This is a genomic window from Luteolibacter rhizosphaerae, from assembly GCF_025950095.1.
In the GTDB taxonomy this organism is placed as follows: Bacteria; Verrucomicrobiota; Verrucomicrobiia; order Verrucomicrobiales; family Akkermansiaceae; genus Haloferula; species Haloferula rhizosphaerae.
Map to the genome: position 1 here is coordinate 342524 of NZ_JAPDDR010000004.1, position 54876 is coordinate 397399.

A 54876-nucleotide genomic window follows, 5' to 3' on the forward strand; every position below is an offset into this window, starting at 1 on the left:
TATCCTACTCCATGGAGAAGAAGCGGCTGAGAACCAGCGGCGGCTCCGTAAGGAGCACGGGTGAGACGGGTGTGGGCGCGCTGCTGAGGATCGACCCGATGATGTTTCCGCCGGTGGGGGTGAGCTACCTGAGCTTCCTGATGCAGAATCCGGAAAAAGATGCGGGTGGATGCTTCGCCGGGCTGCTGCTCTACCACGGTGACCGGGAGGAACTCTTCATCGGCAAGCTGAGCACGGCGAACTCCTACGGTTCGCGCTTGAAGCAGAGCGATGCCCAGGATGCCTACGGGTTGCCGCTGGATGACAAGCCGCACCTGTTTGTCGTGCGGATCGATCGGACGCGCTTGGTGACGGATATCTTCGTGGACCCGGTGCCGGGTCAGCCGGAGTCCTCGGCGAAACAGCGCTTCCGCTATCAGGATGTGCCGATGGTGGACCGGATCGTGGTGCGTTCAGGCCGGGCAGGCGGCTTGTTTCCAAGCGTGTTCGACGAGATCCGCACGGGGCTGAGCTGGGAGTCGGTGCTGCCGGTGGCGGAGTAATTGGCTACGGCCTAGAAGGCTCCGTTCAGCTTCCTACCGGTCCAGAACACGGACATCAGGAGGATGACGAGGGCGACGCTGGCCCAGTGCGACCAGAGGGGAAGACGGTTCTCGATCGGGCGGGGCTCGGGCAGGGCCTCGATCTCCTTGATGAGCTCGGGGAGTTGATCCGGGGTGATCATGCGACCCTTCGCGATGCGGGCCATTTCCGCGAGGACTTCGGGTCGGGCGGGCTGGCCGGTTTGTTCGAGCTCCACACCTTGGGCAAGGAGCTTGGTTTCGATCGGTTCGGCACCCGCTTCATCGATGGAGGCGCGGAGCGTCCATTCGCCGGGCAGGCTGACTTTCATGCGACCGGAGAAGGCGCCCCAGGCGGTGTCGTTCTTCTCGAGCGCGATGCGTTCCTTGGTGCCATCCGGCGCGGTGGCATCGACATAGACATTGCCTTCCTCCAGCGGGGCTCCGGCGGCATTGAAGGCATTCGCATTGAAGGTGACGGTGTCGCCGGGCACGGGGCGCTCCGGGGTAAAGTAGAGGCGCACGCGTTCGCCGGCGGCCATGTTGCGTTGGTAGGACATCCAGCGCGCGACCTGACCCCAGAAGCGGTAGTGATACTTGTCCTCCACGCCGCGGCGCCAGCGCCAGGCGGAGTCGATGCCCATGAAGAGGACCTTGCCGTTGCCGGCAGTCTTCGTGACGATCAGCGGGGTGGGACCGAAGCGGCCGCGGCGGTTCACGTTCACGGCCAGCACCTCGGTGCCGCCCTTCGACTTCACCACGGGAGCATGCCAGTGGAAGCCGGGGAGAGCGCGCCAGACATCGGGGTTCGCCTCCTCTGAATCCGCCAGCATGGTGAGTAGCGAGCTGCGGCCTTCTCCGGTAAGGGTGAGAGGAGAGGCGACGGGATCGTGGAAGCCCGGCTTGTTCTCATTGTCCATGATCACCGGCATGAGATCCCAGAGGGCGGTATCCTGCAGGGTGAATTGGTTCCCTTGCGGACCGGGCATGAAAACGATGCCGCTGGCCTGATTCTCCACCAGACCGCGCAGGAGTTCGCATTGGTCCTTGGTGAGTTGGTCGGGCGCGACGCCGACATCGCCGATGAAGATCACGTCGTATTTGGCGAGGTCCTCGGGCTTGGAAGGGAAGTCCTGAATGTAGTCGGGGCCGTCGCCCTTGCCGAGCTGCGGGTGGAAGAGCAGGCAGGAGAGTTCCACGCCGGGATCGCGGGAGAGGGCATTGCGCAGGTAGCGATACTCCCAGCGCGGGAGAGTCTCGATCACCAGCACCTTGATCGATTCGGGGCGACCGGAGAGCGTGAACTTGCGCGAGTTGTTCGCCTCGATCAGCTCGCCATCCGCCATCGGAATGGAGAGCTCAAGGGTCGAGGCTCCTTCCTTCTCCAAGCGCCAGAGGATGGCATCGTAGGTCGGCTGGCCCGGGGGCAGGGTGATCTCCTTGGTCTTCTCGCGGCCGGTGTCATCCCGCAGCCGCACGATGGTGCGGACCTCGCGGTCGAGCGAGGAGCGGACGGTGAAGGGGATCTGCACGTTCTCGCCCACGATGCCGTAGGCGGGGGCGGTAACGGAGAGGAGATCGAGGTCCGGCAGGCGTTTCTTGCTGCCGACCGGGATGGTGAAGAGCGGGACGCCGCGCTGGAGCAGCTTCTGCGCGGCCACGACCGGCGGCTGGCCGATATTGTAGTCGCCATCCGAGATGAGGATGGCGGCGCGGAGATTGGTCTCGTTCTCTAGCAGATCCTCCACGGGGCTGCTCAGATCGGTGCCGGCGAGCGGGACTTGCGCGGGATCTTCCGGCGGCGCGGAGAAGGAGCGGTCGACTAGATCGTTCTTCTCGCCATCCGCGATGGGCGCCCAGAGCGGGCTATCGAGCGCCATGCGGGTCCAGTCCTTGCGCGAGATCACGCTGCGGTTGGGGGAGAAGATCTGCGGCACCTCGGCATCGAGAGTGTCCATCGACTTGGATGCATCCCAGAGGATCGCGATGCGCGGCTTGGTCTGCGGATGAATGACGGTGAGCCACTCCGGCTTCCACAGCATGGCGACCACGATCAAGGCGATGAGGAAGCGCAGGCCCTCCAGCAGCGCGGTGCGGCGCGGGTGGGGACTGCGCTTCCACGAGAGGAAGCAGAGCACGCCCACGATGAGAAGCGCGGCCAAGCCCACGGCGAGCATCGCGGGGCTGGTGGTGAACTGTAGATTGTGGAGGCTGAAGGACAAGGGAACGCGCTAGAGATAAATATTGAAGAGCCAGACCTCCGGATAGATCTCCTCGGAGTGGGCCGCATGGGAGGGGATCTCCGGCTTCACTCCTGTCTTGGCGGAAAGCGCCAGACCCCAGCGCCGGCTGAGGGGACCGCCCCATTCGATGAGCAGGGTTTGCGACTCGAGGTAGATCTTCGGTTGAGGCTGGAGTGAGATCCGATCGAAGGGCGCGGTGGCCGCCAGCCACTTCTGCTGTTCCGGCCAGTGGTCTTGTTCGGTCGTGAGATCCTTTCTAACCACGAGCCATTTCGGCGGCGCGGCGGCGGTGGTCTTCACCGCCTTCACGAAGTCCGCGGCGGTGGTCTTGGCTCGCAGGGTTTCGATCACGCCCTGATTGAAGGTGGGCAGGGGAATGTAACGCGGGCCCACCAATGCCAGAAGGGGGAACGGCAGGATGGCGAGCTTCAGCCAATGATCCCTGCCCCGGATGATCCGATAGAGGGCGAAGAGTCCCAGTGGAAGAAGCAGGAGGAGGCTGAGCACCAGCATGCCCGTGATCGCCATGGAGAACAGCGTATCGCTCTGCCCGAGGGCGAGGCCGTCGAAGTAACTGCTCAGCCGCCCCACGATCACCAGGCCTGCGATCCCTGCGGAAAGGAAGACATAGCAGAACCAACCCCAGATCCACCGGGATCTCGGCTTGGTGTTTTCCGGGATGGCGGCGCTGCTGATCATGCTTTCACCGGGGGATTCCGTGTGCCGGGTTCGGCCGTGGCTTGGCTGCTCCGTTTCGGCAGGCAGAGCAGGGCCTCCGAGATCAGGAAGCATAGCATGGCGACAAGGAAGCCGCGCCAGATATCGCTGGGGCCACTGGAGGCGGAGACGGTGGTGCGGCTGTCCTCGAACAAGCTGAAGCCGGTGCCCTCGAGCGTGTTGTTCAGCATCTCGCGGGTCATGATCTCCGGATCATCTTCTGCGGCGGGGCGGTTGAGGGCCATGGTGCGCTCACCGAAGCGATGGATGCCAGCTTCGAAGGCTTCATTCGCGGGTACGGGCGCGCCGTAGTCATCGAGACGGGTGCGGGATTCGCCGGGGCGCGGTGCGGCGGCCCGGCTGCCGATGTTCGCGAGATAGCCGGCATCGAAGCGCTCGGCACCTTCAGCGATCGCGCGTTGCACGACGGGGAGCAGCACGTCGGCATCGCCGAGATTCGACCAAGTGTAGTCCGGCTGTGAGCCGACGAACCACGCGGTGCCGCGGTCGACCACGCGACGGGTGATGAAGGTCTTGCCATCATCCCAGCGGGCGAGCACGGCGGCCTCGCCCTCGGGAAGGCGCCGCTTGAGGGCCTTGAAGCGATCAGCGGGGATGGGCGTGCCATCGAGGCCATCGCGCAGGAGACCATCCTCGTGATCCCAGGAATCGAGGATGAAGAACTTGCCCGCTTCCGATGTGGTAATGGCCGACCATTTGATCCCGAGGAACTCGGCGTTGCTCTCGCCCTGCGGCGCGAAGAAGACGAGCTCCCCGCCATCGACGAGGAAGCGGTTGAGTGATTCGGAGAGTTGTCCGGTGGGAAGCGGGGCAGCCCAGAAGACGGCGGCCACATCTTCGAGCTCGAGGCGCGAGAGTTGGGCGGGATCCTTGCGTTCTACCGATTGACCGCCATGGCCACCCGGGGCGATGGCGATCGAAAGGTATTCCGTAGCCTCGCCGGGTGGTGCGACCAGCAGGCTCTTCACGGGGCGTGAAGGTCCGTAGGCGAAGAAGGCCGCGTTGTCGCGCAGGTTGCCATCGCCGGGAATCGAGAGCCAACCGTAGCCGGACTCCTGGTTGGGCGGGATGGGCAGGGACTTGCGGAAACGGAAGTTTTGTCCGGCCAGCGTGACATTCGTCATGTTGCGGACACCGTTCATCGTCGAGCTGAGCGGTAGATTGAGCGGTGCCGTAGAGTCCTCGCTGCGGGTGATCTCGATATCGAGCACCAGTTCGTTGCCGGCGCGGCGGGAGGACAGGATGCGGATGGCTTGGTTCGGCGAAGGCTCGCCGCCGAGCGAGAGGATGCGGAGCTTTGGCGGCTGCGGCAGCGAGGCGAGCGCGGCGCGGACGGAGGTCCAGCGATCATTATCCGGCTTCCAATTCGACTTCTGCAAGTCGGAGGCGATCCAGACTTCGGCGCGACCGGGTGTCTCGATGAGATACTCGGCGGCGCGGCTCGCGAGCGTGGAGAAGTCCGCGGTGGTATCGGTGGCCGTGGTGGTGGAAATCTGGTTCAGGACATCCGGGCTGGGGACCTCCTGTGGCTGGCCGGAGGCGCTATCGAGCAAGACGAGCCGCGTGCCGCCGAGATCGGCCAAGGCATCGCGGATGCGCTCGAGGGCGAGCTCGCGTCGGGGCACGGTGCCGGAATGCGGCGTGGCTTCCATGCTGGCGGAGCGGTCGAGGATGAGGACCACGAGGTCGGGCTTGCCACCGCCCCAGCCGAGTAGCCCGCTGACGAGCGGACGCGCGGCAGCCGTGACAAGCGCGGCCACTCCGAGGGCGCGGCAAGTAAGAATGAGAATGTGGCGGAGCTTCTTCTTTCCCCGGGATTCCCGCGTCGCCTTGAGCAGGAACTGCATCGCCGCCCACATGACGGTCTTGTGCCGCCTGCGGTTCAGCAGATGAATGATGATGGGGATGCTGGCCGCGAGCAGCCCCCAGAGCATCGATTGTTGAAGGAAAGTCATCGGCTATGAATGCCCCTTCTTCGGAAGGCGCGCGGTGAGGAACTCACGGAGCAGGGGCTCGAGCGGGGTGTTTGTCGGGACCAGCTGGTAGTCCGCGGCGGCGTCGTGGCACTTGTTGCGCGTTGTTGTCAGGAAGTCGCGCAGGGCGCTGTGGTACTCATCCGAGATGAGATTCGGCTCCACCACGAGCGAGGTGCCGTCCTCCATGTCGACGAAGCGGTGGGGGCGATCGAACTCGAAGCCGAGCTCCTGCGGGTCCATGAGGTGGAAGACGCAAATGTCGTGCTTGCGGTAGCGCAGATGCTGGAGCGCATCCGAGAAGGCCTGCGAGTCGGTGAAGAGATCCGAGAGGATGACGACGAAGGCGCGCTGGCTGATCTTCTCCGCAATGACATGCAGGGCGGCGACCAGGCCGGTATCGCCGGAAGGCTCCAGCTTGCCGAGAGTCTCGAAGATGTGTTGCAGATGGGCAGGGCGACGGCTCGGCGGGACTTCGAGGTGGAGCTTGTCCGTGCAGACCGAGAGGCCGGCGGCATCGCCTTGGTTCACCAGCAAGTAAGCGAGGGAGGCGGCGATGCGGTTGGCGTAGGCGATCTTCGATTCGCCTTGGCCATGGAACTTCATCGAGCCGGAGGCATCGACCACGAAGTAGGCGCGCAGGTTGGTATCGGCCTCGAATTCCTTGATGTAGAATCGGTCCGAGCGCGCGAAGGCCTTCCAGTCGAGGCGGCGGGTGTCGTCGCCTGCGACGTATTTGCGGTACTCCGCGAACTCGACGGAAGAGCCGCGGTGCGGGGAGCGGTGTTTGCCCGCCACGTTGCCGATCATCGGTTGGCGCGTCTCCAATGGGATCGCACCAAGCCGGGCGAGCATGCCGCTATCGAGGAAGTCGTATTTCATCCGAAAGATTCCAGAGACCAGAAACCAGAATCCAGATTACTAAGAGCTCGAACCGATTTTCTGAATCAGGCCTGCAAGCATGCGTGAGATCTCGCCAGTCTCCTCGATCATTCCTTCGGTCTTCGCAAAGGGCTCGATTCCCAGCTCACGACAAGCTTCACGGTGAATCATCAACTGAGTTCTCAGTTCTCCACAGGACCCCTTGCTGTAGCCCAGAAAGCGGCAGAAGTCGGCGATGCTAGGACGTTCCGACCCTTCTGCAATATTCGACGGAATCGAAATGGCGGAACGTTGGATCTGATCCTTGAGTGCGAAGTCACGGGAGCCGTGAGATCCTACACAAACATTCACAGCCAATCGGCAGCCTCTCTTCCACACTTCTAGATTCTCAAAATTGTGTGAGTGCATCTCTCGTGTCTTGGTTCTGGCCTCTGGTATCTGGTGTCTCATTCGTCCCTCATCTCCGCAACCAGCCGCTCCACCACCTTCTTGGAGGTCATGCCTTGGGACTCGGCGGCGAAGTTCGTGATCACCCGGTGTCCGAGGACGGGGATGGCGACTTCTTCCAAATCCTCGATGCTGGCCATGTAGCTGCCACGGAGGGCGGCGCGGGATTTGGCTCCGAGAATGAGATACTGCACGGCGCGCGGTCCGGCGCCCCAAGCGACGTAGTCCTTGATCCATGCCGGGGCCTCCGGTGTGCCGGGGCGGGTCTTGCGGACGATGGAGACGGCGTAGTCGTAGAGGTGTTCTGGCACCGGCACACGGCGGACTAGCTGCTGATATGCCATCACGGCATGGCCATCGAGCAGGTGATTCAGAGCGGCACGGGCGGTGCCGGTGGTCTCGCGGGCGATGCGCTTTTCCTCCTCCGCGCTGGGGTAGTCCACCTCGATCAGGAACATGAAGCGGTCGAGCTGGGCTTCCGGCAGGGGGTAGGTGCCTTCCTGTTCGACCGGGTTCTGGGTGGCGAGGACGAAGAAGGGCGGCTGGAGATCGTAACTACGACCGAGAACCGTCACCTTGAGCTCCTGCATGGCCTCCAGCATGGCGGACTGGGTCTTGGCCGGGGCACGGTTGATTTCGTCCGCGAGCACGATATTCGCGAAGACCGGGCCGCGGACGAACTCGAACTCGCGCCGGCCGCCGACGCCGGACTCTTGGATGATGTCCGTGCCGGTGATGTCCGCGGGCATCAGGTCCGGGGTGAACTGGATGCGGTTGAATGTCAGGTCGAAGGTCCTGGCGACCGAGGAGACGAGCAGGGTCTTGGCCAGACCAGGGACGCCCATCAGCAGGGCGTGGCCGCGGGCGAAGAGGCAGATGGCGAGCTGCTCGATGACCTTGTCTTGGCCGATGATGGCCTTGCCGAGTTCCGCCTTGAGTGCGGCGTAGGTTTTTCCGAGCTGGTCGATCGCCGCGACATCGTCGGGGGGGAGTTGGTGGTCCGTGTGGGTGTCGGGGGCAGCGCTGGTCTCTTCCATGAAATGAAGCTGTTTTCGGAATTTCAACCAAGCTAGAGAGGGACCCGCCGTTGTCGAGGCGGATGAAACGAATCCCGCTTGCCGAAGCGGGGATCATTCATAAGCTGTCATACAACATGAAGTCACTCGCATGGGCATTGGTATTGGCTGGATCCGCGATGGCGGCTCCGGAAGCGGTTTCCCTCTTTAACGGCAAGGACCTGACGGGCTGGAACTCGGCCAAGGGCGGCGAGCCCGGCAAAGGCTGGGAGGTGAAGGACGGGGTGATCCATCGCGCTGGTGGTGGAGGGGATCTGGTCTCCGAGAAGGAGTATGCGGACTTCGAGCTGGAGTTTGAGTGGAAGATCTCGAAGGGCGGGAACAGCGGGGTGAAATACCGCCTGCGGAAGACCCCGGCCGGCTGGATCGGGGCGGAGTATCAGGTTCTGGACGATGCCGGGCACCCGAACGGCAAGGTGGCGGACACCAGCGCAGGCTCGCTCTACGAGGTGATTCCCGCTGCCAAGGAGAAGGACCTCAAGCCCGCGGGGGAGTGGAACACCTCGAAGGTGGTTGCCAAGGGCAACACCCTGGAGCACTGGCTGAACGGCAAGCTGACGCTGAAGATCGACACTGGCAGCAAGGAGTGGGCGGCCGGGAAGAAGGCTAGCAAGTTCGCGAAGGTTGAAGGTTTCGCCGAGGCCGGGGCGGGGCGGATTTTGCTCCAGGACCATGGTGACGAGGTCTGGTTCCGCGCCATCCGGATCAAAGAGCTCTAAAGATCGGCGGAAAATTTCGGTTTTCCACTTGCCAGAGGGGGGTCGTCTGCTAAACAGCCCGCCCGCTTCGGGCAGCCGGACACGGTTTCGCGTCCCTATACCCATTCGGATCCCCGCTCACCACAGCATCACATGGCACGTATTTTCGGTATCGAAATTCCCAACGAGAAGCGCATCGAAGCGTCGTTGCAGTACATGTACGGCATCGGTTCGACCACCGCCGGCCGTATTCTCGAGCAATCCGGCATTGATCCGGACATCCGCACCGGTCAGCTGACCGAAGACCAGCTCGTGAAGATCGCTACCGTGATCCAGAGCCAAGGCATCATCATCGAAGGTGACCTTCGCCGTGAGAAGCAGGCTCAGCTCAAGCGCCTTACCTCGATCAACTGCTACCGTGGCATCCGCCACAAGCGCGGTCTGCCCGTCCGCGGCCAGCGCACCCGCACCAATGCCCGTACCCGCAAGGGCAAGCGCCGCACGGTGGGCGTGAAGAAGTAAGCCGCGCTGAACTCCGAACCTTTTTTCCGAAATGGCTGACGAAGAAACCAACACACCGGCACCGGAAGCCGCCGCGGCTCCTGCTGCCGCTGCGACCCCGGCTGCTCCCGCTCCCGCCGCGCCGCAGGCTGAAGAAGCCGTCGCTCCCAAGAAGGACGACAAGAAGCGCGACATTTTCGCCGAGATCGCCGGCGCCGAGGAAACCCAGATCAAGGTCCACAAGGCCAAGGGTTCCAAGAACATCTCCCGTGGCATCGTCCACGTGACCGCCACCTTCAACAACACCATCGTCAGCGTGACCGACTCGAACGGTAACACGCTCGGCTGGTCGAGCGCCGGCAAGATGGGCTTCAAGGGTTCCCGCAAGAGCACGGCCTACGCCGCTCAGGTGGTGTCCCAGGATGCCTGTCGCCAAGCGATGGGCCACGGTCTGAAGGAAGCCGAAGTCCGCGTGAAGGGCCCGGGTTCCGGTCGCGAGTCCGCCGTCCGTGCCGTGCAAGCGCTCGGTATCGAACTGCTGGCGATCAAGGACGTCACCCCGATCCCGCACAACGGTTGCCGTCCGAAGAAGGCGCGCCGCGTCTAATCGCTAATTTTTCAAGATCATGGCTCGCTATACCGGTCCTACCACCAAGATCAGCCGCCGCTTCGGCGTGGCTCTCTTCGGTTCCTCGAAGTCGCTCGAGCGCCGCAATTTCCCGCCGGGCCAGCACGGCCTGCGCGCTGGACGCAAAAAGAAGAGCGACTACTCCGTCGCCCTTGGCGAAAAGCAGAAGCTTCGCTTCCAATACGGAGTGCTCGAAAAGCAATTCCGCGGTTACTATGAAGAAGCCGCCCGCCGTCGTGGTGTGACCGGCGAGATCCTCCTCCAGCTTCTGGAGCTGCGTCTCGACAACGTCTGCTACCGCCTCGGTTTCGGCAACAGCCGCCAGGCTGCCCGCCAGCTCGTCAACCACGGCCACGTGCTCGTGAATGGCAAGCGCGTGGACATCGCCTCTTACCAAGTGAAGCCGGGTGACAAGATCAAGGTGGGCGGCAAGCCGTCTTCCCAGCAGCTCGCGCTGCGCATGATCGACCTGACCCAGTCCTCCCCGCTGGCCGATTGGCTGACGCTGGACAAGGAGGCGCTCGAAGGCACCATCTCCCGTATCCCGGACAAGGCCGACATCAACCCGCTCGTGAACGAGCAGCTGATCGTCGAACTTTACTCCCGCTAATCCGGAGAGGATCGACCCATTTCGAAGAAGCCCGGAGGAAACTCCGGGCTTTTTTGTTTGGGGCCGGAAGGCTTTCGCTGTCGGAGCGCAGCTGTTTGGCTACTGGTTGGGAAACGTCCCATTTTCGTCATCTGCGGCCCAAGCCATAGGAGGGATGCCGCCTCTCGTGGTGCACCACCAAGATCCGCACTCGATCGCTCAAGATCCGATAGCAGACGGCGAAGGGAAAGCGCTTTAGTCTTGCACGACGGCGGCCGAGTGATGCCAACGGAAACCCTTGAGGATTTTTCCGGATTAGATCCAAGACATCTTCCAGTTCTTGGAAGAATTCGTCTCCCAGGCCTTCCTTGCGGGCGTCATACCATTCGCAGGCTTCGGTGACCTCCTGCTGCACGGCGCGGTGGAACGTGAGGGTCACGCGCGGCGTCGATGGAGAAAGCGGGCCATGAACTCGTCGTGGCTCATCTCCAGAGATGAGTCCTGATCCAGTTCCGCTTCGCGCCTATCAAGGAGGTCATCGAGCTCGGTTTCTTCGAGATGAGGCAGAGGTTTACCGATAGAGTCCCAGAGATGCGCTGCCACCCGGCGACGGTCGGCGTCATCGAGTTGCAGGGCCGCATCCATGATGGACTCGTAGCTTGCCTTCATGGACTACCTTTAGTGCAGAAACGGGCTGCTTGCAATGCTCGAGGTGTGCGGGGCGGATCCGACGGCCGTCACTTCAGCTCCGCTTCGGTCCAGGGGCGGCCGCTGCGGTCCTTGGTGGCTTCGCGGACTTTCTTCACTTCGGCAGGGGTGACGACGGGGGCCTTGTTGCTCCACTCGTTGCGGACGTAGGTCATCACGTCGGCGATCTTCTCGTCGGTGAACATCGGGTTCATGCCGAGCGCGGGCATGTCCGTGCTGGGCGTGTAGGTCTCGCCGGCCACGGTCACGGGACCGGTCATGCCGTGAAGGAGAATCTTCACCAGGGTCTCGGGCTTGCCGGTGATCCACTCGGAGCCATCAAGGGGCGGGCCGAGCTGGGTCACGCCGCTGCCGTCCGGGCCGTGGCAGCTGAAGCACACGGCTTCACCGGCGTAGAGCGCCTTGCCGCGGGTCCACGAGGCAAGCTCCGCGCCCTTGAGGCCCGGGCCTTGGGTGTCGGGCTTGGCGTTCTTCTCACCTTGCTCCAGCCATCCGGCGAGCGCCTTGTCCTTCGGATCGGCGAGCTTCTTGAATTCGGCTTCGTGGCCGTGCAGGCCGGAGATGGCGGCCTCGCGGATGAAGCGGGCCTTGGACTCGTCCTTCAGCAGCTTGGCCAGCGCCTCAAGGGCCTTCGGCGTGCCGACCGGGCCCAGCGCGCGGGCGAGGTAGGGAGCGTCTTCGATCTCGGCTGGCTTCAGGGAAACGAGGATCGGTTCCAGCTTGGAGAGCTCGGAGGCATCCAAGCGCGTGGTAGCCCAGAGTGCGGAAGCTTGGACCTTCGCGTCCTTGTCCTTCAGCGGAGCGGCGAGATGCTGGGCCTTCAGCGCGCCCATGCCTTCGAGCGTCCAGAAGGCATGCACGCGGGCGACCGGGCTGCCATTGGCCGCGAGCTTCTCCAGGAAGGGGATGGTGGCGGCATCCTTGCGCTGGACGAGGACGCGTTGCGCGGTTTCGCGATGCCATGCGTTGTCGTGCATGAGCATCTTCACGAGATCGAGACCCTGCAGCGCGGCGATGTCGGTCTTGGGCTCCAGCTTACCGGAAGTACTACGAATGCGGTAGATGCGGCCGTGACCCAAGCCCGGCTTGTCGAGGCCGCGGGCAAGGTGCTGCTGGCGCAGGTAGCTGGTCTGGTAGGTCTTGTGCTGGATGATGCCGTGATACATGTCCACCAGGTAGAGCGAGCCATCCGGCGCGGAGTAGACGTTCACGGGGCGGAAGCGCTCGTCGGTGGAGGCCAGGAATTCCTTCTCCCCGAGCGGATGCGTGCCGCCGGGCTTGCCGTCCTTCTCGGTGATCTTGATGGCCTTCACCAGGTTCGCGCAGGACTCGGTGCTGAATCCCATGCCGTACCAGTCCTTCGGGAAATTCGTGCCGCGATAGACGGTGATGCCCGCCGCCGCGGTGCAGTTGATCAGCTTGTGCGTCTTCGGATCGAGGGTCTGCTCCTTGTAGCCGTTCTCCTTCGACATGTAGGCGCGGTTGATCGCGGGGGTAACGCGGATCGGCCAGGTGCGGTTGCTGCCCAGCGCGTTGTTGTCGTTGAACTTCAGCTTCACCGCCTGGTTCCCTTGCAGGAGATTCGGCGCGAGGCTCTCGCCGAAGAGGAAGGCGGAGTTGTGATTGTGGTAGAGGCGGCCCCAGTCGTCGCGGGCGATGCCCCACTGGCCGCGGAAGGTGGTGTCCTCGATCTGCCACTTGTCGCCATTGCGGCGCAGGCGCTTGTCGGACTTCGCGAGGTAGAGGTAGTTGTCCAGATTCGGCATCAGCCCGTTCGGCTTGTGCTCCACGTTGCCGCCGCCGTTGAACTTGCCATCGATCACCACGGCTTCGCCCACGGGCGTCAGGCCATCGCGCTTCTGCCAGCAGAGGCGGTTCTCATCGAGGAAGAGAATGCCGTCGTTGTAGACGCAGACCGCGCGGGGCAGCAGCACCTTGTCGAGGAAGACAGTTTTCTTGTCCGCCTTGCCATCGCCATCGCTGTCTTCCAGCACGCTGATCCGGCCGAGCGGCTCGCTCTCGCCCTTGCCATCGATGTCCGGCATGTAGCCGCGCATCTCGCAGACCCAGATGCGGCCCGCGGGATCGAAGTCGAGGCAGACCGGCTTCTCCACCAAAGGCTCGGTGGCCACCGGTTCGATCACGAATCCCGGGGCGATCTGGAAACTCTTCAGCGCCTGATCCACCGGCAGGACCGGGGAGGGCGGGATGAGGTCCTCGGGCACGACGGGGTCCATATTTCCGTGCTCCTTCTTGTCGCCCTGCTGGGCGGAAAGAGACAGGGTGCCGAGGGCGAAAGCCGCGAAAGTCGGTAGGCGCATGGGTTTGCGGAATACGGGTGCGTTTCGGCGGATCTTCGATAAGTCCGGCGAAAAGTCAAAATTTGTATGACAGGATTTCGAGGGTTGGTGTACGCCCGAGAGGGAAGTCGCACGCTTTTAGTTTCGTCAGGCGAAGTCGTTTGGCTAGCCTGCATGCATGCAAGATGCGGAGTCCTTGGATACGGTGCTCGGGCATTCGCGGCGGGAGCGTCCGGAGCCTCTGCCGGTGGACTTCGCGGCCAGCGTGATCGGGCGCCTGAAAGCCGAGCGACGGCGGAAGAAGGAGCCGGTGCTGAGCTTGGCCATCACGGCGATGGCGGCGGTTGTCACGGCTCTGGCGATCAGTTTGGGCAGCGCCGCTCCGGAGAAATCCACCGCTCCACCCCGCCTGTCGGTCTTCGGCAAGCCCGCAGTCCAAGCGCCTTTTGATACTCCATGAGCATGGGGCGGGCTCGATTCCTGTGGGTTGCTGTCACGGTGCTTTTGGCGGCGGGGACCTCGCTGCTGGTCCTGCGCCTTGTGGATCATCCGGAGCACGACAAACGGCATCACGGTCACGGCTCGCACTCGGAGGCGGACTTTCACGCATGGATGCACGAGCAGCTTTCCCTCACTCCCGCCCAGCACGATGCCTTGGAGCCAGTGGAGACCGCCTTCGAGAAGGAGCGGCTAGACCTGCGGAACGAAATCTCCGCCGCAGGGCGCGCGCTCGCCGATGCAGTGCGGCAGGGGAAGGCGGAATCCCCGGAGGTGGAGGCCGCCCTCAAGCGCCTGAATGCGGCCCAAGCCGAGCTCCAACGCGCGACTCTCGATCACTTCTTCGCGATGAAGGAGCACCTTGATCCCGCGCAGGCGGAGAAGCTTTTGCAGTGGACCCATGACAGTATCCTCCCTGACTGAGATCGCGGCGCTTGCAGGGCTGCCTGCGATCACTGCGGATGAGGCGGCGGAGCGGGAGCTGATTCGCGCGGCGCAGACGGGCTGCGAATCGGCCTTCTGCGAGCTGATCGAGCGCCACCAGCAGCGGATCTACCATTTCTGCTTTCACTACCTGCGGGATGCAGGTGATGCGCGCGAAGCCTGTCAGGATACTTTCATCCGGGCGCATCGTGCGCTGGCATCGTTCAAGCCGAAGGCGCGGCTGGGGACATGGTTGTTCCAGATCGCGCTGAATCTCTGTCGCGATCAGTTGAAGTCAGGGCGGGCCAAGCAAGAACGGCTAACGGATTCCGAGGACGCGTGCTTGAGAGAGATGGCCTGCTCGCGTCCCAGCCCGGACGAGGTGGCGGTGAGGCATGCGGATCTCGTGAAGTTGGATCGCGGTTTGGCTCAGTTGCCGCCGGGGCTACGGGACGTGCTGGTGCTGTCTTGCCTGGAGGGCTTGAGCCACGGCGAGTGTGCGGTTATCCTGAAATGTTCCGAGCGTGCGGTGGAGGGGCGGCTTTATCGGGCGCGGGAGAAGCTGGCGGCGTGGTGGGGCGGGGAGGAACGCTAGTTTTGTTCGGGGCTAGAAATGTCTTCCCGCACCAGAAGCTTGGTCGGATAAGGACTCATGACTGCCACTCCAGCGCATTTGAAGGCCCTCTTGCTTTCTTGTGGGATGTATCTTCTGACCGTTTCTCATGCAGATGCTCATCGAGACACCAAGTTGAAGATTGCCGGGGATCAAATCACCGGCCTCCCTGAGCAGTACAGTCCCTGCGTGATCCTCCCCGACAAGAACCAGCTCTCCATTAAAGGTAGGGTTCTCGAGCTTCCCAAGTTTCTGCGTGGGATCTTATCGTCGAAGAAGAGTGTCAATGATGCCGGAGACGCCGTCTTCGAGGTTGGTGTGCCTTGGCTAATGTCCGTCTCGGGATCGTGGAATCATGACAAATCCGACGAGGGATCTCTTCCGGATTACATGATCATCGAATTCCATCCGGAGGGCAAAGACTACCACTTCAGGGTTGCCGTCAGGTTGGAGGATCCTGTTGTTGTCGGGACGGAGGTTGTCCTCACCACGTTTTCCAAGAGCGATGGGGACACATGGGTTGGCTCCAAGAAGGTCTCTGAAGGGCTTTCATCTACACAGATGCCGCTGATCCTCGGGGAAGCTTCCGAATTGGACTGGAACCGTGGAAGAAAGGACGCTTCTCAGTAAGATCCAAGAAGGAAAAGGGGCGCGAGACGCACCCTCTCCTTGGGCGGGCATGTGACGAGATCGTTTTTATCATGGGATCTCCGCGGGCGACTCGTTCCAGAACGTGATGCCCCTTTCTCTTCGCTCCTCTCTTCGCCGTTCCATCCTCGCCCTCGCGCTGCTGACGGGGGTGGCTGCTGCCCAAGATGCGCTCGAACCCATCGTGGTGACGGGTAAGGCGGAGAACCTGCTCGGTGAGGCGCAAGCCGCCTCGCAGGGGCAGTCCTCACGGGAGGAATTGTTGGAGCGGCCGTGGCTGCGCCGTGGCGAGTTGCTGGAGACGGTGCCCGGGCTGATCGTCACGCAGCACTCCGGCGATGGTAAGGCGAACCAGTATTTCGTCCGCGGCTACAATCTCGATCACGGCACGGATTTCGGGACCTTCGTGGATGGCATGCCTGCGAACTACCGGGCGCATGCCCACGGGCAGGGCTACACGGACTTGAACTTCATCATCCCGGAGTTCGTCGAGCGGCTCGACTATCAGAAAGGACCCTTCGCCGCGCATCGTGGTGACCTGAGCACGGCGGGCTCCGCGGAGTTCATCCTGGTGGACGAGCTGCCACGCGGCTTCGCGGGCATCACCATGGGCGAGGACAACTACTGGCGCGGGGTTTTCGGCGATTCGGTGGCGCTGGGTGGAGGCGTGCTGACCTATGGTGGCGAAGCGAGCTGGTATGAGGGGCCGTGGGCACTGCCGGAGGATGTTCACCGCTTCAACGGCCTACTGCGCTGGCACAAGGGGGATGAAGACAACTACTTCAATGTCACCCTGATGGGATCGCAGGGCGAGTGGCGTGCCACCGACCAGATCCCGCTGCGGGCGGTGCAGGCGGGCCAGCTTGATCGCTTCGGCTTCATCGATCCGAGCAATGGCGGGCAATCGCAGCGCTACTCGCTTTCGACCAACTTCGGGATGCGCGAGGGCGACTTCGTGGTGCGCGGCAAGGCTTACGCGGGCTACTACGATCTCGATCTGTTCTCGAACTTCACCTACTTCCTTGATGACCCGGTGAATGGCGACCAGTTCCGCCAGAGCGATGCACGGGCCTTCGCCGGGGCGGACATCGCGGTGGATTTCGAGAATCGCAGCCTCTTCGGTGCGGAGACCACCTACACGGTGGGCTTCCAGACGCACAATGACTGGATCAGCGACCTCGGTCTGGCACGCACGCGCTTCCGCAACGATGTGACCCCGGTGCGCGAGGACGACGTCTTTACCGGCAGCTATTCACTCTACGTGCAGGCGAAGACGAAATGGAACGACTGGTTCCGCACGGAGGCGGCAGTGCGTGGCGATCTCTTCGCCTTCGACGTGAACAGTGACCTGGCAGCCAACAGCGGCAGCGACATCGACGGCATGGTGGTGCCGAAGCTGAACTTGATCTTCGGCCCATGGCACGATCATGAGCTCTACCTGAACCTCGGCGGCGGCTTCCATAGCAACGACGCCCGCGGCGTGACGCTGAAGGTCGACCCGAATACGGGCACGCCCGCCGCTGCGGTGGATCCGCTGGTCCGCACTTGGGGCACGGAGCTGGGTGTGCGCAGCCAGTGGTCGGACTGCCTGACCACCACGGTGGCGCTCTGGGCGCTCTTCAACGATTCCGAGCTACTCTACGTGGGCGATGCGGGGAACGTCGATGCCGGCCCGCCGACGACGCGCTATGGCGTCGAATTCGCGGCCTACTATCGTGTGGCGGATTGGTTCAGCTTCGATGGCGAGGTCTCGCTGGCGGAGGGGCGCTACAATGATATTTGGGCGACCGGTGGCCCGTGGATCGAGAACCAGGTGCCGGTGGTGGTTTCGAGCGGCTTCACGCTTGGCGAGGAGCGTGGACTCTTCGGCGCGATGCGGGCGCGCTATTTCTCGGAGCGCCCGCTGACGGCGACCAAGGGCGTGCAGAGCAGCGATTCCTTTCAAGTGAATGCCCGGGTGGGCTACCGCTGGGAGAGCTGCGAAGTGGCGCTGGATTGCCTGAACCTGCTCGACCGAGCGGACAACGACATCGAGTATTACTACGCGTCCCGCCTGCCGGGTGAGGGCGCGGCGGGGGTGGAGGATATCCACTTCCACCCGGCGGAGCCCCGCACGCTGCGGGCGAGCGTGACCTGGTACTGGTGAGGCAGGGAAGGGGCTTGAGAAACCCGGCGGAGGATGCATGGTTTCGGGACGATGAAACCCGTCTTCTATATCATTCCTGTCGCTTTCGTGCTCGCGGCCTGCAAACGCGACGAAACCGTCAACGCGCCGAAGGCGGTGGAAGTGGATGAGCAGGCGGTCGTTGTGACCGAAGAGGCGGTGATCGTGTCTGAGGAAGGGGCGGTGCCGAAAGCCGTGATCGTTCCGGAATCCTCCCTGCACTTTCCCTCGGGGAATGCGGTCGCTCAGGGCGTGGGGGCAGAGGAAGGCGTGGTGGCACCCGTTCCTCCTGCCCCTCGCAAGCGTTTGGCCCAAGTGGTGGATAAGGTTGGCCAAGGCTTGGAAACCGCCGGTCAGAAGACCCAGGAAGCGGCTGCGGTGGCCGAGAGGCGGACAGAGGACGCCCTCGGTATCGCGCGGGAGAAGACGGAGACGGGGCTGCGGAACGCGGCGGGCGCGACCGGAAATTTCCTGAAGAAGGCGGGAGAGAAGATCGAGGAGAAGGCGAAGGAAGCGGAAGAGCGTTGAGCGGTCTATGAGCCGGGTTTGACGGGAGGGTTGCGTGACGCGCTTCCTATTCATCGACACGCAGGAAATAAGCAGGTCGGCTTGGCATGGGCGGTGCCTTTAGGGCGGTGCACCCTAGAGCCACCTGTTTTGAGTCGATTCCACTGCTTTCGTCCGCTTTCGATACCGCTTCTCCTTGTCCACGCGTGCTTGGCTTCCGAGGTCATTCCGACGGATTTGCAGGGTGAATCGGACCTGATCGACGAGGTGAGCTACGGGAGCCTGAGTCTCCCGGCTAGGGGCGAGCTCGAAATGGAGATCGATAGCGCGACGGGCCGGGCCGACCGGATCGAAGTGGCGGGTGATGTCTCGCTGGGCGATGCGAGGCTCCAGCTCAAAGACCTTGGTGACTCCCTGCTACCCCCGGGGACAAAGTTGACCCTGATCGCTTACAGCGGCAGCCTGAACGGTCGATTTTCAAATGTAGCGGATGGGGAGAAGCTAGCCGCGGGTTTGAATACCTTCACCCTGAGGTATGCGGATGGCGGTGCCGTGACGCTCTCGACCCCGGCGCCGGGCGAACACGGATACAATGCCTGGGCCGCGCGAATGGGGCTGGATGCCGAGGATGCGGAGCCCACAGCCGATCCCGACCATGACGGCCACATGAACCTGATGGAGTTCGCACTGGATGGAAGACCGGGCTCGTCCGCCACGGGCGGCAAAGTCTCCACCACCCTGGCGGTGACCTCCGATGATGTGAATTCACTGGTCATCACCCTGCCGGTGCGGGCGGGTGCGGTCTTTCCCGGCAGCGGCCCGATGGTCTCGAATCCGGTCGACGGAGTGATCTACACGGTGGAGGGATCGGCGGATCTCCCGGAGTTCGGAGCGCTGGCCCTATCCGAGATCGAGCCGCTCGGGGTGGAGGTGATGCCTGAGCTTTCCGAGGGATGGGAGTACCGGAGCTTCCGGACCGAGAGTGATGCCGATCTGGAGACGGCGTTCCTGAGGGTGCGGGTGGATCCTGCTCCTTGAGCCGACGGCCGGATTGCTACGGGATGTATCGTACTTTGGATCCCGTGTGAACGTTCCTTCACGGTAAATTCATCGTCAAGAAGGCGTCGCGAATTGACCTCGCGCGGGGCGCTGGTGTGCGATGAGGTATGGCCAGTTTCTCGTCGCGCCCTTTGTTCCGTGTTCTGGCACTGTGCATCGCACTCGGTGCCAGCGGGGCCTACGTGTGGAAGCGCCAGCAGAGGGCCGCACCAGCGCCGCCACCTCCGGCGGAGAGGGTGGCGGAGGACGAGGCGATCGACCTGGAGGAGGTGTTGATGTCGAGTTCCAAGTCCGCACAGATCTTCCGCGATCCGGATGAGGACGGGAAGGGCAAGCGGACCGTGCTTCCGAGTTCGAAGCTGGGCATCATGCCCGAGATGGAAGAGGATCAAGCTCCCGATGAGACGCGCAAACGCTTGCTGCCGGGGTCCAAGAATATCGACGCCGTGATCGAGTGGGGTGATCTCCAATCGCGGGACGAGATCGAGAAGAATTGGGAAGATGCGAGCAAGTTGCCGGAGCCTCCTCCCGAGGAGGATGAGCAATGAACTGGCCCGGCATGCTGCTGGGCACGGGGGCGAGCTTCCTCTTCCTCTGCCTGATCTTCCGTCCGCTGGAGATGGCCTTTCCGGCGAGGAAGGGGCAACGCTTTTTCCGGCCGGAGTGGTGCGTCGATCTGTGCTTTTTCCTCGGGCAGTATCTGCTCTGGGGTGGTTTGGTGGTGGGCTTGCTGACGCTGGGGGCGGACTATCTGGATGGTCTGGTGCCGCAGTCCTTCCGTGCCATGGTGGCGGGTCAGCCGTGGTGGCTGCAGGTGATCGAGGTGATCCTGCTGAGCGATTTCTTCGTCTACTGGGGCCATCGCTTGCAACATCGCGTGCCCTTCCTGTGGCGCTTCCACTCGATCCATCACAGCGCCGAGCATCTCGACTGGCTCGCGGCGCACCGCGAGCATCCCCTGGATACCGTCTACACAATGGGCCTGATCAATCTGCCCGCCTTCCTTCTCGGCTTCCCGTTGGAGACTCTAACAGGATTGATCGCCTTCCGCGGGATCTGGGCGATCTACATCCACTCGAACGTGCGGCTGCCGATCGGGCCGCTGCGCTGGTTCATCGGAGCGCCGGAGTTGCATCACTGGCATCACGACCGCGCACGGGATGCGGGGAACTATGCGAATATCTCGCCGCTGATGGACATCCTCTTCGGCACCTACCGCTGTCCGGATCACGAGCCGGAGGCCTTCGGCATCAGGGAGCAAATTTCGCGGAACTATCTCGGGCAGATGCTGCATCCTTTTCGGCAGAGGGGCTGGGCTTCCGCGGTCGCGGCGGATTCAACGGGCGTGCATTCGGATCCGGGATCGGATCCGGTCCATAGCGATTCTCCCCGCGTGTCCCGCGGCTGAGCCCGCACTCCAGGAAATTGACTACCGCGCCGATCAGCGGGATGAAGGTGAGAATGAGCCAGTTGGCCGAGCGGTTCTGGTCGTGCCAGCGCTTCGCCAGCACGGCGAGCTTCATCCAGAGCAGGGGCAGGTAGGCGGCGATCATGGCCAGCGCCTGCCAGGGCGGGCCGCCGCGGAGATCCTCGGCGCGGGGCAGGGCGGAGGGCGAGATCACCCGGACCTCGGCCATGGAGTAAAGCTCCCGGAAGACGAGAGCGACGGCGAGGTTCAGGGGGACCGAATAAACCCAGTAGGTGCGCCGGGGGATGCGGCCCTTGAAGGAGAATAGCACCCGGTAAAAAGACATCCCCCGCTCCTGCGTTACCGGCAGGGCGGGGGATTGATACGGATTGAATTCCGCCATTGTCGCAACCATGGCACATGGCCGTGGCTCCGGCAAATGGGGGTGATCAGCTCAGGTCGGGTCGTTGCCGTACTGGTTCGGGCCGACGGTGCCGCGGAGGCAGCCGCATTCCACGAAGCTCCAGATCGGACCGACGATCGGCACGAGGGCGATCAACACCCACCAGCCGGACTTACCGCGGTCATGCCAGCGCTTGACCCCCAAGGCCAAGCCGACCCAGATCATCGGAATATAGAGAAGACCGGCGAGAAGGAAGAACAGGCCGCCGCCGCTCGGTGCGCCGGTGGTCGGATCAACCGACGGCCCGAGGATGGCCCCGAGAATACCGATGATGATCCCGAGTCCGATTCCTACAGCGAGGCCCCAGAGCCAGTAGACGCGGCGCGGAATGCGCCCTTTGAAGGAAAAGAGGATCTCCTTGGCGCTCTCTTTCGAGATTGCCGGAAGAGCGTGGCTGGCCTGGGAGGGCGTTTGATATGGGTCTGGTGCACTCATACACCGTGTTAGGTGACATGAAGTTGCACTTTCGGCAATGTCAAAGGTATCCCAACCTTGTCACGCGTGCTGGAGATATCTCTGCTGCGCCTCGGTCTCCGGATTCTGGGGCACCGCTTCGTTGGCCGCGTTGGTATCGGCGAGCAGTTCCTCGCGGAACTTCGCGATGATCGCTTCCACCGGCCAGGAGGAGGCCTCACCGAAGGCGCAGATGGTGCGGCCGTCGATCTGATAGGCCACGCTCTCCAAGGTCGCCACGTCCTTCGGCGAAGCTTCGCCAGCGACGATGCGGTCGGAGATCTTCTTCATCCACATGGAGCCCTCGCGGCAGGGCGTGCACTGGCCGCAGGATTCGTGGGCGTAGAAGGTGTTCAGGTTGTTCAGCACCCAGGACATCTTGCGGGTGTTGTCCATGACGATCACCCCGCCGGAGCCGGCCATGGAGCCGCAGGCGGCGAGGGAGTCGAAATCCATCGGGATGTCCCAGAAGCTCAGTTCCCGGGTCGTGCCGTCGGGGTTCTTCAGGTTGAACTTCTCATCGCAGCGCAGGATCTTGGCGGAGGAGCCGCCGGGGATCACGGCCTTGAACTCGCGTCCGTCCTTCGGACCGCCGCACATGTCGTAGAGTAGCTCGCGCATGGTCACCTTGCCCACCTCGACTTCGAAGTAGCCGGGCTTCTTCACGTCGCCGGAGACGCAGAGGATGCGGGTGCCGGTGTTGTTCTTCACGCCCAGCTTGGCGTATTCCTCGCCGGTCATGCGCACGATGTGCTTCACGTGGCAGAGAGACTCCACGTTGTTCACGATCGTGGGGCACATGTAGAGGCCCAGCGCGGCGGGGAAGTAGGGCGGCTTGATCCGCGGGTAGGCGCGCTTGCCTTCCAGCGATTCGATCAGGCCGGTCTCCTCACCGCAGATGTAGGCGGCGGCACCACGGTGCACGTAGATCTCCACATCGAAGCCGGAGCCGAGGACATTCGGGCCGACGAAGTTCTTCTCGCGGGCTTCCTGGATCGCGCGCTCGAGGATGAGAGCAGCTTCCGGGAACTCCTCGCGGATGTAGATGTAGGCCACCTTCGCGCCGACGGCGAAGCAGGAGATGACCATGCCCTCCACCAGCTGGTGCGGATCCTGATGGACGATGTAGCGGTCCTTGAAGGTGCCCGGCTCGGATTCGTCGCAGTTGCAGATCAGGTAGACCGGCTTGGTGTTGTTCGGCGGGATGAAGGTCCACTTCAGGCCGGTGGGGAAGCCCGCACCGCCGCGGCCGCGCAGGCCGGCCTTCTTCACTTCCTCCGTGATCGCCTTGGGCTCCATGCCCAGCGCCTTCTTCAGGTCCTCGTAACCGCCATCGCGCAGGTAGCAGTCGATGGATGGATCCCAGCCCTCGCGATCGACGTTCTTGAAGATGAGTCGGTATTCGCGGGAGTCGGGTTGCTTGCCGGCTTTGTAGGTGATCATCGGCTTACGATGCGGGAAGGCTGTTAGGGAAAAGGGGATCAGTCCGGATACTTGCCGAGGAGCTCCTCCGCCTTGTCGGCAGAGACCGCTTCGTGGAAGTCATCGTTCACCAGGCACACGGGGGCCGTGCCGCAGGAGGCGAGGCATTCGGCGAATTCCACCGACCACTTGCCGCAGGGCGAGACGGTCACCGGGTGATGGTGGGCATCCGCTTCACTGCGGTCGATGCCGGTCAGTTCGCAGAGCTTCTCCATCAGTTCGTGGGAGCCGCCCATCGCACAGGAAAGGGTGCGGCAGACCCGGATGTGGAACTTGCCCGGAGCGGACTGGCGGAAGCCGGGGTAGAAGGTAACCACTTCCAGCACCTTGATCGGCGCGATGCCCAAGCGCTCGGCGGTCCAGTCGATCGCCTCCGCGGAGATGAAGCCGTGGTGGTGCTGGATGAAATGAAGCAGGGGCAGGACGGCGGAGCGCTTCTGGTCATCCGGGAACTGGGCCAAGCGCTTCTCCGCCTCCGCCTCAAGGGCGGGAGTGGGCAGGAACGCGGGGAAGAACTTCGAGCCGGGCGTCTCGTGCGAGGCGACGTTTTCTTCGAGAATGGAGTGGGACATTTGCAGGTGATCCTTGGGTGGCTGCAGGGCTCAGCGGTCGCATTCGCCCATAACGAAATCCAGCGATCCGAGCACGGCCGGGATGTCGGAGATCATATGTCCGGGCAGTAGGATCGACAGCGGGGAAAGGTTGCAGAAGGAGGGGCTGCGGATCTTCAGGCGATGGGGTACGCCGCCGCCCGTGGAATGAATGTAGAAGCCGAGTTCCCCCTTCGGGTTCTCCGCGCCGAAGTAGACTTCGCCCGGAGGAGCATCGATGCCCTGGGTGGCGACGATGAAGTGGTGGATGAGCTCCTCCATGGACATCAGCACCTTCTCCTTATTCGGCAGCATGCTCTTGCTCTCCGCGAGGTTCACGGGGCCTTCCGGCATGGTGTCGAGGACCTGCTTGCAGATCTTGATCGACTGGCGGATCTCTTCCATCCGGACCTGATAGCGGGCGTAACAATCGCCTTCTTCAGCGATGATCACATCGAAATCGTATTTCTCGTAGCCTAGGTAAGGGCGATCCTTGCGCAGGTCGCGCGAGACGCCGGAGGCGCGGAGGTTCGGCCCGGTAAGGCCCCAGGCAATGGCAGCTTCCTTCGAGATCACCCCGATATCGCACATGCGATCCTGATAGATCTTGTTCTTGTCGAGGAGCTTGGAGACTTCCTCGATCGTGGCAGAGCATTCGTCCAGGAACTTGCGGACCGCTTGCTCGAAGCCGGCGGGCATGTCGCGGAGCTGGCCGCCCACACGGGTGTAGGAGGTGGTGAAGCGGGCGCCGGTGAGCTGCTCGCAGAGATTGTAGATCTTCTCGCGCTCCGTGAAGGTGTAGAGGAACACGGTCATCGCGCCCACATCCATGGCGCAGACTCCCACCCCGAGCAGGTGGGAGGAGATGCGGGCCAGCTCGCAGCACAGCACGCGCAAGGCCTGACCGCGCGGCGGCAGCTCCCAGCCCATCAGCTTCTCCACGGCGCAGGCGTAGGCCACGTTGTTTGCCAGCGGGGCAAGGTAGTCCAGCCGGTCCGTGTAGGGCACGAACTGGTTGTAGTGCATGTTCTCCGCGATCTTCTCATCACCGCGGTGCAGGAAGCCCACGTCCGGGTCCGCCTTGGTGATGATCTCGCCATCCAGCTCCAGGATCAGGCGTAGCACGCCGTGGGTCGCGGGGTGGGAGGGTCCCATGTTCAGGACCATCTTTTCGCCCATCAGGTCCGTCGTCTCCTCATGGTACTCAGCGGCCTTCGCCGCGACGTCGGGGGCTTGATATTCGGTCGTGGAGGTGCTGCTCATGGAAATCCCGGCCCCGGAATCAGGCCCCAAGTGCGCCCCTCGGGCAAGGCAGTTTGTGAAATTTTTCACAAAGTCCTCCGGGTTTGGTTTGTGAGTTCCGCGTGAATCTTCCGCGGGGCTGCCGGAAACGATTGATTGGCTGCGGAATGCTGCGCTTTTCGGGAGGAATGAAGCGCTGGTGGATTCTTCTAATCGTGTGTGGGGCCGCCCGCGCCGCGGAGGTGAAGGAGGAGCTCGTGACGCATGCCGGGACCCGCTTCCGGGTGGTGCGGCTGGAGCCAGCCCGGGTCGGTTTGGTCTGGAAGGACGGCTCCGGGGAGACCTATTCCACCTTCGACCGGGTCCAGTCGGACTTCGCCCGCCAAGGGAAGAAGGTGAGATTTCTCATGAACGCCGGGATTTACGAGCCGGGCGGAGTGCCCAGCGGCCTGCATATCGAGGGTGGGCGGATGCTGCGCCCGGCCAACCAAGCGGAGGGAAAGGGGAACTTCTTCCTGAAGCCAAATGGCATGGTGGCAGGCTTCGCGAACGGCAAGGCCCGGATCGGCACGCCGGAGAGCTGGGATGCGTGGTCGAAATCCGGAGGCCCGAAGGTTGTCGACGCCGCTCAATCCGGGCCCCTGCTTCTGATTGCGGGCCAGCGGCATCCGGCCTTCCGGGATGGCTCTGATAGCCGCCTGCATCGGAATGGCGTGGGCGTGGATGGGGAAGGTCGGCTGGTCTTCGCTATCACCGCGCCGGGGGAGAGGGTGAATTTCTGGGATTTCGCGGGTCTCTTCCTGAAGCTCGGCTGCCAAGACGCGCTGTTCCTGGATGGAGATATCTCGCAGATGACAGTGAACCCGGATCGGCCGGTCCCGAGCAACCGCTTCGGCGCGATGTTCGTGGTGGCGGAGTAGCTCTCAGTCCTCGAAGCGCAGGCGATAGTAGCGGCGGTCTTCGGCGGGGAGTTCGACGCCTTGATGCGTGGGCGTGTCGACGGGGGCGAAGAAGAAAGAGCTTCCACGCGGATAGGCACGGAGTGCTTCTGGCGAGACTTCCCAATGGGTCAGGTCGCGGCTGGTTTCCAGGATGCCGGTGCTGTGCATCGGCAGGAAGGGGACGCGAAGGAGGAGCCTCGGGTCATTGCGGATCCAAGGATTCGGCAGGATCTGCAGCGAGGGTGGCATGGAACCGGCGCTGAGGGGATCGGTGCCGAAGCGATACTCCATGCGGTTGCTGCTGCCATCGCCATCGGAGTCGAGGTCGCCGGATCCTGCAGGCAAGCCGTGGCTTGCTTCCCACGCCGCGTAGTGATTCTCCGGTGACTCCACTTGGAGCGCCGTCACCCAGCCTTGCAGTCCGGTATTGGTGGCGTCTGCGACCGCATCGGCGAAGAAGCTGCGGTTCACTTCCATCAGGCGGAAGCTGACCTCATGGGTGCCAGCCGGGATTCGCACGGCCACCTCTTGCCAAGCGCCCTTGGTAGAGGCATCGACCCGGGCTTTCTCCTGGGCTCCTACCGAGATGGAGAGATGCTGGCTCATCCGTGTGACGCGATCACCAGGGACTGTAATAATCACGCGGCTGCTGGCGGACGCATGGTCGCTCCCGGCGAAGTCATCGAAGCAACGGGCGCTCAATTTCAGCATGGCCGGGCCGGTGATGGTCGTGCTCAGGGTCTTGCGGCCGGATGCCACGCGGGCCGCCCGGGTCCATCTGCCATCCGAGTCAAGCAGCGCCACGGGATGCCAAGGTACTTGCCCGCTGATCGGGTTGTCGCTCGCCAGTTCGAGCCCGCCCGCGGGGGCTGCCGCCTGGGCGAGGGAAGTGGCGGGAATCTTGCGGCTCTTCAGGCCATCGATCCATGCCTGAGGGTGTGGTTCGTAAGTGCCGATCGAGTGGGACCAGACCAGCGCATGCTCGCCGGCATTGATATCGAACTCCACCTGCGACCATTCCCCGGTGGGGGCGGGTAGCGGCAGGACGGAGCCATCCACGCTGAGGCTCAGTTGGCCCTCGCCGCTCTTCTTCCAGCAGAAGCTGACGCGAGCCGGGCCTTTGAGGGTGGTGAGGGCGATGTTCTCCTGATTCGTGTATTTCAGGAGCGACCACGCGAGGTCCTTCCCGACTTTTGCTTGGGACGAATCGAAGCCGAGCCAGCCATAGCCCGTGACGGCGGCCTTCGCCTCAATGGCTTGGGCAAGGGTCCGCGGCTTTAGATTGGGCGTGAGCGCGCCATCGAGGTAGGGCGCGGTTTCCCCGGATTCCGGATCATAGGCCCAGCGGCTGTAGCCACCGGGTGCGAGCATCGCGATAGCTTCGGTCCAGCCGGGCTCGGGGTTCGAGTAGATTTCCGAGGTACCCTCGTGATCGCTATGGAGCAGTCCGCCGGATGGGAAATCGGGCCGACCCCAGCGTAGCGAGAGAGGTCCGGTCTTGGCCGGAGAGAAGAAGTAGAGCTGCGCGTGCAGGCCGAGCGCCCAAGCATCCTGACCGCCCTCCATCACAAGGCTGCCGCCCTCATCCCCGATCTCGAGCGCGAAGATGCCGGGGGCATCGAGTGCGTCGGAGAGAGGTGTGATGCCTTTCACCAGTGTCATGCCACTCAAGCGCCAGACGGCATCGAAGGCCTGCGGATCGCCTGCTGCCGGTGGTGGCTGTTCCTCGTCCCATGGCTCGGTGACCCAGCGGAGTGTATGGGATCCGGCAGGCAGGGTGAGGCGCATGCGCTGCCATTCGTGTTCGCCCAGACGCAGCACGCGGCTGCCATCGACGAAGAGGGAAACCTGCGAGTCGCCTGCATCGGAATTGAAGCGCAGGTGGGAGTCCCAGGATAGCAAGCAGGGGCCCTTCACCACGGTCTGTGTCCATGAGCTGCGGTTGGGCAGGGTGCGCATGAGCAATGCGGGCGCGCCGTCGCGCCCACCACTGCCGAGACCCGTGGCGGGATTGCGGGAGTCGGTCTTCCACTTCTGCTTCGGCAGGCCCGCTGCCTGGGTGAGGGGGAGTGCCGGGGCCGGATTCCAAGTCACCAGATCCACCGCTCCACCGGCGAAGTCCAAGCCGGAGCCCTGGGGATTCCGCAGCGTGAGGCGGATCTTATGCGGTCCGCTGCCGGTGATCCATTGCTCGTTCCAAGTGAGCCCGGAGATAACCACGGGCACGCCATCGATGCTGAGTTCCCAGAAGTCCCAAGGATTCGAGGGGACCTCGTGACCCGCGAGCGGGCGCAGCCAGAAATCGAAACTGCCCGGGCCGTCCACGGTAGCTTCCAGCCAGGCTTCCCCACCCAGCGGCACGGCCGCGCCCGCCGAGCTGCCGCCGTGGGCTCCAGGATCAAGGTTGAAGGTGAAAGGCGTGGCTGCCGAGGTGGTCCACCGAACTCCGGGAAGGCTGTCGAGCGCCTCGTTCAAGCGGTCGGGCGAGTACGAGGTCCATCGTACTTGGTCCAGGTGGATCCGCAGCATGGTGCCGCCTAAGGAGCTCACCACCCACTCCAAGAGTGCGGGGCCGGGCTCCGGGATCTCGATGGAAACCTGATCGGGACTCACGAATACAAGGTCTCTCGGGACGCCATTGACAAGGAACTGGATGCTATCTCCCGATCCTCCGCCGTAGGTGGCCCAATTGAAAACGATGCGGCCGGGCCCGTAAACGGAGGTGGCCAGGCGCGATTCCTCACCGGCGGCAAGCTGCGGGGACACGGCGAAGTCGTCCGTGGCTTCCCGCGAGGTGCCCACCCACGGGAGTTCCGGGCCGCTATGCCAGATCAGGTAGGGATCGTCCAAGGCCTCTGTTAGGTCGACGTCGAGAACCGGGGTGAAGCGGATCTTGTCGAGGGCGAAGCGGGGATTCTCCTGGTTACCGTTGATCGCGAACGACCACTTCACGCGATGCAGGCCGGGCGGGAACCAGACCCGCTCGCTCTTCCAGCCGGATTCATCGGAGGTCCAGCGGACCAAATACAGGCCGGCATTGGTGGCGCTCTGCATGTGGAACCCGGGCGGGAAAGAGCTGTTGTGCACCGTGCGATCGTTGAACCAGCGGAAGTCGAGGAAGCCGGGACCCTCGAAGGCGGTCTCCACGGTGCCCGTGTCTTCATCGGAGAGGAGGGTCGTGTTCCCCTCGGTATCCGGCATGCCGGTGACGGTTCGCCAGAGGCCGGTCGTAAGGAGGACGGGGAGATTCGTCTCCGTGGCAGGCAGCCAGTCGCCGGGCTCGGCCAAGGGCTCGATGCTGATCCGCGAGACTTCGACAACCCCATCCTCACCTCCGGTAAATCGTTTGGCCACACCCTCGATGAGGTGCTGCCCTGCCGGAACCTCGAGGATCATTTTGCCGTATTGCAGGTAGGTCTCGGCCACCGTCAGGGGCAGGCCGTCCATCGTGATGGAGAAGTTGGCGAAGCTCGTGCCATTCACGCCGATGACGACTTTGGCCGGGCCATTTACGGGGAAGCGGAGGCTGGCGGTAGGCGCGGTGCCGGTGAGATTCGTGCGGACGGCGTAGGTGCCGGTGGAGGGCGAAGCCACGATCTGCCAAGGGGCGGGCCCGCCCGATGCCACCACACCGGCCGGGAGAGGGAAGGCCGCGGCGATATCCGCAGGCGGACTGATCAAGCGCAGTCGATGGATGCGCGATGGATAGCCCGTGGCGCTGAGTCGGAGCGAGTGCTGGCCCGGCGGGAGCAGATAGGTGCCGGTCATCCCATTCGGAGTCAGCCCGTCGGGCACGCCTGTCCAATCGCGCTCCTGACCATCGACATGCAGTTGGAGGCTGCTGCGGTGTTCCACCACGAGCAAGCTGCCTCCCTCCACGGTGGTGGAGATCGCGCTGTTCTCCGGCAGCACCACGAGCGAATCGTTGGATCCGCCGGGGCCGGCCACGCCGAAAGGCAGCTTGCCGGATTGTTCGTGCTTGGCCCAAGTCAGGCCGGGGGTCTTCAAGGCTTCCGCGATGGCCAGTTCGGGCAGGATCTCGACTTCGTCCACGGCCATGTCGAAGGAGCCGCGCCCGGTGAGACCGGAGGCAGGGCCGCCATTCCACTCGGCGAGGTGGCTTCCAGCCGGGACAGGGAGGAGATTCCGGTTCCACTGGTCCATGTCGAGCGCCTGCCAAGCACCGCCATTCAGACGGAAGCTAGCCAGACCGTTCCCGCGCCGCAGATAGCTATAGCTCAGGATGCCCGGTCCTTGAAAATTGGCGCGCAGGGGCGGGCCGAGGAAGGGCTCGCTGGTTTGTGAGCGATCCACTTTGAGGTGAGACCATGCCGCTTTGCCATCAACGCGGGAGATGCCATCCCGTCCGATCCAGGCGTTCTCGCCATCGCTACTGAGACTGACTCCGGCGCCAGCGGCTGCCTCATTCAGGGGTAGCGGGGTGTAGGGCTCCCAAGTGGCATTGCCGAAGGCCAGGAGATACGGGTCGCCATTGATGGGGAGATACTCGCGATAGGCCTCCCAGCGGACGAAATGCTCCCCGGGACCTACTTCCGCACGTGGCGGATCATATCCTGTCTGCGTGGTAGCACCGGATTGGACCCCGTCGATGGTCACGCTGGTCCGGAAGAGTCCGGGTTCCGCGATCCAGCCCAGTCCCACCACGCCGGGGCCGGTGACGCGGGCTTCGATCAGGGTGGTCGTGCCCGCAGGGATGCCCCGGACCCTCAGTTGGGAGGGCTGGATGTCCCACACCGCGGATTCAAAGCTGTCGGCACTCCAGTCCGTGCCGGATGGAGCGTGCAAGGCTGTGGCCACCTGCTGGGGCGTGGGTGTTGCAGCCCTTGCCGGAACAGTGGCGAGGCAGAGGAAAAGGGGAACCCTGGAGACAAGGGGGAGGAGGGCCATGGGAGCGGATGCACGCAGGGCGGGCATGCCTTTTTGACCTCAGTCCGATAACTTAATCAAGCCGCGAGATATGTCCCGGGGCTTGGGGTCAGGACAGCAGGCGGCGGGCAGCCTTCAGGGTAAAGGCCCCGACGATCGAGCCGAGCAGGTCCGCTATGAAATCCGGCAGATCATTCCCGCTGCGACCGAAGACGAAGCTCTGGTGATACTCGTCCAGCGCGCCGGTGAGCCCGGCGGCGAGGATGGCGAGGAGGAGGATCCGCCGCCAATTCGGCGTGGCAGGCTGGAGGCGAAAAAAGAAGGCGGCAGCCACGAGGCCGCCGCCGAAGAAATAGCAGAAGTGGATCAGCTTGTCGCTGAACTTGAAGTCGAGGCCGGCCGGGAAGTGGCGGGCTTCGGACGAAAGGACCCACAGCGTGGCGAACCAGATGGCAAAGGCGGCGAGCCAGAGCCAAGGGCTGCGCAGGAGCTGCCGGATCCGCTTCACCTTACTGCTTGCGCAGCTCGTCTTCCAGTCGCTCGGCCAGCCACTGCTTCATCATGGACTGGTAGTTCAGGAAGCGGGAGCGGGCGATCCGTTTGATGCGGGAAAGCATCCGGGGATCGAAGCGCAGGGTGATGGTCGTGGACTCGCGGGAATCGGGCTCGTGCACGGAGCCGGACATCACGCGGGCGTCCAGTTCATGGGTGTCCCAGAAGCGGGCTTCGGCTTCCTCGTCGTCAAAGGCCGGGATATCCGACCAGCGGGTGATGGGCTGCATGGGCTGGCTCATTTGAACTCGGCGTATTTCCGCTCGTAGAATCGCTGTTCACCTTCCGTCATCGCGCGCGCGGTGATCACGCGGGTGCGCTTGCCATCCGTCCAGAAGCAGAGGAAGAGATAGCGGTCCGCCACGGTCCGCCCGAGGGCGTAGTAGCGGGACTCTGCCCCGTCGTGTTGATGGTCCGGAAGCAGGCGCACACCGAAGGGATCCTCGAGAGCTTCTTCCAGCTCGCGAGGTTTGATGGACTTCAGGTCGAAGTGGACGTCGATGAGGTCGAGTTCCATGGAAAACGTTTGCGGCCCGGAGAAAACACGCTTTGCGGGGAATGGGGAAGCGGAAAGGTCACGGAATGCCGTTTCTGCGGGAATCCCGTCCCCATTCAGCGACGTTAGGGGGGCGGATTGTCTTGGAAAGGGGGTGGAGGGGGATGGCTGCTAGGCTTCCAAGTGCCGGCGGATCCAGTCGGGATCCCGACGGCAATCGGCCGCTGCCCACACCACGACCTCGTCTTTTTCTTGGGTATAATAGATGGCGTGGGGGAACACTCTGCTTAGGGCTCGATGGTAGTCGAGATCGACTCTGCGGTGAATGCCGCCGGTGATCTTCAGTCCCTCGATATCCGCTTTGAGACAGGAGGCAAAATATTCGCCGAGCCCCAGCTCCTGCGCGTCATAGAAGCGAAAGCCATCATTCAGATCGAGCAGGGCGTCCGCGGAGATCCGGACTTTGATCATGCGCGTCCGATCGTATGCTTCACTTCGTCCCAATCCAGGATCGCCGCTTCGCCTCTGGCCGCTCGTGCCCTTCTCTCTTCAAGAAGTGCCTTATCGCGGGGCGGAATATCAAAGCTTTCGGCCCGGCTACGCAGATCCTCCCAAATGGCTTCCATGATCTGGAGCTTCTGGTTGAGGGGGAGCTGGGTGACCTCGGCAAGACTCATGGCTTCCAGCCCTTAACCGGCTTCCGTTCCGATTCCAACCGGATTCGCCGGTCCGATGGCTTGCTGATACCGCGCCACGAAGTAAGGCCCCACCTGCCTCTCGCTGTGGGTCTGGAAGCCCAGCCGCTCATAGGCGGCACGGAGCCGTGGGCGGGCGGCTTCGCAATCGAGGCGGAGATAGCGTCTTCCGGCTTGGCGTGTGGCATCGCGCGAGAAGGCGATCATCGAGCTCATCACGCCTTGCCCCGCGAACTCCCGGCGCACGGCGATGCGGTGCAGGTAGAGAGCCTCGCCTTCCGGGAGGTCCGGCCAGAAGAGTGGATCCTCCGGCTGCATCTTGAAGACCCCGGCGGCTTTTGATCCGGCCCATGCGAGATAGAAGAGTCCGGCCTCCACATCCGCGGCGATGCGATCGGGGGCCAGTTCGCCGTCCTTCCACATCGGCGTGCCGGATTCCACAAGCCAGCGTGCGGCTTCCTGCAGGATACCCGAGACCACTCCGGTCTCCCCCGGCGCGGCTTGGCGAATCTGGAAGCCGGGGTTGTCGGAGACGGTTGTCATGGTTGCGGTGGGGAGACTTGCTTGTAGCTGATGTCGCGGATCAGGCCACTAGGATTGTTGCCAGAGATAAGGGGTGCTGCGGGAAGAGCGTGAGTGAACATCCTGAGCCCCGGTAGGGGCGGAAGATGTTAGCCGGTGGCGTCAGCCACCGGAATTGATGGAGCGATATTTGAAGTCCCGGCAGGGACGACACGGGGGTGTGGAGGGTGGCGTCGCGAACAGCGGGCATTTCATCCGTTCGGGAGAGCGAGGTGCGCAGTATGGGATGAAGGTGGATGCCGAGATGGTTGGCTCCGTGCCGTCCCTGCCGGGACTCGGTTCGCCGCTTCTCGCAACCGGTGGCTCACGCCACCGGCTAACATCTGTCGTCCCTACCGGGACTTTGGAGATCTCCCGGATGCTGCCTCCGAATCCGTGATGACTCAGTCCCCGAACACATCCACCGCCAGGCGCTGGATGGTTTCCACATCGATGCGGAAGGCATTCGGATCGCCTTCGACCTGACCCACCCAGGTGCGGTTGCCCGGGGTGGTTGCGAGCGGGGCGAGGCGCAGGATGTATTGGCGCGTGCCGGTCTTCACTGCGTCCTTGTCATAGGCATCGGCGAGGATGCGGAAACTGAGGGCGGGAGAGGCGAGAGCGTTCTTCGCTTCCTGATCGTCCGGGGCCAGCCAGCGCTCGCCCTGCAGTCCCAGTAGCACCTTCAGCAATTGGTCGGCGCGCGCGGTTTCCAGTTCGGCGCTGCGGTCTTTACCCTCTTGGGTGGCCTTCCAGCTCTGCTGGATCATGCTATACTCCAGCAGCAGCGGCGGCTTGCCAGCGGTTACCCGCTCGACTTGGGAAACGTCCACTTCGGCGATCGACCATGGATTCGCGCGCCGCCATTCCCACGGCTGCGTGGCGAGGGCGCGGACATAGGTATCATCCACCCGCATGACGGTGGGCACACCTGCGCGCATCGCATGCCAGGTGCCGTCGAGCGAGCGACCGAAGACGAACTCATAACGCTCGCCGCCGAAGGCGAGGAAGCGCAGCGAGATCGAGGGGCGGTCTAGCCCGTAGGGTGTGAGGTCCGTGGCGGCATCCGTCACGAAGTCCGCCACGCGGGTCTGCGTGAGCGTGCCCACCATGCGGGTTAGCGTGGCGTAGTTGATCGGCTGCATCTTGCCCGCCGTATCCTGATACTCCCAATCGCGGCCCTGCTCGCGCACCACGGGAATCTCAGGACCGGTGGAGGAGTGGATCAGGATACCCTGGATCGCCGCCGGGTTCAGCAGCGTGAGCATCGGATTGCGCAGGTCGTTGATGGTGTCCGGCAGCTCGGCCAGCGAGACCAAGTCGTCATCTTCTTCCTCCGCGGGAGCGCCGGGCTTGGTCTCGGTCGGCACGCTGGCCAGCGGCTTGAGCAGCAGTTCGAAGACGGTGTCCGGGCGATCGCTCACGGTGGCGTAGACCGTCTCCGCCTCCGCGCTGGCGGGAGGCATGATCTCCAGGATGACTTCTTGAGCTTGGCCGAAGTGCTTGATCGCGATCCGCTGGCGACCGTTGGTTTCCTCCGCTGGCAGGGTCACCTCGGAGCGGTCCATCACGCGCTTCGCACGCAGCTTGAAGAGATCGGTGAGCAGCTTGGTCACCGCGTTCACATCGGTGGGAAGCTCCTGCGGCTTGGTGATGCGCCAAGGGGCCTTCTCCCCGCTGCGGGAGAGCAGCACCTCGGCCTCGCCGTTCTTGAGGCGCACGGTCTCTAACAACAGGGGATTGCAGAGGAAGGGATGGTGATCCCGCAGGTGGCGGAAGCCATCGCGGAAGAGCGAGTGGATATCCCCGGTGCCCGCATAGGTGTCGTCGCTGCGGCCTTCGTCGAGCGGCTGGATGAAGACCGTGCTGTCGTGCCGATCGTTCTCCTTGTCGTATTCCACCCACAGCGTCGGGCGTCCCAAGAGATAGTTGGCCAGACGATTGCCGTCCTTGTCCTCGATCAGCACGCCGATGGTTCCGTCGCGCAGGCCGGCCTTCGCCGTATCGATCTTACCCTCGGGGATGATGTCCACCACCTTCGTGCCGAGCGTGAACTGCACGATCAGGTTCGCCACGCGGGGGTCCATGCGGTCCTTCCACGGCTGGACGATGCGCCACATGCCGTCCTCGAACACGCACTCCGCCTTCACGCCGTTTCCGGCCAGGTGGATGCGGTGGATGTTCTGCGTCTCGAACTTGTAGAGATTCCCGCCGATCTCCGCGCCTTGCGAGCCGAGCAGGCGGTCGAGGCTGCCGTCCTTCACGTGCAGCACCGCCACCAGGGCGGCCCCGGCGGCGAGGATGAGCAGGAAGAAGGTGAACGCGAAGGATCGCATGAGAAGTCGGATCAGGCCCGGCGCGATGACCAGACGATGGCGCCGATGATCAAGGCGAAGGCGGGCAGGAAGAAGAGGTTCACCCGGTTGATGAAGGAGAGCTGGCTATCCAGCAGCGGCAGCTTGTAGGTGCCCAGCGTCAGCGGGCCCTCCCCGGTGAGTTCCTCGCGGCCCATCAGCCAGTTCACGGAGCTGGCCACGAAGTTGCGGTTGATGTCGGTGAGGTGCTTCGGCGCGAGGAAATCGGAGTTCGAGATCACCACCATGCGGGAGATCTGGTTCGCGGTGTCATCGCGACCGCCGGCACCGCGGATCACGGCTCCGGCCAGCGAGAGGCCGGTGTATTCGCTGCGGCGGGTCTCGCGGTCCTGGATCATCGGTCCGCGGTTGTCCTCGGAGGGATCGAAGACCGGATTCGGCGTGGCGAACTTCGTCTCACCCCAGAACTCCGGCGGAGTCTTGAGCAGGGAGGTGGGGAAGATCTTCTTGTTGATCAGATCCTCGTTGTTGTTCTCGCGGATCTCCAGGCTCGAGGTCGGACCTTCCAGCAACATCGCCTTGCCGGCGAAGTCCTGGGTGAAGTCCATGCCTTGCGTGAAGTTCCCGCGTGCGGTGGAGATGACCTGCTCGCCCTTCTTGGTGATCACGCGGTCCTTGCCCGGGGTGATGCCTTGGTTCCGCAGGAAGGCGCGCAGGTGCGGCGGGGTCTCCGAGGAACCGAGGGTGACGAGGATGCCGGAGTTCGCGCGCTGCCAGTATTCCTCCAGCACGGCCAGCTCGGCGGCGCTGAAGTCGTAGGCCGGATTCAGGATCGCCACCGCTGCGGCGTCATCCGGGATGCGGTCCAGCTCCGCGATGCGGGCGCCCAGCGTGAGCGCGTTCTGCGTGAGCAAGATGTTCTCGAAGCTGGCGAGCGGGGTGTTCGCTCCGTCTTCCGTGCTATAGCCGCTCTTATCCACCAGCAGGTAGACCTTGCGCGGCTTGCCCTCCACGGCGGCGACCACGCCGGTGGTCATGGCGTCTTCACCCTGGAAGCCGGTCATCTTGCGCTGGCCCTTCTGGTCGGTCTCGAAGCGGGCCATGCGCTCCGCCTCGATGAAGCGGATGTGCGGGTTCGCGCCGGAGGAAGCACCCGCCGCGGCGGCTTGCTCTTTCTCCGCCTTCGACCGCGCATCCACGATGATGAGGTCGGTGTTGAAGATCGTCTTCTTGTAGGCCTCGGTGTAGACGCTGCCGAATTGATCCACCACCTGCTGCGCGCGGTCAGGCGAGCGCACGGGGTCGAGCAGTTCCAAGCGGACCTTGCCATTCGAGAGGCGCATGTATTCCTCCGCCAGCACGCGCACCTTCTCGTACATCGGGTTCACCCGGCGGAAGGCCACCAGCATGCGGATCGGCTCCTCGCGATCACGGATCGCCGCGGACTCCAGATAGCGCCGGGTGGAAGGAGAGAGCGTGTAGGATGCTTCGCCGCTCAGATCCTTCGGGATATGGTGCTGCGCGCTCAGGTAATTCAGCGCCACGAAGAGCACGACCACGCAGAGGATCTGCACGATCAAGAGCAGACCGGTGCCGAGACGCCGGATGGGTTTCGCCGCCTTTGCTTTAGGGCTTTCGGAATCCGTGCTCATGTAAGGTTAGCGGCGCCAGCGGCGGTAGTCGATGACCTGGTAAGTGATGAAGAGGACGAACACCGCGGAGCTCAGGTAGAAGACCACCGGGCGCGTATCCAGCAGGCCGCGGGTGAAGTAGTGCAGGTGCTCTTGGCTGGAGATGTAGTGGAAAAGTCCGGCAGCGCGGAAATCCTCGCCCCAAATGTTCGTCACGTATCCCAGGAAGAACTGGATCACCAGCATGCCGATGGTGAGCAGGCCCGCGATGATCTGGCTGGAGGTCAGCGCGGAGGCCAGACAGCCCACCGCGGTGAAGGCCGCACCCATGAGCAGGATGATGGAGTAGGCACCGAGCATGGCCCCGGGAGCATAGGCCGGCGGGATGTCCGTGACCCACTCATACATGCGGAACTGCAGGTAGCCCGGGATCCACAGCAGGGTGTAGAAGGTCATGGCCGCGCCGTACTTGGACAGCACCACCTGCCAAGTCCGCACGGGCGCTGTGAGCAGGCCTTCCAAGGTGCCGCTGCGCTCTTCCTCCGCGAAGAGGCGCATGGTGATCAGCGGGAAGATAAAGAGGAACCAGAACCAGAAGAGCGTGGTATTGAAGACCGAGTAGACCAAGCTGTCCTGGCTCGGCGCATCGCGGAAGCCCTTCATCGCGGTGGAGAGGGCCGCGCCCTGCATCGCCGTGACGAAGGCGAAGACCACCCAGCCGAAAAGGTTGAAGAAATACCCTTTCAGCTCTTTGCGGAGCATGATGAACAACAATCGCATGAATTCGGTGGGGTGCCTGCGGGGCCGCTTGTTTAGGAGAAGCCCGCGGGGCGGGGAAGAGGAAATGTTGGAGCGTGAAAGACCGGGGCGGGTTCGTGCGAGGGATCGCCCATCGCCTGTTTCAAGCGGGTGCGGGCTTTCTGCTCGGGCTACGCGGCTTGGCGGGGTCAGGGCGACAAGCGCTCCACGGCCCAGCCTTTGTCCGATTTCTCGTAGAGGAAGCGGTCATGAAGGCGGGCGGGGCCGCCCTGCCAGAACTCGATGGTCTCCGGCACTACCCGGAAGCCGCCCCAGAAGGAGGGCAGGGGGATCTCGCCGTCGCGGAACTTCTCCGTCACCTCGTGCAGCTTCTGCATCAGCAGCTTGCGGGAGGAAACCACGGAGCTCTGCTGGGAGACCCAAGCCCCGAGTTGGGAATCGCGCGGGCGGGAGATGAAGTATTTCAGGGACTCCGCCGCGGAGATCTTCTCGGCCCGGCCCTGCACGATGACCTGCCGCTCCAGCGTGATCCACGGGAAGAGCAGCGAGACATTCGGGTTTTCCGCGATGTGCTGCGCCTTTCGGCTCTCGTAGTTGGTGAAGAAGACGAAACCCGCGGTATCGAAGTATTTCAGCAGCACGGTGCGGAGTAGGGGCCGGCCCTTCGGATCGACCGTGGCCAGGCTCATCGCGTTCGGCTCATGGAACTCCAGCTCGGTGGCTTGGCGGAACCATGTCTCGAACTGCCGGATGGGGTCCTCGTTCAGATCCTCGCGGTGCAAGCCGCGGCCGGTGTATTCCCTGCGGAAATCGGACAAGTCCATGCCCGGGAATAGGGCGGGGAAGGCTGCGTGGCAAGGGTGGGGCTAGGCCCCCGCTTGCAAACCGGAGGAGGGGTCCAAGGTCTTGACGCCGGTCCGCGAAAAGTCGGTGGTATTGCGCGTGACAATCGTCAGCCCGTGCCGGATGGCGGTAGCGGCAATCTGACTATCGAGAGAGGGGACGACGATTCCCGCGCGGTCCCAGCGTGCCTTGTGCTGCCCCCATACATGGGCGACGCTTGTATTGAATGAGAGGACTCGGCCTTGGAGGGACTCGCACACCGTCTGAAGCCATCGATCGAGGCGGGTTTTCCGGTCGCCGTCGTCGAGTAACTCGATTCCACGCCGCATCTCCGCGATGGTAATCGCGCTTACATATAGCTCGCTCTCGTGCCCGCGGAGCCAAGCGATCACGTGAGGATCGGGTTTCGGCTTTGCGGTTTCGCTAAAGACGTTGGTGTCGACCAGATAGCTCACAGGGAGAGCGGCTGAGAGCTATCGCCATCCCGCGGAGGAACCTCGAAAGAAGACGGGCAAAGGGTCAAAAGATCGACGAGCCCGCGGTTCGGAGGATTGGCCACCTTTCGCAGGGTGATCGTGTCCTCGTCCTCGACCGAGATCTCCAGATCGTCGCCAGCATGGAGATGCAGTTGCCGGATCAAGGCGCCCGGCAACTCGATGTGACCTTTCTGGGAAAGGACGGTAGTCATGCGGCTACTATGGTCTGAAAGCCCGGGCCCGGCAAGGCACAAGCCTCCTCCTCACTTCCCCTCATAGATCACCTGAACGATCCACGGCGGACCGCTGACTCCGTGGACGTGCACGCGCAGCACGCGACCGCCGCCGCTGTAGCGCCTTTCCTTCGAAATCCGGCTCCCCATTTCGCTGGAACCGCTGTAGTTCCCGCTGAATCCGATCGGAATGGCGGCCTTCTCGTACGAATCCACCACGGCTTGAGCCGCATCGTTCGTGGTGAAGACAAGCACGCCGCTGGTCTGGCTGGCGTCGTCGCGCTGCACGACCATCTTCTCGTCGATCGCTCCGGGGTAGCGGGGCACCCACGCGGGGATCTTGCTCAGGTCACCTTTCGCGATCGGGGTGGCGGCTCCGGTGGCGTCCTTCACCTCGGTCTTGCCGAGCACGAGCGAATCGTAGTCGGTGGCGATGTTCTCGCCGCTGGCCTTCGCGCGGATGGTGATGCTGCCTTTCTCGACGTCCTCGGAGACCTTCTCATAATCCGGCAGCTTCTCCATCAGTGCGGTCACGGCATCCTGGCCGGGGTGCGCCTTGAAGGCCTCCATCACCTTCTTGCCGACCGTCATCGCGGTGATCCCCGCGATGACGGCGATGAGAATGATCAGGCCCCCGCAGCCGATGCCCACCCACGCGACCGGCGGCAGGCCTTTCTTCGGCGCGTGCCCGTGACCGGGGGGCGGTCCCATGTAGGCCGGGGGAGCCGGGGCCGGAGGTGGTGGAGGGGGCGGCGGCGGGCCTTGGGTGTAATCCATGGCTTATCTTCTATCAACTCGGCCGCGGCGATCAAGCACGCGGATGGGGCACCGCCCCTCAGCGGGACTTCACCACCCAGGTCTTGGTGATCGTGTCGTGCCAGCCGCGGGCATCGGAGCCCAGATAGGAGAGCGGCTCGAAGGGGATGATGCGGCAGAGGCTGCGCTGGAGCATCTTGCTGAAAGGCGGGCGCTGGCCGTCCTCGCCGATGATCTTGGTGCCGGTCACCAGCTTGCCCAGCGTGGTGCCCAGCACGCCTTCCATGAAGATGTAGTAGACGAGAGTCAGCGCGTAGCCGAGCAGCACATCGTTGATGCCGGAGAAGGTCTCCTCCGTGGCCCCGAAGAACATCGCTCCGACCAAGCCAACGACGAAGGCCATGGCGAAGACCACCACCCGGTCGATCAGGAAGTTCAGGAAGCGCGGCCCGCGGCCTACCTGCACCGGACGCTCCAGCGGCAGCGGCGGAGCCTCGGGAGTAGCGGCAATGGCAGGTGCGGCGTAGGGATTGTTTTCTGGCTCCATTTCGGGGCCTAGTTATGCCGATAGCAGCGGGCCCTGCCAATCCAAAAGCAGTAGCCGGTTAGCGGCTCCTTACCACCCAAGTCTTGGGGATCGAGTCGTGCCAGCCGCGGGATTCCGAGTTGAAGAGGGAGAAGGGCTCGAAGGGAATGAAGCGGCAGAGGCTGCGCCCCAGCGCCTTGCCGAAGCTCGGCTTGTTGCCGTTGGCATCCACCACCTTGGTGCCGGTCACCAGCTTGCCGAGCGTGACCCCCGTGGTGGATTCGAAGATCGCGTAGTAGATGGCGAAGAGGCCGTAGATCATCAGGTTGAACGCGACTCCTTCTCCCGCGTTTTCATCATCCAGGGTCCCGCCCGCGACCACGCCATAGATGAAGGCCAGCACCCCGACGCCCACAACGAGGACGGTCGTATCGATCAGGTAGTTCAGGAAGCGCTGCCCGCGCGAGGCCGGGATGAAATTCTGCGGGGAGGTAGGAAAGACCGGCGGTGCGGTAGTGACACTAGGCGCGGAGTAGGGGTTGTTCTCAGGCTCCATATCGGGGTCTGTTAGCAGGATGACGTATCTCTGCCAACTTCAAAACCCATGATCAAAGCCCCGGGAACTTGCCCTTCATGTTCTTCATCATCTCCTCGATGTTCATGCCTCCGAGGCCACCCTTGCCGAAGCCGGGGAGGTTCGGTATGTCCCGCATGCCGCCGCCCATCTGCTTCATCATCTTGTTCATCTTGTTGGGCGAGCGCATCATCTTCCGCATCTCGCCGAATTGCTTCAGCAGCTGGTTCACCTCCACCAGCTTGGTGCCGGAGCCCTTCGCGATCCGGTCGCGGCGGGATTGCTTGATGATCTCGGGGCGGCGCCGCTCGTCCGGCGTCATCGAAAGTACGATGGCTTCCGTACGTTTCATCCGCTTCGGGTCGAAGGCGGCGTCCGGGATCTGCTTCTTGATCTTGTTGAAGCCGGGCAGCAGGCCCAGCAGGCCCTTCATGTCGCCCAGCTTCTGGAGCATCTTCATCTGGTCCAAGAAGTCATAGAAGTCGAACTTGCCCTCCGCGAGGCGCTGCATCGACTTCATCGCGTCCTTCTCGTCGATCTTGGAGGCGACCTGCTCCACCATGCCGACGATATCGCCCATGCCGAGGATGCGGTCGGCCATGCGGTTCGGGTGGAATTCAAAGAGCTGGTCCAGCTTCTCGCCCTCGCCCGCGAACTTGATCGGCTTGCCCGTCACCGCGCGCATGGAGAGCGCCGCACCGCCGCGCGCATCGCCATCCAGCTTGGTCAGGATGATGCCGGAGATGCCCACCGCTTCATCGAAATGCTTGGCCACGGAAACGGCTTGCTGGCCGGTCGCGGAGTCCGCCACGAGCAGGGTCTCCTGCGGCTGCACGAATTGGTGCAGGCGCTTGAGCTCCTCCACCAGACGCTCGTCGACCTCCTGGCGACCGGCGGTGTCGAAGATGATCACGTTGTGAGGCTGCGTCTCGGCCCATGCGAGGGCCTCCCGCGCCACCTTCACCACGTCCGTCTCGCTGGCTTCCGGGGTGTAGACCGGCACGCCGATCTGCTTGCCCAGCACCGCGAGCTGGTCGATCGCGGCGGGGCGGTAAAGGTCGATTGCCACCAGGAGCGGCTTGCGACCTTCCTTCTTCAGGCGGTTCGCCAGCTTGCCAGCGGTGGTCGTCTTGCCGGCACCGTTCAGGCCGCAGAGCAGGATCCGGGCGGGCGGTGTGAGATCGAGCGGCACCTGGTCGCCGCCGAGCAGTTCGGCCAGCTCGTCGTGGAAGATTTTGACGATCTGCTCGCCCGGCTTGATCGACTTGAGCACGTCCGCGCCAACCGCCTTCTCCTTCACGTGGGCCACGAATTCCTTCGCCACGCCGAATTCCACGTCCGCTTCCAGCAGGGCCAGACGGATGTCGCGCAGGGCATCGGTGATGTTGGACTCGGAGATTTTACCGACGCCGCGGAGGTTGCGGAAGGTCTTGTCGAGCGAGTCGGCGAGATTGCTGAACATGGTCTTGGGAAAGCGGAGAGCTTGGAGCGGGGAGCTCGGAGTCTGAAATTGAAACTTGGAACTTGTTACTTGGAACTTCTCTCGGGCGTGCCGTCGTCCAAGGGCACGTAGGAGGCCTCGGGATCGATGCGGAAGGACCAGCGCAGCGGAACTTCGGGCGGCTTGCCCTTGCTGTCCAGCCAGGACACGGCCACCTGGCAGACCGGGGAGCGCAGGCGGCGGTTCACCTGCCAGCTCAGGACCTTCGTCTCCGCATCCAGCACCGCCGGCACCTCGCCGAAGCCGCCCACCTTCATGGTCAGCGTCTTGGGGTCCATGTCCTGCACGCCGGAGAGGTCCGCGCTGAGCAGGGGCAGGCGGGAACCCACCGTGGTGCCCGGCTCCGGCTGCACCGGGTGCGGGGTCGTCTGCGGGGCGATCACGGGATTCGCGCCCGCCGCCACGCCGGAGATCTCGTTGAAACCGGTGGCCAGCTCGAAGATCCGGTCGTGCGTGCCCAGGATGATGTAGCGCGGGATGATGTGGTCGTCATTCGTGCGCCGCACCTTGCCCGGCAGCACGGTGAAGAGGTGCTCGTAGCCGAACTCCTTCGAGATCGGGTCCATCTCGGCGGTATGGATGCCGCCCGGGTAGGCGTAGGTCGTCACGCGCCCGCCGAACTTCTGCTCCAGGAACTTCTTGGACTCGCCGAATTCCAGCTTCAGGAACTTGTCATAGGCCTCCGCGCCCTTCCGGCGGTGGCTCTGCGGGTAGGAGTGGGAGACGGAGTGGCTGCCGATGGTGGCCCCGTTCTTCTGCATCTCCTTGATCATCTCGGAGGTCAGGGCCTTGCCGCCTCCATCCACGTAGTTCTTGTAGAGGAAGAGGGTGAAGGGGAAGCCGAACTCCTTCAGGATCGGGTAGGCATCCGTGTAAACGGCCTTCCAGCCGTCATCGATGGTGATGACGATGCTCTTGTCCGCGATGTCCTTCTCCCCGCGCTTCCATGCCTGGAAGTCCGCCATGGTGATCACCGGCAGCCCGGCATTGCGGATCGCCTCCATCTGCTTCCGGAACTTGGAGGTCCGGATGATCATCTCCGACTCCGGCGCGGTCTCCGAGAAATCGTGGTAGCCCAGCACGGAGACGCGCACCCCGTCCTCCTGCTCGGCAGGCGGCGGTTCCGGGGCGGGCGGTGGCGGCGGCGCGGGTGTCTGCTGCGCGGCAAGCGGCAGGACCAGGGCGAGCAGGAGAGCAAGCTTCATTCGTCTGGCCCCACTGTAACGTCCCCGGCACGCCTGCGAAGCGCGAATTGCGGCGGTCTACACCGCGGATTTCTCACTCCCCGATCTCCTTTTTCAGGGTCTGGGACTTCTCCTTGAAGTTCTCCTTCGCCTGCTCGTGGAGCCTCGTCTGCGCGGCGGCGGCGGCATCGATGTCCGCCATGATCCCGTTGTAGGTCTCCAGATCCGCGTCGTTCACGAAGGCGAGTGCTCCCTCTTCCAGCATCCAATCGCTGCGGGTGGCCTCCAGGTGATCGATGGCCCTGTCCATGTGATCCATGATGGAGAGTTCGAGCCGCCAGTTCTCCTCGGCGATGTTCGGGCCATCCTTGGTGCGGTTCTCATAGCCTCTCAGGTAGGACTTCTTGTCGGCGGCGCTGAGGTCATACTTCTCCAGGCGTTCCGGGATGCTGTTCACGATCGCCAGGCTCTTCACCTTGTAGCGCTCCGCGGTTTCGCGCAGCGCGGAGGCGATCTGCCGGCTTTCGCTGAAGTCCTTGTCCGCATCGAGCCGCTCCGGGACCAAGAGCCGCATCAGCCCTTCCTTCTCCATCGTCGCCACATATTCGTTCTGCATGGCGATCGAGTCGTTCATCACCGACTGCATCAGGTGGCGGGCCACCTCCATGCTGCTGGCACCTCTCGGCAGGTCGCCCTGCTGGATCCGGAAGTCGGTTTGCTTCGGCGTGCCGTCGGCCTCGCGGCTCTCGGACAGCGCTTTCTCCATGTCCTCCATCATGCCATCCACCTGCTGGACCTGATGATCCTTCTTCTTCCTAGAGTGCTCCGGTAGCACGCTGACCAAGGTTCCAAGGAATGCCAGTGCGGCGATGGTGAATACGGAGAAGCTGTAAGTCTTGGCGAGGGAACTCCGGAAGGGGCGCTTGAATGCAAGCAGCAAGGCGGCTGCCAGCGAGCCCACCAGCAGCGCAATCAATATCTGGACGAGCAACATGCCGACCCCGAGACCCGCCGTGTAGCCGATCTGATCCGGAGTCGTATCGCTGGTATTCCTGATGAACGAGGCGCTGATCGCGAAGGCTGCCGCCAACAAGGTCGAGACGTAGATCCAGACGCGGGAGCTTTTCTGCGGCGGTGCTGGAGTGGGCGCAGGCCCGACGAAGAACGGATGAACCGGCGGTGGGGCCGCGGCAGGCGCGGGCTGGACCTCGGAGGGCGGGGACTCCGGCGAAAGCGGGCTCATCTCGATCTCGCATGTGGGACAGCGCGTCTCGACCGGGGTGAATCCGCTGCCCGAGTCCGCCGTCCGGCCACACTGCTTGCATTGAAACTTCGGCATAACTTCCTAGACCCATCCTGCCCGAGCCGCGTCACCCGGGCAATGAAACATCCGCCGCAGTTCAGCGCCCCTCCGCCTTGGCCGCGTCGTCCTCGTTCCACGCCTTGATGATGGCGGAGAAACGGGTCAGCGGTTGGCCCTGCGAAGGAGAGTAGAAGACGGGGTCTTGGAGCTCCAGACGACCGTCCGGTGGATCCAGCAAGGCGACTTGCGCTTCGTAGTCCTGGCAAGGAACGACCATGGCATAGGTCCGACCCTCGGGATCGTGGGGCACATTCACAATTGCGGCCCGTTTACCGATCTTACCGAGCAGATCGTAAGTATCCACCAGCTCTTCGATCCGCTCGTCCAGTTCCTCCCGGGATGCCGGGTCCACCTCGGCCATGGCTTGGGTGATGAGGGCCCGTGCCTCCGCGATCTGTTCCGCATCCGGTGGATCGATTCCTAGCAAATAGGCGTCCACCGGTCCCTCGGAGGTTTGCTTGGTGATGCGCTCGATCCGCTTGGTGCGTGTCGCTTCCATGACTTCGAATGCCTTCATCAAGCGCCCTCCGGCACGCCTCGCCGGCACCGTTGCGAGCGGGGCAGGGGATGCTTCCTCACGGGTGCTGGCGCTGCGGGCCTTGCTTGGCTCTGCAGCCGCTATCGCAGAGGGCTCAGCCTTCGCGTCCCCGCCTCCCCAAGAAGCGGTCGCTTCGTTCTTGCCAAGACCTTCTTGCAGTAGCCTCGGCACCAGCAGGCCCAGGCACAGGAGCACCAGGGCCAGCCAGAGAGGCCATCGCGAACGCTTGCTCGGAGTCATCGACAGTGACGCGAGGATGAGCCGCCGGTGGAGAGGATGTCCAATTCCTTAACCGGCATCACCGGGCTTACAGCCGCAGGACCAGCTTCTTCGGCGGGGCCGTGCCGCTGCGTTCTTCCGCCCATCCCTTGGATGCGGTCAGGTCGCTCTTCCAGCTATGGATGCGGCCACCCGGCCCATTCGTCCCCGAGCCCTTGCGCCAGCCGGAGGCATTCCGTTGGTGCCACCAGAGGTCCACGGCCTTGCAGTCCATCCTGAGCGTGAGCCCGTATTCCCGTGCTTCCTCGAGAGTACAAAGAGGTGAGTGTGCGCTTTCGTGATTCTCACTCTCACTCTTCTCTCGTCTATTCTTCTCTCCTCTCTTCGGGGTGTCAGCAGAAGCATCCGGTGATGGGTCAGTCGATCGCGTGCCCTTGCGGTCCGGTTTCTCAAGAGGCGGTGGCATCATCGGCTTGCCCTTGTTCTCCGGCACTTCGGCCTCGTAGTCGTCCATCCAGGGCAGCCTGCCCGCGGAGCGCACGGTCCAGGCATGGACCATGGTGCGGTTCAGGTTCGCCCACTCGCGCACTTCCCACCAGGTGCCACGCGGGACCAGCCAGCCGGACTCCGGATCGGTCATCCGTTCCCACAGCTTCTCGTCCGGGCAATCGACATCGCAGATTGCTCCCAGCTTGGCCGGATGCAGGCGGAAGATCCATTGCCGCCGTGCCTGCGCATGTCCCCACAGGTTATACAAAGCCCGGAAGGCCTGTGCTCCTCCAATCGCCCGGCTCAGCAGGCGGAACTTCCAATGGTGAATCAAATCCGGCTCCACAATCATCGTCTTCTTTCCCTTTCTCCCTTGCTCATGACCATCGGGAGACGGATCCGCGGATGCATCACGCGACCACTCCCGCCATCCCTCGACGGAGAATCCACACCCCATTGGTGCGGGCATCCTTGCCACCTCCGTCGTATCTCCAGATTAACAGGGAAGCGCCAATTTTGGCTACCGGGAGCGCTAGGCTTTTAGCAAGGAAGTGGCCGGCAAGGCCGACTTTTTTCGCTTCGGCAGGCGGTGTAACCATCGCGCCTACTTTACCGGGGTCCATTCAAGGAACTTCTCCCCGGATACCGCCTGAAGCGAGAGCCCGAGGGCTTCTGCGATCGCTCCCGAAGCTTCGCGTTCGATCAGGTCGCCCGAGTTTCTCAGCACCACGTGGTAGCGCGCGCTTCCGGCATCGCTGCCGGTGGACCAGATCTCCGGGTCGAAGCCGCTCACCTTCTTCTCCCTGCCGAGCTCCTTCCATTCCGCAGCCTTCGCCAGCGCGGCGGCCTTGTCGGGGAAGGTCCCGGCTCTCAGGTAGATGGGCTCCTTCGTCCGATGTGCCCGCACCTGCAGGGTGAGCGCGCTTCCCACGCAGGCCCAGTGGGACTCGCCATCGCCCAGATCCTCGTCGTGCTTGGAGAGCTTCAGGTAGATCTCGCTGCCTTGGTCGTTCACTTCCAACACGGTCACCGGGGTCTCTTCCAAGCGGCCGCCGAAGATTTCGCCGACAACCTGTGCCCGGGCGAAGAGGGTCATCGTTTCGCCGAAGGTGACCGACTGGTCATCGCTGACGGCGAAGCCTTCGAGGTCCGCCGGGCTCCTGCTGTCGCTTAGCAGGGGATAGCGCGCCAGCACATCGCCAAGACCGAGCTCCTTGTCCTGATGCTTCACCTCCACGGTGACCTTAGGCTGCGTGGCGGGATCCTCGTGCTCGGGATCGATCATGCGCTTCGCATCCGTCAGCAGCACCTGCTTCAGGTTCTTGCCCGTGGCCTTCGAGCGCTCTTCCAAGAAAACCTTGGTGTTGCTGTTGTAGTAGCTCCCCAAGTTGTCGAACTCGCTGCGCAGCACGGCATAGTTGTCCGCATTCGCACCCAGCAGGCGCTCGTCGATGACCACGACATCCGGAGGAGTGGCCCCGGCACCGGTGATCCATAAACCCCAAGCCATGCATCCCGCCAGAAAGCGCTTCATCCTGTGATCAGAGCACAAGCCGGGAGATGTGCAATCCGGCGGTGTGGATATGCCTTCGATCAAGGTAGGCGCGCTTGTGAAAGCGCGAAGGGAGTAGCGGGAACCACCCTTGCTTCCCGCGGTGTCACCACCGCGTCTACGTCGATATGGCAAGGTCCCGGCCAGTCGCCTGAGGTAGTCAAATCGCCTGCACCTGCTTCAGGCCTTCCGCGATGTGAGGATTCACCTTGTGCTCGTAGGTCTCCATGCCCACGCGGATCGCGTTGCGCACGGCCACTGCGGTCGAGCCGCCGTGGGCGATGATCACCACGCCATTCACGCCGAGCAGGGGACTGCCGCCGTAGGACTCCGCGCTGGCGCGCTCCTTCAGCGCCATGAAGGCGCCCTTTGAAATCTTCGCTCCGAGCATCCGGATCGGGCTGCTCTTCAGCTCCGCCTTCAGCCACTTGAACATCGCCTTGGCCGTCGCCTCGCAGGACTTCAGCACCACGTTGCCGGTGAAGCCGTCGCAGAGCACCACATCCAGCTTCGTCTCGAAGAGGTCGTGGCCTTCCACGTTCCCCACGAATTCGAAGGGAGCCTTGCCGCTGTCCGCGAACTGCTTGAGCAGCGCGAAAGTTTCCTTGGTGAAGGTCGTGCCCTTCTCGTCTTCCTCGCCGTTCGACATCAGGCCGACGCGGGGTTGCTTCACGCCCAGCACGCCGCGGGCGAAGGCGCTGCCCATGATGGCATAAACCAGCAGGTGCTCCGGCTTGGCTTCCGGGTTCGCACCCGCATCCAGCAGGTGGCACACGCCGTGTTCGTTCGGCAGACCGGAGGCGATGCCCGCGCGATCCACGCCTTCGATCAGTCGAAGCTTGATGGTGGCGGAGGCCACGGCGGCTCCCGTGTTCCCGGCGGAGACGAAGGCATGTGCCTCGCCCGACTTCACCAAGTCCATCGCCACATTGATGGACGACTTCTTCTTGCCGCGCACCGCCTTCGCCCCGGATTCCGCCATGCCGACGGTCTCCGGCGCGTGGACGATCTCCACCCGCGGATCGGAGAGGGAGAGTCCCTGTGCCGCACACTCGGCCTTCACGGCCGTCTCATCGCCCACCAGGAAGATCTTCTCGATCTTCGGGTAGAGTTGCAGCGCTTCCTTCGCCCCGCCGATATTCACGGCAGGGGCGTGGTCGCCACCCATGGCATCGAGTGCTACTTTCATGGCGGGCAGGTCGCAGGCACCGGGCACAAGAAATCACCGGGCCGGACGAACCGGCACGGCGATCTTGAGAAATCCGGTGCGGGGCGCTTTAGAGCGCATCCACTTCAATCACCTTGCGACCGGCATAGTAGCCGCAGGACGGGCAGGCGATGTGCGAAGGCACGCGGCTGCTGCACTCCGGGCAGGTCTTGAAAATCGGTGCGCGCCAGCGATTGGCGCCGCGGCGCATCTTCTGCCGGCTTTTGGACTGACGGCGCTTTGGTACGGCCATGGCGGTAAGAGAATTTAGCGTTCGGAATCGAGGTTATCCAGTGCGTCGAGGGCGGCCCAGCGGTCGTCCCCCGTCGCGCGGGGGCGGGTCTCTACCGTATCCCCGTCCGGTTTGTCTACTGCCAAATAGCGGGGATCGATCTCACAATGCATCGGTTCGTCCGCCTCATCGCAGCGCGGGTGATCCGGGATCTCCAGCAGGATCTCCTCCCGCAGGGCTTCGGTCACATCCATAGGTCCTTCCTGCTCAATCTCTACCGAGACATTCGCCGGGTCCACCCGAAGGGTCTTCGTGAAGGGGTGAATGGTCCGCACGCAGGTCAGTTCAAAGGGGGCGGAAAGACTGCCGGTGAGCAATAATTCGGAGGCGAAACGTTGCACCCGCAGCTCGTAGACCAGCGGGCCGACGGGCTTCGAGGGATCGTGCTCCGGCAGATCGAAAAGTTCGGGCGACAGCTCGCCGCTGAAGTCCTTGCCTTCTTCCGGCAGGGTGGCGAGGTCGATGATGAGGCGCTCTTGCATCGGACGGGCAGCGTGGTGGATTGTGCCGAGGATTTCAACCGGCATCCGGTGCGGTGCAACGGGAAATGAGAACGCTGCTTCCCCGCATGCCCGTGGGAGCGATTATTTCGGATCAGCGAAGGACCCGGCTTGCCGGGGAGTCCCTTATGATATCAAGATCTGGTCCGTTCGTCCGGTCCCGCCCCATGTTCGCGCTTGCCCAGTTCGCCGCCCGGTTATGCTTGCCGCTTGTCCTCGCCGTCGATCCCTTCGACGCGAGACTGCCTGTTCCACCGACTGGGGCGGAGTTCGACCGAAAGCTGGAGGAGTCCAAGCAGGAGGCGGTCCGGCTCTACCCTGCCTTGGCCGATCCCAATTCGATCTTCTCGCGGGCGGTCGCGGAGGCCGAGAAGCAGGGACGGCGGAGTGCTCCCAAGGACTTCGATTGGCCTCGCTATCCCTTGAACGTCGCCCGAAGCACCGCTCTGAAGTTACGCATCCGCTCTCCGCACGACCCCGTCTTCAATGAAGTGGTTCCCACCTTCACCACCAGGCAGGGGGCTAGTTACTCCCAGCTCACGGTGAAGAAGATCCGGCGCGACGGGATCGAGGTGGTCCATGCAGGTGGCACGGCATTCATCCCGATCTCCGACCTCACCGATCCGCAGCGGGACAAATACAACACCCGCTGGGATACGGAGATGATCCAGCCCGGATCGATCATCCCAAATGTCGAATCGGCTGCCCGAAAGCGCGATGAGGAGATCCATCTCCATTATCGGACCCGGCTCGACATGCACCGGACCTTCAGCGCCAAGTCGAAGTTCGATTTTGAGCGGCTATTCTTGGAGCAGAGTCGGGATCTTTCGCTCACCGATGTGATCGCGACTCATCGCGATCGCTACATCTTCCGGCTCTATGAACTCGCAATGGTGGCGGAGGAGGCCGGAAACAAGGAAGCCTTGGAGAGGATCGATCGGGAATTGCGCGCGCCGCTTCCCGCGAAGACCCAAGTGATTCTCGCCGATCTCGAAGAGAAGATAAAGGTTCGCCGGGCAAGTTGCGACGTGCTTAGAACTCTCCTTGATGGAAAGAGGTGCGAACTTCTTAAAGACGGTGAGGTCTTGCTCTCCGGAGTCCGGAAAGACGGCAAGCTCGACCGCGGCGGCCTTGAGATCCTCTCGCCCGACCACATCCGGGTCACTCGCAACCATAACAACATGCATTCCCGCTGGGTTTTCAAGGTCGATGTCGCCACCGGTAACACGACTTTTGTGCCCGGAGCCGGTATCAACGAGGGGGAGGGGACCATGACCTTTCGCATCGGCGGCTAGTCGGCCGCCTGCCGTGCAAATCGATTGAGCGCTTGTTGAAATCGCTGCTAGATTCACCCTGACTATACGGTGTCCGGATTCCCGCCAGCCCAGATCATCCCGCCGCAGGTGCTTCTCGGTGCCTATGCCCAAGGCGTTTTCCCGATGGCAGACCAGGGCGAACTCACCTGGTTCTCCCCGCTGATGCGCGGTATCATCCCGCTCGATGGCGGCTTTCACGTCCCGCACGGGCTGAGGCGGGTGATGAAGAAGCAACCCTTTACCGTAAAGTGGGATAGCGACTTCCGCGGCACCATGCAGGGCTGTGCCAACCGTGACCGGACATGGATCGACACCACCATCCTGGAGAGCTACTGCCTGCTCCATCGCCTCGGCTACGCCCACTCCGTGGAGTGCCATGACGAGGAGGGTCTACAGGGCGGGCTCTACGGTGTCGCGTTGGGCCGGGCCTTCTTCGGCGAGAGCATGTTTTCCCGCAAGACGGACGCCTCCAAGATCGCGCTCGTTGCCTTGGTGGAAGAACTCCGGGCCCGCGGCTTCATCTTGCTGGACACGCAATGGCTCACGGATCATCTCCGTCGTCTGGGCGGACAGGAGATCCCGCGGGACGAATACCAGCGCCGCCTGAAGGTCGCCGTTGGCGATCAGGGCAGTTCCTTCCATCCGCCCGTGCTGGGGCCGGAGTGAGCTTCTGAGCCCCTGCCGGGACCTTGCACCGCTCCCGGGTCTACCAACGCGCGTCCGCGGAGCGCAGTTCCTCCAGCTCCGGGTCGTAGAGGTTGAACTCGATGCGCGTGAAGGCCTTCAGGTCGAAGTCCACTTGGCCGAAGGCTTGGGCATAGCCTTTGAGTCGCCCGTTCTCCGCGCTCTCGAGGCGGAAGGTGACCCGCGAGCCATCGGTGAACCAAGCCCGCACGTCGCCGGTGTAGCGCTTCGGCTTCTCGTAGAGGCCCAGCGTGTAGTCATCCCGCTCCTTCTTGCCGCGCAGGGGGAAGGACCGCAGCCGGGAAACCGGTAGCTCCATATCGCCGAACTGGGTCTTCAACTGCACCTTGCCGCCTTCGATGCCCTTCATCTCGCCCTCGATGTGGTCGTTGTTTCGCAGGCGGATGCGGGTGGGGTCCGGTTCAGGCTCCTCGGCCTTCGGTGCGTCCTCGTCCATTTCGTCCAGGAAGCCATCGTCCGGAATCTCGGCCTTTCCTTCCACGGTACCGTCCCACGAGTTCACTTCGATGCGGGAGAAGCGCAGGGAGTTGTCGTTCCCTTCGAAATGGATACCCCCGCCCATCGCCCCCACCTGAGGCTCGGGATCGGTCCAATCCGCCGCGATCCGCCCGTTCACCATCAAGCGGATCAGGCCGGTCTTGCGGTCCACCAGCAGCTCCACCCGGATTTTCTCGCGGCTGCGGAATTCGGGGATCTGGATCGAGGGGCCCAAGGCGGCGGGGCTATTGCGCGAGGTGCTCTTGCGCAGCTCGAAGTAGTGGCCGTTGGTCATCAGGACATAGCAGTTGTCCGGATTACTCGAAAGAATGTCGTCGCTGCAAAAGATGAAGCGGAAGCGCGGCTGCGAGCGCCAGGCCATGTCGAAGGCGAAGTGGATCTTCTGCGGCAGCTCCAGCTCGCGGGCGATCATGGAGGACTTCTTCGGGCGGAGCTGGTTGTCCTCGTAGAGCCAGGAGTCCGGGCTCGATTGCGTCCAACCCTCCAGCCCGGTGGGGCCGGCGTAGATCAGTTCCGGGCGGTTCTGGATATCCAGCGTGTCCACCATGCTGCGGCGCAGCTTCATCTCGCCGCCATACCAGGTGCGCAGGGAGATTTCCTTGTCGGTCACGCCGCTCAGTTCCCCGCGCAGCGTATCGCCATTGCTCAGCAGGGCGCTGGCGATGTGATCGCCGGTGAAGTCCCCGCGATGCGGCGGCAGCGTGAGCTCCAGGATATGATCCAGCTTCAGCGGCACCGGCCTGGCCAGGAAGTCCGCCGAGAAGCTTGCACGGTCCGTGCCGATGTCTAACAGGGTGCCCTTGAACTGGCTGCCATCCGTGCAGCGCACTTCGGAGACGGGTGCCGCGTGCAGCAGGGCAGGCAGCAAAAGGAGAAGGAGGGGCGTTTTCATTCTTCCTCGGCTTCCTCCGGTTCGGGTTCTTCGGGTTCCTCCACCACCGGCTTGCGATCGAGGCGGGCCACGGCTTCCCGCTTCACTTCCAGCTCCCCGAGCAAGGGGTGGGTCACCTTGAAATGATCATCCGCGAACTCGCAGGCGGCGATGGAAAGGGAAGCACGAAGCCGCAGGTCCAGCTTGAGCGGAGCGGCCTTCGCCGTCGCCTGATCCGGCTTGCGGGCGAAGAAGAGCGTGGAGATCTCGGAGGTGTGCAGCTCCACCGGCTCCGGATAGTGCGGGCTCTTGTAGAGCACCTTGTCATCCTTCAGCCCCAGGATTTCTCCGGTGCTGCGGTCTGATGTCCGCGTGATCACCACGTCCTTGGTTTCGTCGCCCCTCGTCTCGCTGCGATGGCGGTCCGCGGAGGCATCCCATTCGCGGATCTCCAGATCCTGCACCGTCATGATCTCGTCGCCTGCGATCTTGCTGTAGAACATCAGTCCCTGCCCGGCAGGCGTCTCCTTCATGGGGTCGGCATATTTGCCTTCCGGCTGGCCGTTCACGTAGAGGTGGACCAGCGACAGCTTGCGATCCACCCGCAGCTCGATCTCGATCTGGGAATCGCTGAAGTCCGCGGGATCCATCCGCAGCGAGTGCATGTCCTTGTTCGGATACGAATCGCCGCGGATCTGCCGCTTGAGTTGCAAGCCGGAGCCATCGAAGGACAGGTGATAGCGATCCGTCCTGCCCGTGGTCTCCATCAGATCATCGGCGAAGAAAATCTGGATGTTCGGCGTGTTCCGCCACGCGAGCCTGAACTTGATGGCATAGGAGCCGGGAGTCTCGAAGCGTCGCGCCAGCGTACCGTTGCCATCCGTCACGAACATGTTGCCGTCGAAGCGCCAACCGTTGCGGATGGTCCAGCCATTGTCGCTCTGCGGGCCCTTGTAGATGGTCTTCCGCGGCTTCACGCCGAGCTGCACGGTGCCGACGAGAGGGCGGGGGATATCGAGATCTCCGGCGAAGGCGGTGTGGACCTGCACGGAATCCCCGTCCACGGCCTTCAGATCACAGGCGAATTGATCGCCATTCGCGAGCACCAGCATGGCGTCGTGCTCGTCGGGGATCGAGGTCTTCGGAGTGGAGAACTCCACCCGCTTGATCCCCTCCGGCCGGAGGTGGAAGGGTTCGAAGGAGAGGGGACTTTCGAGCGACAGTTCGCCGGCGGGATTCATCGCCGTGACCGTGCCGGAGAGACGCGAGCCTTCATTCAGGATCACGTCGTCCGCGAGGGCGGTCGCGGCCAGGATCGGAAAGATGATGTAGGGGAAGCGGTGCACGGAGGGGAGGGGCTCAGAGGTCATCTTCCCATTCATCCAGGAATCCGCCGGTGGACTGGAATTCCAGCACCACGGCAGGGGCCAGATCGAGATCGATCTTCCCGGCCAGTTGCGATTCGATCTGCATGCGGCCCTCCGCAGCGCTGAGCGGCACACC

58 protein-coding genes and 1 pseudogene (2 of these 59 only partly in view) are annotated in these 54876 nt (G+C 63.3%); 18 read left to right on the forward strand and 41 right to left on the reverse strand.

Translation table 11 applies throughout. The annotated features are described in order from the left end of the window. Positions 1–542, forward strand: partial view of a FecR domain-containing protein gene (locus OJ996_RS09725; protein ID WP_264513356.1) — the 3' end only. Its footprint begins 1006 nt before the window's first position; only the last 542 of its 1548 coding nucleotides appear in the window; its start codon lies off the left edge, out of view; it ends in the stop codon at positions 540–542. 11 nt (positions 543–553) lie between these two features. Here OJ996_RS09725 and OJ996_RS09730 read toward each other — a convergent pair whose 3' ends face one another. Genes OJ996_RS09730 through OJ996_RS09755 form a run of 6 tightly spaced genes read right to left on the reverse strand, consistent with a single transcriptional unit; the run spans position 554 to position 7880 of the window. After that, positions 554–2782, reverse strand: coding sequence for a hypothetical protein (locus OJ996_RS09730; protein WP_264513358.1), 2229 nt, complete (start codon positions 2780–2782; stop codon positions 554–556). Positions 2783–2791: 9 nt separating this feature from the next. After that, positions 2792–3502: a hypothetical protein gene (locus OJ996_RS09735; RefSeq protein WP_264513359.1), complete on the reverse strand. Its 711-nt coding sequence runs from the start codon at positions 3500–3502 to the stop codon at positions 2792–2794. After that, positions 3499–5496, reverse strand: coding sequence for a BatA domain-containing protein (locus tag OJ996_RS09740; protein ID WP_264513360.1), 1998 nt, complete (start codon positions 5494–5496; stop codon positions 3499–3501). The genes OJ996_RS09735 and OJ996_RS09740 overlap by 4 nt, the downstream gene beginning before the upstream one ends. 3 nt (positions 5497–5499) lie before the next feature. Further along, a complete protein-coding gene (locus tag OJ996_RS09745) occupies positions 5500–6396 on the reverse strand; it encodes a DUF58 domain-containing protein (protein ID WP_264513361.1) in 897 nt (298 codons plus the stop codon). Positions 6397–6435: 39 nt separating this feature from the next. Next, positions 6436–6846 carry a four helix bundle protein gene (locus OJ996_RS09750; RefSeq protein ID WP_319800688.1) on the reverse strand — a complete coding sequence of 137 codons (411 nt, stop codon included), beginning with the start codon at positions 6844–6846 and terminating at the stop codon, positions 6436–6438. After that, on the reverse strand, positions 6843–7880 hold the full coding sequence (locus tag OJ996_RS09755) for an AAA family ATPase (protein WP_264513363.1): 1038 nt from the start codon (positions 7878–7880) through the stop codon (positions 6843–6845). Before OJ996_RS09755 ends, OJ996_RS09750 begins: the two co-directional genes overlap by 4 nt. 116 nt (positions 7881–7996) lie before the next feature. On the opposite strand from OJ996_RS09755, the gene OJ996_RS09760 reads away from it, so the two are divergent. The 4 genes from OJ996_RS09760 to rpsD all read left to right on the forward strand — a co-directional run bounded on the left by OJ996_RS09760 (position 7997) and on the right by rpsD (position 10356). Next, positions 7997–8638: a 3-keto-disaccharide hydrolase gene (locus OJ996_RS09760; protein WP_264513364.1), complete on the forward strand. Its 642-nt coding sequence runs from the start codon at positions 7997–7999 to the stop codon at positions 8636–8638. Between the two features lie 132 nt (positions 8639–8770). After that, positions 8771–9139, forward strand: a complete 369-nt coding sequence (gene rpsM / locus OJ996_RS09765) for a 30S ribosomal protein S13 (protein ID WP_264513365.1) — start codon at positions 8771–8773, stop codon at positions 9137–9139. Positions 9140–9170: 31 nt separating this feature from the next. Next, positions 9171–9725 (forward strand): 30S ribosomal protein S11, encoded by a 555-nt coding sequence (gene rpsK / locus OJ996_RS09770; protein ID WP_345783777.1) that lies wholly within the window; start codon positions 9171–9173, stop codon positions 9723–9725. A gap of 19 nt (positions 9726–9744) precedes the next feature. Next, positions 9745–10356 (forward strand): 30S ribosomal protein S4, encoded by a 612-nt coding sequence (gene rpsD / locus OJ996_RS09775; protein ID WP_264513366.1) that lies wholly within the window; start codon positions 9745–9747, stop codon positions 10354–10356. 414 nt (positions 10357–10770) lie between these two features. Here rpsD and OJ996_RS09780 read toward each other — a convergent pair whose 3' ends face one another. Both OJ996_RS09780 and OJ996_RS09785 read right to left on the reverse strand, forming a co-directional pair. Further along, positions 10771–11004 (reverse strand): hypothetical protein, encoded by a 234-nt coding sequence (locus tag OJ996_RS09780; RefSeq protein WP_264513367.1) that lies wholly within the window; start codon positions 11002–11004, stop codon positions 10771–10773. A gap of 68 nt (positions 11005–11072) precedes the next feature. Next, positions 11073–13364: a DUF7133 domain-containing protein gene (locus OJ996_RS09785; RefSeq protein WP_264513368.1), complete on the reverse strand. Its 2292-nt coding sequence runs from the start codon at positions 13362–13364 to the stop codon at positions 11073–11075. Between the two features lie 157 nt (positions 13365–13521). On the opposite strand from OJ996_RS09785, the gene OJ996_RS09790 reads away from it, so the two are divergent. The 9 genes from OJ996_RS09790 to OJ996_RS09830 all read left to right on the forward strand — a co-directional run bounded on the left by OJ996_RS09790 (position 13522) and on the right by OJ996_RS09830 (position 20663). Beyond that, positions 13522–13803 (forward strand): hypothetical protein, encoded by a 282-nt coding sequence (locus tag OJ996_RS09790; RefSeq protein WP_264513369.1) that lies wholly within the window; start codon positions 13522–13524, stop codon positions 13801–13803. Continuing rightward, positions 13800–14264 (forward strand): periplasmic heavy metal sensor, encoded by a 465-nt coding sequence (locus OJ996_RS09795; protein WP_264513370.1) that lies wholly within the window; start codon positions 13800–13802, stop codon positions 14262–14264. Before OJ996_RS09790 ends, OJ996_RS09795 begins: the two co-directional genes overlap by 4 nt. Continuing rightward, on the forward strand, positions 14242–14859 hold the full coding sequence (locus tag OJ996_RS09800) for an RNA polymerase sigma factor (RefSeq protein ID WP_264513371.1): 618 nt from the start codon (positions 14242–14244) through the stop codon (positions 14857–14859). The genes OJ996_RS09795 and OJ996_RS09800 overlap by 23 nt, the downstream gene beginning before the upstream one ends. 105 nt (positions 14860–14964) lie before the next feature. Further along, a complete protein-coding gene (locus OJ996_RS09805; protein ID WP_264513372.1) occupies positions 14965–15507 on the forward strand; it encodes a hypothetical protein in 543 nt (180 codons plus the stop codon). 106 nt (positions 15508–15613) lie between these two features. Next, the gene (locus tag OJ996_RS09810) at positions 15614–17671 is read left to right on the forward strand and encodes a TonB-dependent receptor (protein WP_264513373.1); all 2058 of its coding nucleotides are present in this window, start codon (positions 15614–15616) and stop codon (positions 17669–17671) included. A gap of 51 nt (positions 17672–17722) precedes the next feature. Beyond that, a complete protein-coding gene (locus OJ996_RS09815; RefSeq protein ID WP_264513374.1) occupies positions 17723–18217 on the forward strand; it encodes a hypothetical protein in 495 nt (164 codons plus the stop codon). A 189-nt stretch (positions 18218–18406) separates the two neighbouring features. Beyond that, entirely contained in the window at positions 18407–19234 is an 828-nt protein-coding gene (locus OJ996_RS09820) for an autotransporter outer membrane beta-barrel domain-containing protein (RefSeq protein ID WP_264513375.1), read from the forward strand. Between the two features lie 128 nt (positions 19235–19362). Further along, on the forward strand, positions 19363–19803 hold the full coding sequence (locus OJ996_RS09825; RefSeq protein ID WP_264513376.1) for a hypothetical protein: 441 nt from the start codon (positions 19363–19365) through the stop codon (positions 19801–19803). Next, the gene (locus OJ996_RS09830; protein ID WP_264513377.1) at positions 19800–20663 is read left to right on the forward strand and encodes a sterol desaturase family protein; all 864 of its coding nucleotides are present in this window, start codon (positions 19800–19802) and stop codon (positions 20661–20663) included. The genes OJ996_RS09825 and OJ996_RS09830 overlap by 4 nt, the downstream gene beginning before the upstream one ends. Positions 20664–20685: 22 nt before the next feature. On the opposite strand, the pseudogene OJ996_RS26555 reads toward OJ996_RS09830, so the two are convergent. The 5 genes and pseudogenes from OJ996_RS26555 to nuoD form a co-directional block, all read right to left on the reverse strand. Further along, a pseudogene (locus OJ996_RS26555) lies at positions 20686–21078 on the reverse strand (DUF805 domain-containing protein); the annotation flags it as partial. 39 nt (positions 21079–21117) lie between these two features. Next, on the reverse strand, positions 21118–21561 hold the full coding sequence (locus OJ996_RS09840) for a DUF805 domain-containing protein (RefSeq protein WP_264513379.1): 444 nt from the start codon (positions 21559–21561) through the stop codon (positions 21118–21120). Between the two features lie 60 nt (positions 21562–21621). After that, entirely contained in the window at positions 21622–23022 is a 1401-nt protein-coding gene (gene nuoF, locus OJ996_RS09845; protein WP_264513380.1) for an NADH-quinone oxidoreductase subunit NuoF, read from the reverse strand. A 38-nt stretch (positions 23023–23060) separates the two neighbouring features. Next, positions 23061–23633 carry an NADH-quinone oxidoreductase subunit NuoE family protein gene (locus OJ996_RS09850; RefSeq protein WP_264513381.1) on the reverse strand — a complete coding sequence of 191 codons (573 nt, stop codon included), beginning with the start codon at positions 23631–23633 and terminating at the stop codon, positions 23061–23063. A 30-nt stretch (positions 23634–23663) separates the two neighbouring features. Further along, entirely contained in the window at positions 23664–24914 is a 1251-nt protein-coding gene (gene nuoD, locus OJ996_RS09855) for an NADH dehydrogenase (quinone) subunit D (RefSeq protein WP_264513382.1), read from the reverse strand. Between the two features lie 146 nt (positions 24915–25060). Here nuoD and OJ996_RS09860 point away from each other — a divergent pair, with 146 nt between their 5' ends. Continuing rightward, complete coding sequence (locus OJ996_RS09860) at positions 25061–25813, forward strand: phosphodiester glycosidase family protein (protein ID WP_264513383.1); 753 nt, start codon at positions 25061–25063, stop codon at positions 25811–25813. Between the two features lie 3 nt (positions 25814–25816). On the opposite strand, the gene OJ996_RS09865 is transcribed toward OJ996_RS09860, so the two are convergent. From OJ996_RS09865 to OJ996_RS09895, 7 genes are all read right to left on the reverse strand, one after another. Continuing rightward, entirely contained in the window at positions 25817–30742 is a 4926-nt protein-coding gene (locus tag OJ996_RS09865) for a hypothetical protein (protein ID WP_264513384.1), read from the reverse strand. Positions 30743–30830: 88 nt separating this feature from the next. Then, the gene (locus OJ996_RS09870) at positions 30831–31229 is read right to left on the reverse strand and encodes a VanZ family protein (protein ID WP_264513385.1); all 399 of its coding nucleotides are present in this window, start codon (positions 31227–31229) and stop codon (positions 30831–30833) included. Between the two features lies 1 nt (position 31230). After that, on the reverse strand, positions 31231–31503 hold the full coding sequence (locus tag OJ996_RS09875; protein WP_264513386.1) for a CopG family antitoxin: 273 nt from the start codon (positions 31501–31503) through the stop codon (positions 31231–31233). An 8-nt stretch (positions 31504–31511) separates the two neighbouring features. Continuing rightward, positions 31512–31790, reverse strand: coding sequence for a BrnT family toxin (locus OJ996_RS09880; RefSeq protein ID WP_264513387.1), 279 nt, complete (start codon positions 31788–31790; stop codon positions 31512–31514). Between the two features lie 150 nt (positions 31791–31940). Next, positions 31941–32240 carry a hypothetical protein gene (locus OJ996_RS09885; RefSeq protein ID WP_264513388.1) on the reverse strand — a complete coding sequence of 100 codons (300 nt, stop codon included), beginning with the start codon at positions 32238–32240 and terminating at the stop codon, positions 31941–31943. Then, complete coding sequence (locus OJ996_RS09890) at positions 32237–32446, reverse strand: addiction module protein (protein WP_264513389.1); 210 nt, start codon at positions 32444–32446, stop codon at positions 32237–32239. Before OJ996_RS09890 ends, OJ996_RS09885 begins: the two co-directional genes overlap by 4 nt. 12 nt (positions 32447–32458) lie before the next feature. Next, entirely contained in the window at positions 32459–33007 is a 549-nt protein-coding gene (locus OJ996_RS09895) for a GNAT family N-acetyltransferase (protein ID WP_264513390.1), read from the reverse strand. Positions 33008–33164: 157 nt separating this feature from the next. Here OJ996_RS09895 and OJ996_RS09900 point away from each other — a divergent pair, with 157 nt between their 5' ends. After that, complete coding sequence (locus tag OJ996_RS09900; protein WP_264513391.1) at positions 33165–33425, forward strand: hypothetical protein; 261 nt, start codon at positions 33165–33167, stop codon at positions 33423–33425. A gap of 4 nt (positions 33426–33429) precedes the next feature. On the opposite strand, the gene OJ996_RS09905 is transcribed toward OJ996_RS09900, so the two are convergent. The 18 genes from OJ996_RS09905 to OJ996_RS09990 form a co-directional block, all read right to left on the reverse strand. Next, on the reverse strand, positions 33430–35361 hold the full coding sequence (locus OJ996_RS09905; protein ID WP_264513392.1) for a DUF4340 domain-containing protein: 1932 nt from the start codon (positions 35359–35361) through the stop codon (positions 33430–33432). Positions 35362–35372: 11 nt separating this feature from the next. Next, positions 35373–36992 (reverse strand): DUF7088 domain-containing protein, encoded by a 1620-nt coding sequence (locus OJ996_RS09910; protein WP_264513393.1) that lies wholly within the window; start codon positions 36990–36992, stop codon positions 35373–35375. Positions 36993–36998: 6 nt separating this feature from the next. Next, positions 36999–37733, reverse strand: coding sequence for an ABC transporter permease (locus OJ996_RS09915; RefSeq protein WP_264513394.1), 735 nt, complete (start codon positions 37731–37733; stop codon positions 36999–37001). A gap of 185 nt (positions 37734–37918) precedes the next feature. Next, complete coding sequence (pdxH, locus tag OJ996_RS09920) at positions 37919–38554, reverse strand: pyridoxamine 5'-phosphate oxidase (protein ID WP_264513395.1); 636 nt, start codon at positions 38552–38554, stop codon at positions 37919–37921. Between the two features lie 42 nt (positions 38555–38596). Then, positions 38597–39028, reverse strand: coding sequence for a type II toxin-antitoxin system VapC family toxin (locus OJ996_RS09925; RefSeq protein WP_264513396.1), 432 nt, complete (start codon positions 39026–39028; stop codon positions 38597–38599). Then, on the reverse strand, positions 39025–39261 hold the full coding sequence (locus tag OJ996_RS09930) for an AbrB/MazE/SpoVT family DNA-binding domain-containing protein (RefSeq protein ID WP_264513397.1): 237 nt from the start codon (positions 39259–39261) through the stop codon (positions 39025–39027). The genes OJ996_RS09925 and OJ996_RS09930 overlap by 4 nt, the downstream gene beginning before the upstream one ends. A 51-nt stretch (positions 39262–39312) precedes the next feature. Continuing rightward, positions 39313–40059 (reverse strand): hypothetical protein, encoded by a 747-nt coding sequence (locus OJ996_RS09935; RefSeq protein WP_264513398.1) that lies wholly within the window; start codon positions 40057–40059, stop codon positions 39313–39315. A gap of 58 nt (positions 40060–40117) precedes the next feature. Next, positions 40118–40585, reverse strand: a complete 468-nt coding sequence (locus OJ996_RS09940) for an RDD family protein (protein ID WP_264513399.1) — start codon at positions 40583–40585, stop codon at positions 40118–40120. A gap of 58 nt (positions 40586–40643) precedes the next feature. Further along, the gene (locus OJ996_RS09945) at positions 40644–41120 is read right to left on the reverse strand and encodes an RDD family protein (protein WP_264513400.1); all 477 of its coding nucleotides are present in this window, start codon (positions 41118–41120) and stop codon (positions 40644–40646) included. 52 nt (positions 41121–41172) lie between these two features. Next, positions 41173–42600 carry a signal recognition particle protein gene (ffh, locus tag OJ996_RS09950; protein WP_264513401.1) on the reverse strand — a complete coding sequence of 476 codons (1428 nt, stop codon included), beginning with the start codon at positions 42598–42600 and terminating at the stop codon, positions 41173–41175. A 65-nt stretch (positions 42601–42665) separates the two neighbouring features. Beyond that, positions 42666–43844 (reverse strand): polysaccharide deacetylase family protein, encoded by a 1179-nt coding sequence (locus OJ996_RS09955; RefSeq protein ID WP_264513402.1) that lies wholly within the window; start codon positions 43842–43844, stop codon positions 42666–42668. Between the two features lie 73 nt (positions 43845–43917). Next, positions 43918–45162 carry a hypothetical protein gene (locus tag OJ996_RS09960; RefSeq protein ID WP_264513403.1) on the reverse strand — a complete coding sequence of 415 codons (1245 nt, stop codon included), beginning with the start codon at positions 45160–45162 and terminating at the stop codon, positions 43918–43920. A gap of 61 nt (positions 45163–45223) precedes the next feature. Then, positions 45224–45964, reverse strand: a complete 741-nt coding sequence (locus OJ996_RS09965) for a hypothetical protein (RefSeq protein WP_264513404.1) — start codon at positions 45962–45964, stop codon at positions 45224–45226. Between the two features lie 67 nt (positions 45965–46031). After that, complete coding sequence (locus OJ996_RS09970; protein WP_264513405.1) at positions 46032–46784, reverse strand: hypothetical protein; 753 nt, start codon at positions 46782–46784, stop codon at positions 46032–46034. 252 nt (positions 46785–47036) lie between these two features. Next, on the reverse strand, positions 47037–47966 hold the full coding sequence (locus OJ996_RS09975) for a hypothetical protein (RefSeq protein WP_264513406.1): 930 nt from the start codon (positions 47964–47966) through the stop codon (positions 47037–47039). 178 nt (positions 47967–48144) lie between these two features. After that, positions 48145–49173, reverse strand: coding sequence for a phosphate acyltransferase PlsX (gene plsX, locus OJ996_RS09980; RefSeq protein ID WP_264513407.1), 1029 nt, complete (start codon positions 49171–49173; stop codon positions 48145–48147). Positions 49174–49261: 88 nt separating this feature from the next. Then, the gene (gene rpmF / locus OJ996_RS09985) at positions 49262–49444 is read right to left on the reverse strand and encodes a 50S ribosomal protein L32 (RefSeq protein WP_264513408.1); all 183 of its coding nucleotides are present in this window, start codon (positions 49442–49444) and stop codon (positions 49262–49264) included. 14 nt (positions 49445–49458) lie between these two features. Further along, on the reverse strand, positions 49459–50010 hold the full coding sequence (locus OJ996_RS09990) for a YceD family protein (protein ID WP_264513409.1): 552 nt from the start codon (positions 50008–50010) through the stop codon (positions 49459–49461). A 140-nt stretch (positions 50011–50150) separates the two neighbouring features. Here OJ996_RS09990 and OJ996_RS09995 point away from each other — a divergent pair, with 140 nt between their 5' ends. Both OJ996_RS09995 and aat read left to right on the forward strand, forming a co-directional pair. Continuing rightward, a complete protein-coding gene (locus tag OJ996_RS09995) occupies positions 50151–51278 on the forward strand; it encodes a hypothetical protein (protein ID WP_264513410.1) in 1128 nt (375 codons plus the stop codon). 69 nt (positions 51279–51347) lie between these two features. Next, the gene (gene aat / locus OJ996_RS10000; RefSeq protein WP_264513411.1) at positions 51348–51965 is read left to right on the forward strand and encodes a leucyl/phenylalanyl-tRNA--protein transferase; all 618 of its coding nucleotides are present in this window, start codon (positions 51348–51350) and stop codon (positions 51963–51965) included. A 40-nt stretch (positions 51966–52005) separates the two neighbouring features. On the opposite strand, the gene OJ996_RS10005 is transcribed toward aat, so the two are convergent. The 3 genes in view from OJ996_RS10005 to OJ996_RS10015 are tightly spaced (each overlapping or abutting the next) and all read right to left on the reverse strand, a layout consistent with a single transcriptional unit that may run on beyond the window. Further along, positions 52006–53394 carry a hypothetical protein gene (locus OJ996_RS10005; RefSeq protein ID WP_264513412.1) on the reverse strand — a complete coding sequence of 463 codons (1389 nt, stop codon included), beginning with the start codon at positions 53392–53394 and terminating at the stop codon, positions 52006–52008. Next, on the reverse strand, positions 53391–54743 hold the full coding sequence (locus tag OJ996_RS10010) for a hypothetical protein (protein WP_264513413.1): 1353 nt from the start codon (positions 54741–54743) through the stop codon (positions 53391–53393). Before OJ996_RS10010 ends, OJ996_RS10005 begins: the two co-directional genes overlap by 4 nt. Beyond that, positions 54733–54876, reverse strand: partial view of a hypothetical protein gene (locus OJ996_RS10015; RefSeq protein WP_264513414.1) — the 3' portion only. It continues 1389 nt past the right edge of the window; the window shows 144 of its 1533 coding nt (coding positions 1390–1533); its start codon lies off the right edge, out of view; it ends in the stop codon at positions 54733–54735. The genes OJ996_RS10010 and OJ996_RS10015 overlap by 11 nt, the downstream gene beginning before the upstream one ends.

Coding starts and splice junctions, on each gene's coding strand:
- OJ996_RS09830 (WP_264513377.1), top strand. CDS start 19,800: ATGAACTGGCCCGGCATGCTGCTGGGCACGGGGGCGAGCTTCCTCTTC.
- OJ996_RS09745 (WP_264513361.1), bottom strand. CDS start 6,396: ATGAAATACGACTTCCTCGATAGCGGCATGCTCGCCCGGCTTGGTGCG.
- OJ996_RS09825 (WP_264513376.1), top strand. CDS start 19,363: ATGGCCAGTTTCTCGTCGCGCCCTTTGTTCCGTGTTCTGGCACTGTGC.
- OJ996_RS09755 (WP_264513363.1), bottom strand. CDS start 7,880: ATGGAAGAGACCAGCGCTGCCCCCGACACCCACACGGACCACCAACTC.
- OJ996_RS09790 (WP_264513369.1), top strand. CDS start 13,522: ATGCAAGATGCGGAGTCCTTGGATACGGTGCTCGGGCATTCGCGGCGG.
- OJ996_RS09965 (WP_264513404.1), bottom strand. CDS start 45,964: ATGACTCCGAGCAAGCGTTCGCGATGGCCTCTCTGGCTGGCCCTGGTG.
- OJ996_RS09915 (WP_264513394.1), bottom strand. CDS start 37,733: ATGCTCCGCAAAGAGCTGAAAGGGTATTTCTTCAACCTTTTCGGCTGG.
- nuoD (WP_264513382.1), bottom strand. CDS start 24,914: ATGAGCAGCACCTCCACGACCGAATATCAAGCCCCCGACGTCGCGGCG.
- OJ996_RS09905 (WP_264513392.1), bottom strand. CDS start 35,361: ATGCGATCCTTCGCGTTCACCTTCTTCCTGCTCATCCTCGCCGCCGGG.
- pdxH (WP_264513395.1), bottom strand. CDS start 38,554: ATGGACTTGTCCGATTTCCGCAGGGAATACACCGGCCGCGGCTTGCAC.
- OJ996_RS09970 (WP_264513405.1), bottom strand. CDS start 46,784: ATGATTGTGGAGCCGGATTTGATTCACCATTGGAAGTTCCGCCTGCTG.
- OJ996_RS09900 (WP_264513391.1), top strand. CDS start 33,165: ATGGAGCGATATTTGAAGTCCCGGCAGGGACGACACGGGGGTGTGGAG.
- ffh (WP_264513401.1), bottom strand. CDS start 42,600: ATGTTCAGCAATCTCGCCGACTCGCTCGACAAGACCTTCCGCAACCTC.
- nuoF (WP_264513380.1), bottom strand. CDS start 23,022: ATGATCACCTACAAAGCCGGCAAGCAACCCGACTCCCGCGAATACCGA.
- OJ996_RS09840 (WP_264513379.1), bottom strand. CDS start 21,561: ATGAGTGCACCAGACCCATATCAAACGCCCTCCCAGGCCAGCCACGCT.
- OJ996_RS09885 (WP_264513388.1), bottom strand. CDS start 32,240: ATGATCAAAGTCCGGATCTCCGCGGACGCCCTGCTCGATCTGAATGAT.
- OJ996_RS09875 (WP_264513386.1), bottom strand. CDS start 31,503: ATGCAGCCCATCACCCGCTGGTCGGATATCCCGGCCTTTGACGACGAG.
- OJ996_RS09930 (WP_264513397.1), bottom strand. CDS start 39,261: ATGACTACCGTCCTTTCCCAGAAAGGTCACATCGAGTTGCCGGGCGCC.
- OJ996_RS09935 (WP_264513398.1), bottom strand. CDS start 40,059: ATGGATTACACCCAAGGCCCGCCGCCGCCCCCTCCACCACCTCCGGCC.
- OJ996_RS09750 (WP_319800688.1), bottom strand. CDS start 6,846: ATGAGACACCAGATACCAGAGGCCAGAACCAAGACACGAGAGATGCAC.
- OJ996_RS09740 (WP_264513360.1), bottom strand. CDS start 5,496: ATGACTTTCCTTCAACAATCGATGCTCTGGGGGCTGCTCGCGGCCAGC.
- OJ996_RS09995 (WP_264513410.1), top strand. CDS start 50,151: ATGTTCGCGCTTGCCCAGTTCGCCGCCCGGTTATGCTTGCCGCTTGTC.
- OJ996_RS09800 (WP_264513371.1), top strand. CDS start 14,242: ATGACAGTATCCTCCCTGACTGAGATCGCGGCGCTTGCAGGGCTGCCT.
- OJ996_RS09815 (WP_264513374.1), top strand. CDS start 17,723: ATGAAACCCGTCTTCTATATCATTCCTGTCGCTTTCGTGCTCGCGGCC.
- OJ996_RS09735 (WP_264513359.1), bottom strand. CDS start 3,502: ATGATCAGCAGCGCCGCCATCCCGGAAAACACCAAGCCGAGATCCCGG.
- OJ996_RS09805 (WP_264513372.1), top strand. CDS start 14,965: ATGTATCTTCTGACCGTTTCTCATGCAGATGCTCATCGAGACACCAAG.
- OJ996_RS09975 (WP_264513406.1), bottom strand. CDS start 47,966: ATGAAGCGCTTTCTGGCGGGATGCATGGCTTGGGGTTTATGGATCACC.
- OJ996_RS09990 (WP_264513409.1), bottom strand. CDS start 50,010: ATGCCGGTTGAAATCCTCGGCACAATCCACCACGCTGCCCGTCCGATG.
- OJ996_RS09945 (WP_264513400.1), bottom strand. CDS start 41,120: ATGGAGCCTGAGAACAACCCCTACTCCGCGCCTAGTGTCACTACCGCA.
- OJ996_RS09760 (WP_264513364.1), top strand. CDS start 7,997: ATGAAGTCACTCGCATGGGCATTGGTATTGGCTGGATCCGCGATGGCG.
- OJ996_RS09890 (WP_264513389.1), bottom strand. CDS start 32,446: ATGAGTCTTGCCGAGGTCACCCAGCTCCCCCTCAACCAGAAGCTCCAG.
- OJ996_RS09910 (WP_264513393.1), bottom strand. CDS start 36,992: ATGAGCACGGATTCCGAAAGCCCTAAAGCAAAGGCGGCGAAACCCATC.
- OJ996_RS09960 (WP_264513403.1), bottom strand. CDS start 45,162: ATGCCGAAGTTTCAATGCAAGCAGTGTGGCCGGACGGCGGACTCGGGC.
- OJ996_RS09795 (WP_264513370.1), top strand. CDS start 13,800: ATGAGCATGGGGCGGGCTCGATTCCTGTGGGTTGCTGTCACGGTGCTT.
- rpsK (WP_345783777.1), top strand. CDS start 9,171: ATGGCTGACGAAGAAACCAACACACCGGCACCGGAAGCCGCCGCGGCT.
- OJ996_RS09780 (WP_264513367.1), bottom strand. CDS start 11,004: ATGAAGGCAAGCTACGAGTCCATCATGGATGCGGCCCTGCAACTCGAT.
- rpsM (WP_264513365.1), top strand. CDS start 8,771: ATGGCACGTATTTTCGGTATCGAAATTCCCAACGAGAAGCGCATCGAA.
- OJ996_RS10005 (WP_264513412.1), bottom strand. CDS start 53,394: ATGAAAACGCCCCTCCTTCTCCTTTTGCTGCCTGCCCTGCTGCACGCG.
- OJ996_RS09785 (WP_264513368.1), bottom strand. CDS start 13,364: ATGCGCCTACCGACTTTCGCGGCTTTCGCCCTCGGCACCCTGTCTCTT.
- rpsD (WP_264513366.1), top strand. CDS start 9,745: ATGGCTCGCTATACCGGTCCTACCACCAAGATCAGCCGCCGCTTCGGC.
- OJ996_RS09810 (WP_264513373.1), top strand. CDS start 15,614: ATGCCCCTTTCTCTTCGCTCCTCTCTTCGCCGTTCCATCCTCGCCCTC.
- OJ996_RS09955 (WP_264513402.1), bottom strand. CDS start 43,844: ATGAAGCTTGCTCTCCTGCTCGCCCTGGTCCTGCCGCTTGCCGCGCAG.
- OJ996_RS09850 (WP_264513381.1), bottom strand. CDS start 23,633: ATGTCCCACTCCATTCTCGAAGAAAACGTCGCCTCGCACGAGACGCCC.
- OJ996_RS09865 (WP_264513384.1), bottom strand. CDS start 30,742: ATGGCCCTCCTCCCCCTTGTCTCCAGGGTTCCCCTTTTCCTCTGCCTC.
- OJ996_RS09880 (WP_264513387.1), bottom strand. CDS start 31,790: ATGGAACTCGACCTCATCGACGTCCACTTCGACCTGAAGTCCATCAAA.
- rpmF (WP_264513408.1), bottom strand. CDS start 49,444: ATGGCCGTACCAAAGCGCCGTCAGTCCAAAAGCCGGCAGAAGATGCGC.
- OJ996_RS10010 (WP_264513413.1), bottom strand. CDS start 54,743: ATGACCTCTGAGCCCCTCCCCTCCGTGCACCGCTTCCCCTACATCATC.
- OJ996_RS09895 (WP_264513390.1), bottom strand. CDS start 33,007: ATGACAACCGTCTCCGACAACCCCGGCTTCCAGATTCGCCAAGCCGCG.
- OJ996_RS09940 (WP_264513399.1), bottom strand. CDS start 40,585: ATGGAGCCAGAAAACAATCCCTACGCCGCACCTGCCATTGCCGCTACT.
- plsX (WP_264513407.1), bottom strand. CDS start 49,173: ATGAAAGTAGCACTCGATGCCATGGGTGGCGACCACGCCCCTGCCGTG.
- OJ996_RS09860 (WP_264513383.1), top strand. CDS start 25,061: ATGCTGCGCTTTTCGGGAGGAATGAAGCGCTGGTGGATTCTTCTAATC.